This window comes from Microbacterium sp. 18062, assembly GCF_902706225.1.
Classification (GTDB): domain Bacteria; phylum Actinomycetota; class Actinomycetes; order Actinomycetales; family Microbacteriaceae; genus Microbacterium.
The window spans coordinates 1-56,453 of record NZ_CACSKB010000025.1 but is presented as its reverse complement, the minus strand read 5'-3'; the positions used below and the strand labels follow the sequence as shown (position 1 = coordinate 56,453).

52 protein-coding genes, 1 tRNA gene and 1 pseudogene are annotated in these 56,453 nt (G+C 70.8%); 22 read left to right on the top strand and 32 right to left on the bottom strand.

All coding sequences use genetic code 11. The features are described 5' to 3' along the window. Positions 1 to 66 precede the first annotated feature (66 nt). Positions 67 to 1,056 (bottom strand): class II fructose-bisphosphatase, encoded by a 990-nt coding sequence (gene glpX / locus GVL03_RS11000; RefSeq protein WP_159501035.1) that lies wholly within the window; start codon positions 1,054 to 1,056, stop codon positions 67 to 69. Between the two features lie 190 nt (positions 1,057 to 1,246). On the opposite strand from glpX, the gene fbaA reads away from it, so the two are divergent. Continuing rightward, positions 1,247 to 2,275 carry a class II fructose-bisphosphate aldolase gene (gene fbaA, locus GVL03_RS10995; protein WP_159501034.1) on the top strand — a complete coding sequence of 343 codons (1,029 nt, stop codon included), beginning with the start codon at positions 1,247 to 1,249 and terminating at the stop codon, positions 2,273 to 2,275. Positions 2,276 to 2,388: 113 nt separating this feature from the next. Here the strand turns inward: fbaA and GVL03_RS10990 are convergent. From GVL03_RS10990 to GVL03_RS10980, 3 genes and pseudogenes are all read right to left on the bottom strand, one after another. After that, a pseudogene (locus GVL03_RS10990) lies at positions 2,389 to 3,430 on the bottom strand (IS110 family transposase). A 228-nt stretch (positions 3,431 to 3,658) separates the two neighbouring features. After that, positions 3,659 to 4,225, bottom strand: a complete 567-nt coding sequence (locus tag GVL03_RS10985; protein WP_159501033.1) for a DUF6264 family protein — start codon at positions 4,223 to 4,225, stop codon at positions 3,659 to 3,661. Further along, positions 4,222 to 5,256, bottom strand: a complete 1,035-nt coding sequence (locus GVL03_RS10980) for a 4-hydroxy-3-methylbut-2-enyl diphosphate reductase (RefSeq protein ID WP_159501043.1) — start codon at positions 5,254 to 5,256, stop codon at positions 4,222 to 4,224. Before GVL03_RS10980 ends, GVL03_RS10985 begins: the two co-directional genes overlap by 4 nt. 115 nt (positions 5,257 to 5,371) lie before the next feature. On the opposite strand from GVL03_RS10980, the gene xseA reads away from it, so the two are divergent. Genes xseA through GVL03_RS10945 form a run of 7 tightly spaced genes read left to right on the top strand, consistent with a single transcriptional unit; the run spans position 5,372 to position 11,765 of the window. Further along, positions 5,372 to 6,673: an exodeoxyribonuclease VII large subunit gene (gene xseA / locus GVL03_RS10975; RefSeq protein ID WP_159501032.1), complete on the top strand. Its 1,302-nt coding sequence runs from the start codon at positions 5,372 to 5,374 to the stop codon at positions 6,671 to 6,673. A 10-nt stretch (positions 6,674 to 6,683) separates the two neighbouring features. After that, positions 6,684 to 6,914: an exodeoxyribonuclease VII small subunit gene (locus GVL03_RS10970; RefSeq protein ID WP_159501031.1), complete on the top strand. Its 231-nt coding sequence runs from the start codon at positions 6,684 to 6,686 to the stop codon at positions 6,912 to 6,914. After that, entirely contained in the window at positions 6,914 to 7,552 is a 639-nt protein-coding gene (locus tag GVL03_RS10965; protein ID WP_159501030.1) for a DUF4245 domain-containing protein, read from the top strand. The genes GVL03_RS10970 and GVL03_RS10965 overlap by 1 nt, the downstream gene beginning before the upstream one ends. Before the next feature lie 38 nt (positions 7,553 to 7,590). Continuing rightward, positions 7,591 to 8,190: a carbonic anhydrase gene (locus GVL03_RS10960; RefSeq protein WP_159501042.1), complete on the top strand. Its 600-nt coding sequence runs from the start codon at positions 7,591 to 7,593 to the stop codon at positions 8,188 to 8,190. Positions 8,191 to 8,225: 35 nt separating this feature from the next. Continuing rightward, a complete protein-coding gene (locus GVL03_RS10955) occupies positions 8,226 to 9,620 on the top strand; it encodes a class II fumarate hydratase (protein WP_159501029.1) in 1,395 nt (464 codons plus the stop codon). Positions 9,621 to 9,660: 40 nt separating this feature from the next. Beyond that, positions 9,661 to 11,112: a cell wall metabolism sensor histidine kinase WalK gene (locus tag GVL03_RS10950; RefSeq protein ID WP_235038122.1), complete on the top strand. Its 1,452-nt coding sequence runs from the start codon at positions 9,661 to 9,663 to the stop codon at positions 11,110 to 11,112. Beyond that, positions 11,109 to 11,765, top strand: a complete 657-nt coding sequence (locus GVL03_RS10945; protein WP_159501028.1) for a response regulator transcription factor — start codon at positions 11,109 to 11,111, stop codon at positions 11,763 to 11,765. Before GVL03_RS10950 ends, GVL03_RS10945 begins: the two co-directional genes overlap by 4 nt. 316 nt (positions 11,766 to 12,081) lie before the next feature. Here the strand turns inward: GVL03_RS10945 and GVL03_RS10940 are convergent, their stop codons facing one another. Further along, positions 12,082 to 13,437 (bottom strand): PhoH family protein, encoded by a 1,356-nt coding sequence (locus GVL03_RS10940; RefSeq protein ID WP_159501027.1) that lies wholly within the window; start codon positions 13,435 to 13,437, stop codon positions 12,082 to 12,084. Between the two features lie 185 nt (positions 13,438 to 13,622). Then, positions 13,623 to 14,408, bottom strand: a complete 786-nt coding sequence (locus tag GVL03_RS10935) for an isoprenyl transferase (RefSeq protein ID WP_159501026.1) — start codon at positions 14,406 to 14,408, stop codon at positions 13,623 to 13,625. A gap of 101 nt (positions 14,409 to 14,509) precedes the next feature. Here GVL03_RS10935 and GVL03_RS10930 point away from each other — a divergent pair, with 101 nt between their 5' ends. Continuing rightward, positions 14,510 to 15,223 (top strand): hemolysin III family protein, encoded by a 714-nt coding sequence (locus GVL03_RS10930; RefSeq protein ID WP_159501025.1) that lies wholly within the window; start codon positions 14,510 to 14,512, stop codon positions 15,221 to 15,223. 183 nt (positions 15,224 to 15,406) lie between these two features. Here GVL03_RS10930 and GVL03_RS10925 read toward each other — a convergent pair whose 3' ends face one another. Next, positions 15,407 to 15,706 (bottom strand): hypothetical protein, encoded by a 300-nt coding sequence (locus GVL03_RS10925; protein ID WP_159501024.1) that lies wholly within the window; start codon positions 15,704 to 15,706, stop codon positions 15,407 to 15,409. A gap of 68 nt (positions 15,707 to 15,774) precedes the next feature. On the opposite strand from GVL03_RS10925, the gene GVL03_RS10920 reads away from it, so the two are divergent. Both GVL03_RS10920 and greA read left to right on the top strand, forming a co-directional pair. Next, the gene (locus tag GVL03_RS10920) at positions 15,775 to 16,170 is read left to right on the top strand and encodes a DUF4307 domain-containing protein (RefSeq protein WP_159501023.1); all 396 of its coding nucleotides are present in this window, start codon (positions 15,775 to 15,777) and stop codon (positions 16,168 to 16,170) included. Between the two features lie 93 nt (positions 16,171 to 16,263). Continuing rightward, positions 16,264 to 16,755, top strand: a complete 492-nt coding sequence (gene greA, locus GVL03_RS10915) for a transcription elongation factor GreA (protein WP_159501022.1) — start codon at positions 16,264 to 16,266, stop codon at positions 16,753 to 16,755. Between the two features lie 21 nt (positions 16,756 to 16,776). Here the strand turns inward: greA and ilvA are convergent, their stop codons facing one another. Both ilvA and GVL03_RS10905 read right to left on the bottom strand, forming a co-directional pair. Beyond that, a complete protein-coding gene (gene ilvA / locus GVL03_RS10910) occupies positions 16,777 to 18,003 on the bottom strand; it encodes a threonine ammonia-lyase (protein ID WP_159501021.1) in 1,227 nt (408 codons plus the stop codon). Further along, complete coding sequence (locus GVL03_RS10905; RefSeq protein WP_159501020.1) at positions 18,000 to 19,187, bottom strand: AI-2E family transporter; 1,188 nt, start codon at positions 19,185 to 19,187, stop codon at positions 18,000 to 18,002. Before GVL03_RS10905 ends, ilvA begins: the two co-directional genes overlap by 4 nt. 58 nt (positions 19,188 to 19,245) lie before the next feature. On the opposite strand from GVL03_RS10905, the gene GVL03_RS10900 reads away from it, so the two are divergent. Next, entirely contained in the window at positions 19,246 to 20,496 is a 1,251-nt protein-coding gene (locus GVL03_RS10900; RefSeq protein ID WP_200847144.1) for a winged helix-turn-helix domain-containing protein, read from the top strand. Positions 20,497 to 20,513: 17 nt separating this feature from the next. Here GVL03_RS10900 and GVL03_RS10895 read toward each other — a convergent pair whose 3' ends face one another. From GVL03_RS10895 to GVL03_RS10825, 15 genes are all read right to left on the bottom strand, one after another. Beyond that, positions 20,514 to 22,346, bottom strand: coding sequence for a pyruvate kinase (locus tag GVL03_RS10895; RefSeq protein ID WP_235038121.1), 1,833 nt, complete (start codon positions 22,344 to 22,346; stop codon positions 20,514 to 20,516). Positions 22,347 to 22,393: 47 nt separating this feature from the next. Continuing rightward, positions 22,394 to 23,281 (bottom strand): M48 family metallopeptidase, encoded by an 888-nt coding sequence (locus tag GVL03_RS10890; protein ID WP_159501019.1) that lies wholly within the window; start codon positions 23,279 to 23,281, stop codon positions 22,394 to 22,396. 21 nt (positions 23,282 to 23,302) lie between these two features. Next, positions 23,303 to 23,872, bottom strand: coding sequence for a LemA family protein (locus tag GVL03_RS10885; RefSeq protein ID WP_159501018.1), 570 nt, complete (start codon positions 23,870 to 23,872; stop codon positions 23,303 to 23,305). An 87-nt stretch (positions 23,873 to 23,959) separates the two neighbouring features. Then, positions 23,960 to 25,270, bottom strand: coding sequence for a D-arabinono-1,4-lactone oxidase (locus tag GVL03_RS10880; RefSeq protein WP_159501017.1), 1,311 nt, complete (start codon positions 25,268 to 25,270; stop codon positions 23,960 to 23,962). Between the two features lie 17 nt (positions 25,271 to 25,287). After that, a complete protein-coding gene (locus GVL03_RS10875; protein WP_159501016.1) occupies positions 25,288 to 26,514 on the bottom strand; it encodes an alanine racemase in 1,227 nt (408 codons plus the stop codon). 53 nt (positions 26,515 to 26,567) lie between these two features. Next, a tRNA-Leu gene (locus GVL03_RS10870) sits at positions 26,568 to 26,640 on the bottom strand. Positions 26,641 to 26,716: 76 nt separating this feature from the next. Continuing rightward, positions 26,717 to 28,111, bottom strand: a complete 1,395-nt coding sequence (locus GVL03_RS10865; protein WP_159501038.1) for an NAD(P)/FAD-dependent oxidoreductase — start codon at positions 28,109 to 28,111, stop codon at positions 26,717 to 26,719. A gap of 35 nt (positions 28,112 to 28,146) precedes the next feature. Beyond that, complete coding sequence (locus GVL03_RS10860; protein WP_373683839.1) at positions 28,147 to 29,484, bottom strand: S8 family serine peptidase; 1,338 nt, start codon at positions 29,482 to 29,484, stop codon at positions 28,147 to 28,149. Beyond that, a complete protein-coding gene (locus tag GVL03_RS10855; RefSeq protein WP_159501014.1) occupies positions 29,481 to 30,014 on the bottom strand; it encodes a DUF501 domain-containing protein in 534 nt (177 codons plus the stop codon). Before GVL03_RS10855 ends, GVL03_RS10860 begins: the two co-directional genes overlap by 4 nt. A 43-nt stretch (positions 30,015 to 30,057) precedes the next feature. Continuing rightward, positions 30,058 to 30,474 (bottom strand): septum formation initiator family protein, encoded by a 417-nt coding sequence (locus GVL03_RS10850; protein WP_159501013.1) that lies wholly within the window; start codon positions 30,472 to 30,474, stop codon positions 30,058 to 30,060. A gap of 197 nt (positions 30,475 to 30,671) precedes the next feature. After that, complete coding sequence (gene eno, locus GVL03_RS10845) at positions 30,672 to 31,952, bottom strand: phosphopyruvate hydratase (protein ID WP_159501012.1); 1,281 nt, start codon at positions 31,950 to 31,952, stop codon at positions 30,672 to 30,674. Positions 31,953 to 32,057: 105 nt separating this feature from the next. Beyond that, positions 32,058 to 32,771 carry an O-methyltransferase gene (locus GVL03_RS10840; protein ID WP_159501011.1) on the bottom strand — a complete coding sequence of 238 codons (714 nt, stop codon included), beginning with the start codon at positions 32,769 to 32,771 and terminating at the stop codon, positions 32,058 to 32,060. A 91-nt stretch (positions 32,772 to 32,862) separates the two neighbouring features. Continuing rightward, complete coding sequence (gene hisS / locus GVL03_RS10835; protein ID WP_235038124.1) at positions 32,863 to 34,116, bottom strand: histidine--tRNA ligase; 1,254 nt, start codon at positions 34,114 to 34,116, stop codon at positions 32,863 to 32,865. Positions 34,117 to 34,150: 34 nt separating this feature from the next. After that, positions 34,151 to 34,822: a MazG family protein gene (locus GVL03_RS10830; protein WP_159501009.1), complete on the bottom strand. Its 672-nt coding sequence runs from the start codon at positions 34,820 to 34,822 to the stop codon at positions 34,151 to 34,153. After that, positions 34,819 to 35,970, bottom strand: coding sequence for a Na+/H+ antiporter NhaA (locus GVL03_RS10825; RefSeq protein WP_159501008.1), 1,152 nt, complete (start codon positions 35,968 to 35,970; stop codon positions 34,819 to 34,821). The genes GVL03_RS10830 and GVL03_RS10825 overlap by 4 nt, the downstream gene beginning before the upstream one ends. Before the next feature lie 181 nt (positions 35,971 to 36,151). Between GVL03_RS10825 and GVL03_RS10820 the strand changes: the two genes are divergently transcribed. Continuing rightward, a complete protein-coding gene (locus GVL03_RS10820; RefSeq protein WP_159501007.1) occupies positions 36,152 to 38,884 on the top strand; it encodes a phosphoenolpyruvate carboxylase in 2,733 nt (910 codons plus the stop codon). 194 nt (positions 38,885 to 39,078) lie between these two features. On the opposite strand, the gene GVL03_RS10815 is transcribed toward GVL03_RS10820, so the two are convergent. Together GVL03_RS10815 and GVL03_RS10810 are read right to left on the bottom strand one after the other, a co-directional pair. Continuing rightward, on the bottom strand, positions 39,079 to 39,678 hold the full coding sequence (locus GVL03_RS10815; RefSeq protein WP_159501006.1) for a gamma carbonic anhydrase family protein: 600 nt from the start codon (positions 39,676 to 39,678) through the stop codon (positions 39,079 to 39,081). A 44-nt stretch (positions 39,679 to 39,722) separates the two neighbouring features. Further along, on the bottom strand, positions 39,723 to 40,451 hold the full coding sequence (locus tag GVL03_RS10810; RefSeq protein WP_235038120.1) for a DUF222 domain-containing protein: 729 nt from the start codon (positions 40,449 to 40,451) through the stop codon (positions 39,723 to 39,725). Between the two features lie 174 nt (positions 40,452 to 40,625). Between GVL03_RS10810 and GVL03_RS10805 the strand changes: the two genes are divergently transcribed. The 3 genes from GVL03_RS10805 to GVL03_RS10795 all read left to right on the top strand — a co-directional run bounded on the left by GVL03_RS10805 (position 40,626) and on the right by GVL03_RS10795 (position 42,029). Beyond that, positions 40,626 to 41,165, top strand: a complete 540-nt coding sequence (locus GVL03_RS10805; protein WP_159501004.1) for a TetR/AcrR family transcriptional regulator — start codon at positions 40,626 to 40,628, stop codon at positions 41,163 to 41,165. Position 41,166: 1 nt separating this feature from the next. Continuing rightward, positions 41,167 to 41,526, top strand: a complete 360-nt coding sequence (locus GVL03_RS10800) for a DoxX family protein (RefSeq protein ID WP_159501003.1) — start codon at positions 41,167 to 41,169, stop codon at positions 41,524 to 41,526. Positions 41,527 to 41,702: 176 nt separating this feature from the next. Beyond that, positions 41,703 to 42,029, top strand: coding sequence for a hypothetical protein (locus GVL03_RS10795; RefSeq protein WP_159501002.1), 327 nt, complete (start codon positions 41,703 to 41,705; stop codon positions 42,027 to 42,029). 308 nt (positions 42,030 to 42,337) lie between these two features. On the opposite strand, the gene mfd is transcribed toward GVL03_RS10795, so the two are convergent. The 3 genes from mfd to GVL03_RS10780 form a co-directional block, all read right to left on the bottom strand. Then, a complete protein-coding gene (gene mfd / locus GVL03_RS10790; RefSeq protein WP_200847142.1) occupies positions 42,338 to 45,943 on the bottom strand; it encodes a transcription-repair coupling factor in 3,606 nt (1,201 codons plus the stop codon). Positions 45,944 to 46,065: 122 nt separating this feature from the next. Further along, complete coding sequence (gene pth, locus GVL03_RS10785) at positions 46,066 to 46,653, bottom strand: aminoacyl-tRNA hydrolase (RefSeq protein ID WP_159501001.1); 588 nt, start codon at positions 46,651 to 46,653, stop codon at positions 46,066 to 46,068. 77 nt (positions 46,654 to 46,730) lie between these two features. Beyond that, the gene (locus GVL03_RS10780) at positions 46,731 to 47,357 is read right to left on the bottom strand and encodes a 50S ribosomal protein L25/general stress protein Ctc (protein WP_159501000.1); all 627 of its coding nucleotides are present in this window, start codon (positions 47,355 to 47,357) and stop codon (positions 46,731 to 46,733) included. Positions 47,358 to 47,571: 214 nt separating this feature from the next. On the opposite strand from GVL03_RS10780, the gene GVL03_RS22630 reads away from it, so the two are divergent. The 3 genes from GVL03_RS22630 (at position 47,572) to GVL03_RS10770 (ending at position 49,717) form a co-directional block, all read left to right on the top strand. Further along, positions 47,572 to 47,694 carry a hypothetical protein gene (locus GVL03_RS22630; protein ID WP_306770332.1) on the top strand — a complete coding sequence of 41 codons (123 nt, stop codon included), beginning with the start codon at positions 47,572 to 47,574 and terminating at the stop codon, positions 47,692 to 47,694. 102 nt (positions 47,695 to 47,796) lie between these two features. Next, positions 47,797 to 49,245 carry an NADP-dependent phosphogluconate dehydrogenase gene (gndA, locus tag GVL03_RS10775; RefSeq protein ID WP_159500999.1) on the top strand — a complete coding sequence of 483 codons (1,449 nt, stop codon included), beginning with the start codon at positions 47,797 to 47,799 and terminating at the stop codon, positions 49,243 to 49,245. A gap of 16 nt (positions 49,246 to 49,261) precedes the next feature. Then, the gene (locus GVL03_RS10770) at positions 49,262 to 49,717 is read left to right on the top strand and encodes a VanZ family protein (protein WP_235038119.1); all 456 of its coding nucleotides are present in this window, start codon (positions 49,262 to 49,264) and stop codon (positions 49,715 to 49,717) included. 7 nt (positions 49,718 to 49,724) lie between these two features. Here GVL03_RS10770 and GVL03_RS10765 read toward each other — a convergent pair whose 3' ends face one another. Next, on the bottom strand, positions 49,725 to 50,372 hold the full coding sequence (locus GVL03_RS10765; protein ID WP_159500998.1) for a TetR/AcrR family transcriptional regulator: 648 nt from the start codon (positions 50,370 to 50,372) through the stop codon (positions 49,725 to 49,727). Between the two features lie 96 nt (positions 50,373 to 50,468). On the opposite strand from GVL03_RS10765, the gene GVL03_RS10760 reads away from it, so the two are divergent. Next, positions 50,469 to 51,674 (top strand): macrolide family glycosyltransferase, encoded by a 1,206-nt coding sequence (locus tag GVL03_RS10760; RefSeq protein ID WP_159500997.1) that lies wholly within the window; start codon positions 50,469 to 50,471, stop codon positions 51,672 to 51,674. Positions 51,675 to 51,854: 180 nt separating this feature from the next. Here GVL03_RS10760 and GVL03_RS10755 read toward each other — a convergent pair whose 3' ends face one another. Further along, positions 51,855 to 52,577: an ABC transporter ATP-binding protein gene (locus GVL03_RS10755; RefSeq protein ID WP_159500996.1), complete on the bottom strand. Its 723-nt coding sequence runs from the start codon at positions 52,575 to 52,577 to the stop codon at positions 51,855 to 51,857. 46 nt (positions 52,578 to 52,623) lie between these two features. Continuing rightward, positions 52,624 to 54,090, bottom strand: a complete 1,467-nt coding sequence (locus GVL03_RS10750; protein ID WP_159500995.1) for an ABC transporter permease — start codon at positions 54,088 to 54,090, stop codon at positions 52,624 to 52,626. A 165-nt stretch (positions 54,091 to 54,255) separates the two neighbouring features. On the opposite strand from GVL03_RS10750, the gene GVL03_RS10745 reads away from it, so the two are divergent. Both GVL03_RS10745 and GVL03_RS10740 read left to right on the top strand, forming a co-directional pair. Then, positions 54,256 to 54,990, top strand: a complete 735-nt coding sequence (locus GVL03_RS10745) for a response regulator transcription factor (RefSeq protein ID WP_159500994.1) — start codon at positions 54,256 to 54,258, stop codon at positions 54,988 to 54,990. Positions 54,991 to 55,043: 53 nt separating this feature from the next. Then, a complete protein-coding gene (locus GVL03_RS10740) occupies positions 55,044 to 56,450 on the top strand; it encodes a cell wall metabolism sensor histidine kinase WalK (RefSeq protein WP_235038118.1) in 1,407 nt (468 codons plus the stop codon). Positions 56,451 to 56,453: the final 3 nt, after the last annotated feature.

The following is a 56,453-nucleotide window of genomic DNA, read 5'->3' as shown; positions in this document are numbered from 1 at the left end:
TTCCTGCCCGTGTCCCCGCCCCTTCCTGGGGGTGGTCAGGGCCGGAGTGCGCCTAACGCCGGTGGATCAGAGCCACTTCGAGGTGAGGTGCTCCGAGGTGATCCGGCGAAGCGTTCCGGAGGCACCGCGCAGCACGACGCTCTCGGTGTAGACGAACCCGCCCTCGCGGCGCACGCCGGCGACGAGCTGGCCGTCGGTGACCCCGGTCGCGACGAAGATCGTGTTCTTGCCCTTGACCAGATCGTCCGCCTCGTACACGTGCCCGTCGAACGCCAGGCCGGCGTCGATGCCACGCTGCTTCTCGTCGTCGTCGAGAGGCGCGAGACGCCCTTGGATGTGTCCGCCGAGCGCCTTGATCGCGCAGGCCGTCACGATGCCCTCGGGGCTTCCCCCGATGCCGACGCACATGTCGGTGCGCGCGTTGTGCCGCGCGGCGTTGATCCCGCCGGCCACGTCGCCGTCGCTCATGAGCCGGGTGCCCGCACCCGCCTCGCGGATCTCCTCGATGAGCCGCTCGTGACGGGGGCGATGCAAAACCGAGACGACGAGCTCGTCGACCGGCTTTCCGAGCGCCTCGGCCAGGAGGCGGATGTTCTCACCGATCGGCAGGCGGATGTCGACCACACCGACGCCGGCGGGCCCCGTGACGAGCTTGTCCATGTAGAAGACGCTCGAGGCGTCGAGCATCGCTCCGCGGTCGGAGACCGCGATCACCGAGAGCGCATTGTTGCGCCCGGCGGCGGTGAGCGAGGTGCCGTCGATCGGGTCGACGGCGACATCACACTGGGGGCCGCGCCCAGTGCCCACGTGCTCGCCGTTGAACAGCATGGGCGCGTTGTCCTTCTCACCCTCGCCGATGACGATCACACCGTCGAAGTTCACGGTGGTGAGGAAGGCCCGCATCGCGTCGACCGCGGCGCCGTCCGCGGCCTCCTTCTGCCCGCGCCCGATGAAGGGGACCGACCGGATGGAGGCCGCCTCCGTCGCGCGGACCAGCTCGAGTGCGAGGTTTCGGTCGGGATGCAGCGGACTCATGTCGGCGGTAAGGCTCACCATGTCGTCAGCCTATCCAGCATGCGTCGCCGGGACACCGGATCGCTCGCGCGAGCGGGAGAAGAATTGGGGATTCTTACCCGCGCGGCATTTCCGCCCCCACGGACGGCTTCTTCCGGCTCACGACCCACGGCGCGAGGGCCCGCTTCGGTAGAGTTGCCGGTGAACCGACGCATCAACGCAAGGAGCAGCCATGCCCGTCGCTACCCCCGATCAGTACGCCGAAATGCTCGACCGTGCGAAGGCCGGCGGCTTCGCCTACCCCGCGATCAACGCGTCCAGCTCGCAGTCGATCAACGCGATCCTGCAGGGCCTGACCGAGGCCGGCTCGGACGGCATCATCCAGGTCACCACCGGCGGCGCCGACTACTTTGCCGGGCACACCGTCAAGGGCCGTGCGACGGGCGCCCTGGCGTTCGCGAAGTTCGCGACCGAGGTCGCGAAGAACTACCCCATCACGGTCGCCCTGCACACCGACCACTGCCCGAAGCCCGCGCTCGCCGACTTCGTGCTGCCGCTGATCGAGGCGTCCGAGGAGCAGGTGAAGGCCGGCGGCGAGCCGATCTTCCAGTCGCACATGTGGGACGGCTCGGCCGTGCCGCTGGACGAGAACCTCGAGATCGCCAAGGAGCTGCTCCCGCGCCTGAAGAACATCAACGCGATCCTCGAGGTCGAGATCGGCGTCGTCGGCGGCGAGGAGGACGGCGTGCAGCACGAGGGCAGCAACGAGGCCCTCTACACGACCGTCGCCGACGTCACGAAGGCCGTCGAGGCCCTGGGACTCGGTGAGAACGGCCGGTACATCTCTGCTCTGACATTCGGCAACGTGCACGGCGTGTACAAGCCCGGCAACGTCAAGCTGCGTCCCGAGCTGCTCGGCGAGATCCAGGAGGGCATCGCGGCGCAGTTCGGCACGGGCGCGAAGCCCCTCGACCTCGTCTTCCACGGCGGCAGCGGCTCGACCGACGCCGAGATCGCGCTCGCGGTCGCGAACGGCGTCGTGAAGATGAACATCGACACCGACACCCAGTATGCGTTCACGCGCTCTGTCGCCGGCTTCATGTTCTCGAACTACGACGGCGTCCTGAAGGTCGACGGCGAGGTCGGCAACAAGAAGGCCTACGACCCGCGCGCGTGGGGCAAGATCGCGGAGTCGGCGCTGGCCGCCCGCGTCGTCGAGGCGACGCAGCAGCTCGGCTCGTTCGGCCAGAGCACGTCCTGACGATCCCGTGTCGCACGATGCCCCGGCCGATGGTCGGGGCATCGTCGTCACGGGGGCGTGATCCGGCCCGAGGGAACCAGAGACCGGCGACGCGTGGGATGCTGCTTTGGATGTCAAGTGGTGGTGACGTGGTAGATCTCTCGGGCGATGAGGTGTTTCAGGCAGCGGATGATGTCTTTCTTGGAGAGGCCTTCTTCGGTGCGTCGACGGGCGTAGGCCTGGGTGCGTGGGTCCCATCGGAGCCGGCAGAGCACGATGCGGTAGAGCGCGGCGTTTGCCTGTCGGTCGCCGCCGCGGTTGAGGCGGTGCCTGCGGGTCTTGCCGGAGGATGCGGGGATGGGTGCGACGCCGCAGAGCATCGCGAACGCGGCTTCTGAGTGGAGCCGGTCGGTGTTCTCGCCAGCGGTGACGAGCAGCTGCCCGGCGACGTCAGCACCGACACCGTTCAACGGCAGCAGTGCGGGGTTGATCGCGGTGACGAGGGGGGCGATGATCGCGTCGAGTTCGGTGATCTCTTCGACGAGCGCGGCGTGCCTGCGGGCCAGGGTGCGCAGTGCGATCTTCGCGGCCTGCTCTGGCTCACCGGCCCGTGTCGTTTCGGGGCGTAGAGCAGCACACGTGCGCAGCAACTGCCGGTCTGTGAGGTGGCGGAGTCGCTCGCGGAGCTCGTCCGGGGCAGTGACCAGCAGGGTCTTGATGCGCCTGGTGCGGTCGGCGCGCTGGTCGACCGCGCTGCGGCGGGCGACACGCAGGTTCCGGAGCGCTTCGACCTTCCCGGTGCGGTCTTTCGGGATCCCGGTACGGACCCTGGCCAGCCCCGCACGGGCTGCGGCTTCCGCATCCAACGGGTCGGACTTGCCCGCGAATCGGCGGGCCTTGCGGTCAGGCCGGTCGATCTCCAACAGGTCGACCCCCGCACCACGCAGGAATCGGGCCAAGCCAGCACCGTACGCGCCGGTGCCTTCGATCGCCGCGAGTAGCACGGCCCCGAACGTCACCGCCCACGCCAGCAGAGCCGCATAGCCGGTCGCGTCGGCGGGGAACTGGTGGCACGGCCGTGTCGATCACCGCGGCGGTATGCGTGTCACTGTGGGTATCGACCCCGACGGTTACCTCGATCTGGTCATCTTCGACTTGTCGTGCGATGGTGGTCATCGCCGTTCCTCTCACTCATCCGGGCAGAACGGCACGCACCGCCGAGAGCGAGTGGACAAGACAGTGATGGGTGCCTGCTGGCACAGGCTCCTATGAGGTCACAACCCTCGCACGGTGAGTGCACGGCAGCCCCGCAGCGAACGACCGACAGATCCCGTTCAAGACCCGAAGTCAGTCAGCCGAAGAGTCAGGACGAACGCTGCGGGGCTCCCACCACCATCATCACTGTCAGCCGAGGAGGGCGTCCTGCAGTGCGCTCCAGACGGCCGGGTCGGCCATGAGGGGCGCGACCAGCAGCACCGAGGACACCAGGTTGACGACGATGCCGCCGACGAGCGGGATCCAGAAGGTGACGCGACGGGCACGCAGGCTGATCCACGAGAGGCCGAGCGTCGCGACCCACCCGATCCCGAGCACCAGCGCCGCGGCGAGGCCCCATCCGCGGGCGCCGGCCGGATCGGACAGCGCCTGGTCGACGCCGAACACCTCGAGGAAGGTCGTCGCGAACTGCGTGTAGTCGGTCGCCGCCGGGATCGAGCCGAGCACCGTGAACAGACCGTAGCCGAGCAGGGCGAACGTGATCACCCGGTCCACGAAGCGCGGACGCGTCCCGGCGACCGGGCCGGGGATCACCGGATCGACGGGCGCGCGCTGATCGATGGGCGCGGACGGCGACCGTCCGTCCTCGAGGGCGGCGGACGCATCCGGCTGACGGATGCGCGCGCGCTGCTCTTCGGGCGTCGCGTACTCGCCGTACTGCGGGCGCGGGCGCTCGTTCCCGGCCGCGTTGCTCACGAGGAGCTCCGCTCGGTCGACGCGCGCCCGCCGAGGCGTCCGGACATTCCCCCGCGCAGCTCCTTGGGAAGCGAGAAGACGAGGTCCTCCTCGGCCGTGCGCACCTCTTCGACGTCGCGGTATCCCGCGCCGGCGAGGTCGTCGAGCACCTGCTGGACGAGCACCTCCGGCACGGATGCGCCGCTGGTCACGCCCACGGTCTGCACACCCTCGAGCCACTCCTGGCGCACCTCGTCCGCGTAGTCGACCCGATAGGCGGCCTTCGCGCCGTGCTCGAGCGCCACCTCGACCAGGCGCACGCTGTTCGACGAGTTCGCCGAGCCCACCACGATGACGAGGTCCGCACCCACCGCCACCTTCTTGATCGCGACCTGGCGGTTCTGCGTCGCGTAGCAGATGTCGTCCGAGGGCGGATCCTGCAGCTCGGGGAAGCGGGCACGCAGCCGCCGCACGGTCTCCATCGTCTCGTCGACCGACAGCGTCGTCTGGGAGAGCCACACGACCTTGCCCGGATCCCGCACCTCGACGGTGTCCGCATCCGCCGGCGAGTTCACGATCGTCACGTGCTCGGGCGCCTCGCCCGCCGTGCCCTCGACCTCCTCGTGGCCGAGGTGACCGATCAGCAGGATCTCGTAGTCGTCCCGGGCGAAGCGCACCGCCTCGCGGTGCACCTTGGTGACGAGCGGGCAGGTCGCGTCGATCGCCTGCAGCCCGCGATCGGATGCGGCAGACACGACCGCCGGCGAGACGCCATGCGCGCTGAAGACGACGTGCGCGCCGGCCGGGACCTCGTCGACCTCGTCGACGAACACGGCGCCCTTCGCCTCGAGCTCGGTCACCACGTGCACGTTGTGGACGATCTGCTTGCGCACGTAGACGGGGGCCCCGTACCGTTCGAGCGCCTTCTCGACGGCGACGACCGCGCGGTCCACCCCGGCGCAGTAGCCCCGGGGGGCGGCGAGGAGGACCCTCTTGTGTCCGACCACCGGGATATCCTGAAGGCGGCCTCGTCGCCCCGGCACACGGGGCACGGGCAGTTGCACGGCAGGAGAGCTCACGCCTCGATTCTACGGGCGCCCCCTGGACGGCGGCCGATGGCCGCCGGATGAGGCTGGACGCCGGCCGATGGCGGCACGAGGAGGACGCATGACCAGGTTCGCACCGGATCCCGCGCCGGGACAGGCGCCGCCCGCCGACTCGGTGCACCCGCGCGACGCGACGAAGGACGCCCCGACCTCCGTCGCCCGCTTCAACGACACCATCCGCGCGTTCGTGTCCGGATGGGGCTCGGTCTGGGTCGAGGGCGAGATCACGTCGTGGAACGTGCGTGGCGGCAACGTCTACGGCCGGCTGAAGGATCTGACCGCGGACGCCAGCGTCGGATTCCGCATCTGGTCCTCGACGCTGCAGCGGCTGCCCGACGACCTCAAGGTCGGCGACTCGGTCGTCGCGAGCATCAAGTCCGACTACTTCGTCAAGACCGGCGATTTCAGCGTGCTCGTGGCGAGCATGCGGCACACGGGTCTCGGCGACCAGCTCGAGCGTCTCGAGAAGCTGCGCTCCCGGCTGCGGGCCGAGGGCCTCTTCTCCCCCGACCGCAAGAGACCGATCCCATTCCTGCCGCACGTGATCGGCCTCATCACCGGCGAGCGATCGGATGCGGAGAAGGACGTGCACCGCAACGCCGAACTGCGCTGGCCGCAGGTGGAGTTCCGCACCGCGCACGCCGCCGTCCAGGGCGACCGGTGCGTTCCCGAGACGATCGCGGCCCTCGCCAGGCTCGACGCCGACCCCGACGTGGACGTCATCATCATCGCCCGCGGCGGCGGCGACCCTCAGCACCTCCTCGGATTCAGCGACGAACGACTGCTCCGCGCCGTCGCCGCCGCACGGACGCCCGTCGTCTCGGCGATCGGTCACGAGAACGACCACCCCCTGCTCGACGACGTCGCGGACCTCCGCGCCTCCACGCCGACGGATGCCGCCAAGCGCGTCGTCCCGGACGTCTCGGAGCAGCGGGCGCTGGTGCGCCAGCTGCGCTCCCGGCTCGGGTCACGGCTTTCGATGCGCGTCTCGCACGACATCGCGCAGCTCGACCAGCTGCGCTCGCGACCCGTGCTGCACGCGCCCGAGGCGGCGCTCGAACGGCGGTCGCACGAGGTCGAGCTGCTCGCGGGACGCGGTCGCGACACCCTCGACCGCCGCCTGGCGCGCGGCGCGCGCGAGACCGCCGAGCTGCGCGCGTCGCTACGGGCCCTCTCGCCCGGCGCGACCCTCGCCCGCGGCTACGCGATCGCGCACGTTCCGGGCGGGATCATCGTTCGCGACGCGGCGCAGGCCCCCGACGGCGCCGAGGTGGTCGTGACCGTCGGTCGCGGATCGTTCGGCGCGCGTTCGTCGGGCGAGGTGCCCGAGACGACGTCCGGTCCGGCGTCCGAGCCCGATTAGAATGGGAGGCATGTCCGTGCCGGAGGAGAGTGTCGCCGACGTGACGTCCCTATCCTTCGAGCAGGCCCGCGACGAGCTCGTCACCGTGGTCGCCGAGCTCGAGCAGGGGTCGCCGACGCTCGAGCACTCGCTGGCGCTGTGGGAGCGCGGCGAGGCCCTCGCCGCACGCTGCGAGGAGTGGCTGCTCGGCGCGAAGCGGCGGCTCGACGCCGCACGCCGCACGGACGAGGACGACGCCTGATGCCGCACGAGGGTCGCGTGGTGGCCGAGCTCGGCCGTCCGGAGACGCCGGAGGAGACGGCGAGCCGCAAGGCCGAGTCCTCGCAGCGGTATCGCTCCAGCCAGACGTTCCGCAACCTCATCGCGGCGCTCATCGTCACCCTCGCCGTCGTCGCCGTCGTGATCTTCGGCGTGCCGCGCGGCCAGCTCGCGGAGCCCGCGCCCATCGACGTCGCCGACATCGCCCAGGGTCTCGGCGAGGCGTACGGCCGAACCGTGATCGCCCCCGATGTCCCCGACTCCTGGCGCGTCAACTCCGCGAAGCGCGAGGGCGACCAGATCTCGACCTTCACGATCGTCTACGTTCCCGACGACACGAGCTTCCTGCGGGTGTCCCAGGCGTTCGAGCCCGACCCGTCGTGGGTCTCACGCACCCTCTCGGGCGAGACCCCCGACGGCACCGTCACCATCGACGGCACCTCGTGGGATCGCTACGACATCGACGACCCCGGCCGCGCCGGCAACATCTCGTACGCGCTCGCGACCGACGCCGGCGTCGACCAGGTGCTGATCTACGGCACCTCCGACGCCGACACCGCAGCGCTCGTGGCCGCATCCCTCACCGATCAGATCAGCGCTCTTCGGGAGGAAGCCCCGTGAACGACGCCCACCCGACACCAGGAATCGTCTGGGAGGAGATGCTCGAGGGCAACGCCCGGTTCGTCTCCGGAACCCCACGCCATCCCCGGCAGAACGTCGAGCGCCGGCACGAGCTCGCCGGCGGACAGCGCCCCCGTGCCGCTCTGTTCGGCTGCTCCGACTCGCGCCTGGCGGCCGAGATCATCTTCGACGAGGGACTCGGCGACCTCTTCGTCGTGCGCAACGCCGGCCAGGTCATCTCCGACTCGGTGGTGGGCAGTCTCGAGTACGCGATCGAGGTGCTCGAGGCGCCGCTCATCGTCGTGCTCGGCCACGACGAATGCGGCGCCGTGCGCGCAGCCATCGACAGCACCGCCCTCGACGCCCCGGCCCTCCCAGCTCGCATCTGGCGCCAGATCGCCCCGATCGTTCCGGCCGTCCGACGGGTGCAGCTCGCGCACGGCACGACCGCCGGCAACGTCGACGCCGAGCTCGTCGGTCGCGAGCACCTGCGCGACACCGTCAATGAGCTCCTGCACTCGTCGGAGCTCATCAGCGTCGCGGTCGCCGAGGGCCGCGTCGCCATCGTCGGGGTGAACTACCGCCTCGCCGAGGGCACGGCCGTGCCCGACTTCATCGTGGGCGACGTGTCCGCCTGAACCCCGAACCCACCGACCCGTCAGAGGAGACACCCGTGGCTGAGATCGAGTACCGCATCGAGCACGACACGATGGGCGAGGTGCGAGTGCCCGCATCCGCGCTCTACGGCGCGCAGACCCAACGCGCCGTCGAGAACTTCCCGATCTCGGGAGACGTTCTCGCACCGGCGCAGATCGTCGCCCTCGCGCGCATCAAGAAGGCCGCGGCCCAGGCCAACAAGTCCCTCGGCACCCTCGACGCCGGCATCGCCGACGCGATCGCCCGCGCGGCCGACCGGGTGATCGCCGGCGAGCACGCCGACCAGTTCCCGATCGACGTGTACCAGACCGGCAGCGGCACCTCGTCGAACATGAACATCAACGAGGTGCTCGCGACCCTCGCGACCGCCGACCTCGGCGCCACGGTGCACCCGAACGACCACGTCAACGCCTCGCAGTCGTCGAACGACGTGTTCCCCACCTCGGTGCACATCGCCGTCACCCAGGAGCTCATCGACGACCTGATCCCCGCGCTCGACCATCTCGCGGTCGCGCTCGAGGAGAAGGCCGTGCTGTGGAAGGACGCAGTCAAGTCCGGTCGCACCCACCTCATGGACGCCACCCCGGTGACCCTCGGGCAGGAGTTCGGCGGCTACGCCCGGCAGATTCGCCTCGGCATCGAGCGGGTGCAGTCCGTGCTCCCCCGCGTCGCCGAGGTGCCGCTCGGCGGCACCGCGGTGGGCACCGGCATCAACACCCCGATCGGGTTCCCGCAGAAGGTGCTCGAGCTCATCGTGGCCGAGACCGACCTGCCGATCACCGAGGCGAAGGACCACTTCGAGGCCCAGGCGAACCGCGACGCCCTCGTCGAGGCGTCCGGAGCCCTCCGCACGATCGCGGTCTCACTGACCAAGATCAACAACGACCTGCGCTGGATGGGGTCAGGACCCAACACCGGTCTCGGTGAGCTGCACATCCCCGATCTGCAGCCGGGCTCGTCGATCATGCCGGGCAAGGTCAACCCGGTCGTCCCCGAGGCGACCCTCATGGTCTGCGCACGCGTCGTCGGCAACGACGCGACGATCGCCTGGGCGGGCGCGTCGGGGTCGTTCGAGCTGAACGTCGCCATCCCGGTCATGGGCACCGCGCTGCTCGAGTCGATCCGGCTGCTCGCGAACACGGTCCGCGTCCTCGCCGACAAGACGATCTCCGGCCTCCAGGCGAACCTCGAGCGTGCGGCCGCCTACGCCGGCATGTCGCCCTCGATCGTGACTCCACTGAACAAGCTCATCGGCTACGAGGCGGCGGCGAAGATCGCGAAGCACTCGGTGTCGAAGGGCATCACGATCCGCGAGGCGGTCATCGACCTCGGGTACGTCGAGCGCGGCGAGCTGACCTCCGAACAGCTCGACGAGAAGCTCGATCTGCTCTCGATGACGCACCCGGGGTGACGCGCACGGCGAATCGCCCGGATCGCGCGATAATCGGAGCGTGAACCAAACGCCGAGGATGCTCTCGGCGCGCGTGAGAACACTGGGGGCGATCCTCATCGTGGCGTGCGTCGGGCTGCTCGTCGCGGGCGGCGTCACCTTCTCGATCCAGTACGTGCGGACGATCGACGAGGTCGACCATCGGCTGCTGGAGAAGATCTCGGCACTGCGGCCGACGAGCGATGCGACCTCCGTCACCGACTACTACGGACACGTGGTCGCCGGCTTCCTCTCCGCGCAGAACGAGGGGGTCGTCGGTCTCGTGGACGGGGTCCCCGCGGTGCGTCCGGACGGGGGCAACCAGTTCGAGAAGATCGAGGATCCGGCGCTGATCGCCGCCGCGGCCCGCGCGGCCGACGCCGACTCGGCCGTGATCGGCACGGTGAGCACCGACACGGGGAACGTGCGCTACGTCGCGCTCCCGGTGCACGTGCCCGGAGACCCCGCCGAGGGCGTCTACCTTCGAGCCGTGAGTCTGGACGTCGAGCTGGCCCCGGTCGCGGAAGCGGTCACGACCTATGTGATCGCCGCGTTCATCGTGATGGGCGCGCTCGGGTTCGTGAGCTGGTTCCTGACCGGGCAGCTGCTCTCGCCCCTCCGGCAGCTGCGGGAAGCGGCAGACGCGGTCACCTTCGACGATCTCGGCACCCGGGTGCCGGAGGACGGCGATCACGAGATCGCCGACCTCTCGCGCACGATGAACTCGATGCTCGATCGTCTCGAGGCGTCGGTGAGCAGCCAGCGTCAGCTGCTCGACGACATCCGGCACGAGCTGAAGACGCCCATCACGATCGTGCGCGGGCACCTGGAGATGATGGATGTCGACGATCGCGACGACGTCATCGGCATCCGCGACATGGGCATCTCCGAGCTCGACCGCATGACGCGACTCGTGGACGACATCGATCTGCTGTCGTCCGCGCAGGGAGACCAGTTCGAGATGCGACCGATCGACATCGGCATGCTCACGGAGCGGGTCGCCGAGCTCGCCGCCGCGCTCCCGGGCCATCCCTTCTCCATCCTGCGGCGCGCACGCGGTGTCGTGATCGGGGATGCGGACCGCCTCACGCAGGCCTGGTTGCAGCTCGCGGACAACGCCGCCAAGTACACCCCGCAGGGTTCTCCCATCGAGATCGGCAGCGATCTCGATGAGCACGAGGCACGGCTGTGGGTACGCGACCACGGCGCGGGGATCCCTCCGGCGGCCCGGCGACGGATCTTCCAGCGCTTCGCACGGGTCGACACGAATCGCAGCATCGGCGGTTCGGGTCTGGGACTGGCGATCGTCGAGGCCATCGCGCAGGCGCACGTCGGTTCCTGCGTCGTCACCGACACCCCCGGCGGCGGAGCGATCTTCACCATCCACGTGCCGACCGGGCAGAACCCGGCCTCTATCATCCCCACCCCCGTGCGCGCCGGCGACGTCGTGCTGCAGCGAGAGGCGACCACATGACACTCATCCTGATCGCGGAGGACGAACCCCGGATCTCCTCCTTCGTGCACCGCGGGCTCGAATCCGCCGGATTCGCGGCGGAAGTGGTGGAGAACGGCGACGACGCACTCGATCGCGCGCTCTCCGGAGACGTCGACCTGCTGCTGCTGGACGTGGGACTCCCCGGACTCGACGGGTTCGAGGTCCTGCGGCACCTGCGCGGTCAGGGATCGGCTCTCCCCGTCATCATGCTGACGGCGCGCAGCAGTACGCGCGACACCGTCGACGGCCTCAACGCCGGAGCCAACGACTACGTTCCGAAGCCCTTCAAGTTCGACGAGCTCCTCGCTCGTGTCCGCTCGCGGCTGCGCGAGAACGTCGCCACCGGCACCATCGCCATCGCCCATGGCGACGTGACCCTCGACGTGCTCTCGCGGCGCGCGAGCATCGCCGGCCGCGAGGTGGATCTGTCCGCGAGGGAGTTCGCGCTCGCCGAGCAGTTCCTGCGGCATCCCGGACAGGTGCTCAGCCGCGAGCAGCTGCTCAGCAGGGTGTGGGGCCTCGACTTCGATCCGGGCTCCAACGTCGTCGACGTGTACGTCCGGTACCTCCGCGCGAAGTTCGGGCACGAGCGCATCGCCACCGTACGCGGTGCCGGCTACCGCTGGGAGTGACCCCTCTCCCCCGCCCGCCAAGGTCGACGTGTCCGGAGGACTCACACGAGGCGCGGGCGTGCACGAAGAAGTCCCCGGCGCTGGGGGACGCCGGGGACTATAGAGAATTCACGAGACCCGAACTCGTGATCGTCGCTCACCTCACCGGGGGGAATCGGCGTCGACGTCTTCTCTCTTCTTCGTCCGTTCGATCTGGGGGATTCTCCCGGACGGTGGATGACATGTCTTGTCCTCCGTCCTCCCATCCTGACGGGAACGGGTGAGAACTCGAGGAGCCCGACGTGAGAAAGCTCTCATACGCGCCCACCCGGCGCGGTCACGACAGCTCGTTGGCCTCCAGCAGATCGGTCACGAGCGCTGCGATCGCCGACCGCTCCGAGCGCGTCAGTGTCACGTGGCCGAACAGCCCGTGGCCCTTCAACGTCTCGATGACCGAGGCGATCCCGTCATGGCGCCCGACCCGCAGGTTGTCGCGCTGGGCGACGTCGTGGGTCAGCACCACACGGGAGTTCTGACCGATACGACTCAGCACGGTGAGCAGGACGTTGCGCTCGAGCGACTGCGCCTCATCCACGATCACGAAGGCGTCGTGCAGCGAGCGGCCGCGGATGTGGGTGAGCGGGAGCACCTCGAGCAGACCGCGCTCGACGACCTCCTCGAGGACGTTGCCGGTGACGACCGAGCCGAGCGTGTCGAACACGGCCTGCCCCCACGGGCTCATCTTCTCCTGGGCGTCGCCGGGCAGATAGCCGAGCTCCTGTCCGCCGACGGCGAACAGCGGGCGGAAGACGATGATCTTGCGCTGCTGCTGACGCTCCAGCACCGCCTCGAGTCCCGCGCACAGCGCGAGCGCCGACTTGCCGGTGCCGGCGCGTCCGCCGAGCGAGACGATGCCCACCTCGGGGTCCAGGAGCAGATCGATCGCGATCCGCTGCTCGGCCGAACGACCGTGCAGCCCGAACACCTCCCGGTCGCCGCGCACGAGCCGGAACTCACCGTCACCGCTGACCCGGCCGAGCGCGGACCCGCGCTCGGAGTGGATGATGAGACCTGTGTTGACCGGAAGACCGCGCACGTCCTCGCTGATCGCCACCTCGCTCTCGTACAGGTCGCTGATCTCGTCGCCGGAGAGGTCGACGCTCGCAATCCCCGTCCAGCCCGAGTCGGCCGCCTGCTCGGCGAGGTACTCCTCCGCGACGATCCCGAGGGAGGCCGCCTTCACCCGCATCGGCAGGTCCTTGGAGACCACTGTGACATGGTGTCCCTCGTGCATGAGGTGCATGGCGACCGCGAGGATGCGGGTGTCGTTGTCGCCCAGCCGCATCCCGGCCGGGAGCACGCTCGGGTCGGTGTTGGTCAGCTCCACCCGCAGCGACCCGCCCTCCCCCACCGGGACGGGGAAGTCGAGGCGTCCGTGCTCGACGCGCAGCTCGTCGAGGTGGCGCAGCGCCTGACGTGCGAAGTAGCCGAGCTCCGGGTCGTGCCGCTTCGCCTCCAGCTCGGTGATGACGACGACGGGGATCACGACGGAGTGCTCCGCGAAACGGAAGAACCCCCGGGGATCGCTCAGCAGCACCGACGTGTCCAAAACATAAGAGCGCAGTTCAGTCTCCTGATCTGCGCTCTCGTGGACGATGGTCCGCTGCCGCTGCTCTGGTGCTCGTGTGGTCACACCCGCTCCCACCCCGGGATCTCTCCCGGTGTCACTCGCGTCGACCGTGGGTTGCGGATCGCTTCCTGAGGCCGACCCGACCGGGCGCCCTGCCCGATGAGATGAACGTACGACGCAGGCACCCCACCCGCCACCTGGTTCCGGGCGTGTCGCGTTACGGGCTCGTGAACAAACGGATGTCGCGCTCATCCGCCGAAGCGGCGGTCGCGCGTCGCGAAATCCCGCACCGCGCGGAGGAAGTCGACCTCGCGGAGGTCGGGACCCAGCGCCTCGACGAAGTAGAACTCGCTGTGGGCCGACTGCCAGAGCAGGAAGTCGCTCAGCCGCTGCTCCCCAGAGGTGCGGATGACGAGGTCGGGATCCGGCAGGCCGCCGGTGTAGAGGTGCTCGCCGATCTGCTCGGGTGTGAGACTTGCCGCGAGCTCCTCGAGCGAGCCGCCGCTCTCGTCGTGCTTGGTGATGATGCTGCGCACGGCGTCGACGATCTCGCTGCGACCGCCGTATCCGACGGCGAGGTTCACGTGCATGCCGGTGTGGCCGGCAGTGCGCGCGTCGGTGTCGGCGAGCACGCGAGCCAACTCGGGCGGCAGCAGATCGGCTCGACCCACGTGCTGCACGCGCCAGTCCCGCTCGCGCGAGAGCTCCTCGGCGAGCTCGGCGATGATCTGGATGAGATCCGACAGCTCCTGCGAGTCCCGTTTGCTCAGGTTGTCGGTCGAGAGGAGATAGAGCGACACGACCCGCACGCCGAGGTCGTCGCACCAGCGCAGAAACTCACGCATCTTCGCCGCTCCCGCGCGATGGCCGTGCGCAGCCGACGCGTATCCGAGCTGACGCGCCCAGCGGCGGTTGCCGTCGATCATCATCGCCACATGCCCCGGCACGTGCTCGGGCACGATCTGACGGCGCAGACGATTGCTGTAGAGCCGGTAAAGAGGCCCCCGCCCCTCACTCGCACGTCCCGTACTCACACCCCTACGCTACTCCGCCGGACGAGCACGTATCCGGCACTCAGAGCGAAGTCATCGGGTATGTACGGGCGCGGGCATGCGCGAAAGCATACGCTGGGCTCATGGCCCGCTCGCGCGTCCCGGACGTCCCCTCGCTCCCGCTGATCGAGGCCGCCGACGACGACGCCCAGGTCGAGATCCGCCCCACGTGGCGGGGCTGGATCCACGCGGGCACCTTCCCCATCGCGATCGCGGCGGGGATCGTCCTGATCGTCCTCGCTGAGGGCGCGGCCGCGAAGTGGTCGGCCGCGGTCTTCATGACGACGTCGCTGCTGCTCTTCGGGAACTCCGCGCTCTACCACCGCTTCGACTGGGGCCCGCGCACGAAGATCGTGCTCAAGCGCATCGACCACGCCAACATCCTGCTGCTGATCGCGGGCACCTACACGCCCCTCGCCGTGCTGGCGCTGCCGACATCGAAGTCGGTGCTGCTGCTGTCGCTCGTCTGGGGCGGCACGGTCCTCGGCATCCTGTTCCGGGTGTTCTGGATCCACGCGCCACGATGGCTCTATGTCGCGCTCTACATCGTGCTCGGCTGGGCCGCGGTGATGTACCTCGGCGACCTGATGGCGGCCAACGTCGCCATGATGGTGCTCGTCATCGTCGGCGGGCTGCTCTACACGGTGGGAGCCGTCGTCTACGCGCTCAAGCGCCCGAACCCGTGGCCTGGGGCGTTCGGGTTCCACGAGATCTTCCACGTCTGCACCGTGCTGGCGTTCCTCTGCCACTGGACCGCGTGCCTGCTGATCTGCCTGGCGCCCGCCTACAACGGCTGACCCGGGTCACGCGCAGGGCCGCGAGACTGCATGCGGGCGCCGAGACCGTGGGGCAACCCCGCTGTCTCGGCGCGAGGATGCAGTCTCGCGGGACCGAGAAGACGAGACTTTCGGCTCAGCGGCCGGGGTCGTTGACGACCGACGAAGGAAGCGAAATCTCCCCGCTCCGGGGAGGCTTTCGGGTCAGCGGCCTGGGTCGTCGTCGGTATCGACGTCCTCGTCGTCGGTCTCGGAGTCCCGCTCGGCCGCCGCGCCCTGCCGGTCCGCGAGGGCTTCGGCGTCGAGCTGCTCGCGCACCTCGGCGCGGTACCGTCCGCGGCGGATGCGGCGGAGCATGTCCCACACGAGAGCGATGACGGCGAAACCGATCAACGCGATGACCGCGAATCCCCACGGCCCCGGCGTCACGAGGTTCGGATCGACCGTCGTGGCGCTCGGCGACGGCGTCGCGCTCGTCGCGAGAAGCCACACCCCGTGATGCATCCGTGTCCCCTGTCCCGCGCTCGAGCGCATAGCCTGGAACTCCAGCCTAATTCCCGAACCGAGACGCCATGACGACCACGCAGATGCTCGACGACCGCTACGGCCGCACCGGGACCCGGCGCAGCACCCGCTTCTGGGCGATCGTCGCCACGATCGGCATCTCCGCCGCCGTGATCGTGGCGGCCTGGTACGCGTTCTCGACGCCCGCGAACAGCGTCCAGGCGACGACGACCGGATTCGAGCTGGTCGACGACCGCACCGTGACGGTCTCGTTCCAGGTCACGGCTCCCGCCGGCAGCCCGCTCGCCTGCGTCCTCGAGGCGCAGGACGAGGAGCACGGCGTCGTCGGCTGGCTCGTCGTCGAGTACCCGGCCTCCGATGCGCATTCCCAGGCGTTCCGCGAGACGATCCCGGTCACGGCGGAGGCGACCACGGGTTTTGTCAACACCTGCTGGGTGCCGTAGTCTTTCGGCACTACGACGACGCCCTGGCGAGCTGCCGGGGCGTTGTGAATTTGGCGCGCGTGTATCGCGACGCCCCGGATGAAGGAGACACCAGTGACCGCAGACGCAACGGTGAGCTTCCTCACGCAGGACGCCTACGACCGGCTCGTCGCCGAGCTCGAACATCTGTCGACGACCGGCCGCGAAGAGATCGCCAAGCGCATCGAGGCCGCTCGTGAAGAGGGCGACCTGAAGGAGAACGGCGGCTATCACGCCGCGAAGGACGAGCAGGGCAAGCAGGAGGCCCGCATCCGCACTCTGCAGGCCATGCTGAAGACCGCGAAGGTGGGCGAGGCCCCCGAGTCGACGGGTGTCGTAGAGTCCGGCACCGTGGTGACCGCGCTCGTCGCGGGCGGCGAGGAGGTCTTCCTCCTCGGCAACCGCGAGATCGCCGCCGGCAGCGAGCTCGACGTCTACAGCGAGGCCTCCCCGCTCGGATCCGCCATCCTCGGTCTCAAAGAGGGCGAGAAGACGTCGTACACCGCGCCCAACGGTCGCGACATCGGCGTCGAGATCGTCAAGGTCGAGACCTACGCGGGTCAGTGACCCGCCGGGTCGCCGTCGTCGTCAGTCCAGCACGACGGTGGGGGCGAACCCGGCGGCCTCGAGCGCTCCGATCACCTCTGCGCGGTGCTCCTCGCCGCGTGTCTCGACGCTCAGCTGAAGGATCACCTCGCTGATCTGCAACCCCTGGCCGTGGCGCGTGTGCAGCACCTCGTTCACGTTCGCCCCGACCTGGGCCAGCAGCTCGGACACGCGCGCGAGCTGTCCGGGGCGATCCGGCAGCGGGATGCGCAGCGTCATGTAGCGCCCGGATGCGGCGAGGCCGTGCGCGACGACCCGCTGGAGCAGCAGCGGGTCGATGTTCCCGCCGGAGAGCACCGACACGGTCGTTCCCGTCGCCCGCACCTTTCCGGTGAGGATGGCGGCGACGCCGACGGCCCCGGCGGGCTCCACGACGAGCTTCGCGCGCTCGAGGAGCATGAGGATCGCGCGGGCGATGTCGTCGTCGGTCACGGTGACGACCTCGTCGACGAGCTCGTCGACGATCGCGAAGGGCGTGTCACCCGGGCGGGCCACCGCGATGCCGTCGGCGATCGTCGGGGTGGTCGCGACCTCGAGGGGACGCCCGGCCGCGAGCGACGCCGGGTACGCGGCGGAGTTCGCCGCCTGCACGCCGATGATCCGCACCGTCCGCCCGACGGCCGCAGCGCGCGCCTTGACCGATGCGGCGACGCCCGCGATCAGCCCTCCCCCGCCGATGCCGACCAGCACCGTGTCCAGGTCGGGGACGTCCTCGAACAGCTCGAGACCGAGAGTCCCCTGTCCGACGATGATGTCGCGGTGGTCGAACGGATGGATGAGAACGGCGCCGGTGCGCTCGGCGAACTCCGCGGCGAGGCGCAACGGCGTCTCCACGGTCGCGCCGTCGAGGATCACCTCGGCCCCGTAGCCCCGGGTGGCGAGCAGCTTCGGAACCGGCACGCCCAGGGGCATGAAGATCGTGGCCGGGATGCCGAGCCGCTGCGCCGCGAGCGCGACGCCCTGCGCGTGGTTGCCCGCCGATGCGGCGACCACGCCGCGGGCGCGTTCGGCCGCCGTCAGCCGGGACAGCCGGTAGACGGCACCGCGGATCTTGAACGACCCGGTGCGCTGCAAGTTCTCCATCTTCAGGATCACGGGGACCCCGAGCTTCTCGCTGAGAACGTGCGACTCGTCGACGGGCGTGCGGGTGATGATGCCTCGGAGAGTGCTCGCGGCATCCTCGAAATCGGCCAGCGTGGGCAGGTTCACGCCCGGTTCCTCCTCGGTCGGGGGACGGTACTCCAGATGAGATCGTCGGGATCGGGACGTTCGCCCGTCTCCCAGGCGCGTCGCGACAGGTACACCGCGACGACGTTGACGAATGCGGCGAGCGGCACCGCGAACAGGGCTCCGGGGATGCCGGCGATCATGGCGCCGCCCGCGACGACGAGGACGACCGCGAGCGGGTGCACCTTCACGGCGGCTCCCATGAGGAGCGGCTGGAGGACGTGTCCCTCGATCTGCTGCACGGCGAGGACGACGACGAGCATCCACAGAGCGATCCACGGCCCGTTGTAGACGAGCGCGAGGAAGACCGCGATGGCCCCGGTCAGCACGGCTCCGACGAACGGGATGAAGGCGCCGAGGAAGACCAGGACGGCGACGGGGATGGCCAGCGGCACGCCGAGCAGGAACGCGCCGAGGCCGATGCCGATCGCGTCGATCGTCGCGACGAGCAGCTGGGTGCGCGCGTAGTTGACGACCGTGATCCAGCCCGCGCGGGCGGCGCCGTCGACGCCGGGGCGTGCGGCCTTCGGGAACAGCCGCGTCGTCCAACGCCAGATGCCCCCGCCGTCGGCCAGCACGCACAGCAGGATGAAGACGGCGAGCAGGAGACCCGTCGCCACGTGCCCGACGGTCGACCCGATCGCGAGCGCGCCCGACCACAGGAGCTCCGCCTGCTGGCGGAGCAGATCGAAGCCCTGCACCAGCAGCTCGTCGATCTGCTCGGAGGTCAGGTGCAGTGGGCCGTCGATGAGGTAGTCCCGGAACTGCACGATCGCGTCGACCGTGCGGTCGCGCACCGAGGCCCACTGCTGGGTGATCTGCCAGATCGCCAGCCAGAGGAGTCCCGTGATGATCGCCAGAGTGCCCAGCACCGCGATGATGATCGCGATCCAGCGCGGCACGTGACGCCGCAGCATCCAGGTGAAGCCGGGCCATACGAGCGCCGCCACCAGGATCGCGATGAGCAGCGGGATCACGAGCATCTTCAGCTGCATGATGATCCAGATGGCGACGCCGACGGCCGCCGCGATCACCAGAAACCGCCAGGCGTACGCCGTGGCGACGCGCAGGCCCCTCGGCATCGCCCCGCCGACCTCGGTGGAGATCGTCCGCATCCGGAGGGCGTCCAGGAACGAACCGCGAGGCTTCTCGTCGGGGTCGCTCATCCCGCCAGTCTAGGCCGCGCCCCGGGCGGTGTCGGACGCGGTGGTTAGGCTGGCCGGCGTGCGAGAGACACTCAGCCGCGCGCAGGCGCGTCGCGTCGCCCTCCGCGCGCAGGGGTTCGGCCCCACGCGCGCCGACGACCCCTCGGCCCGACGTCTGTCGCGGGAGATCGAGCGGATGGCGACGCTCCAGATCGACTCTGTGAACGTGTTCGCCAGATCGCACTACATGCCGCTGTTCTCGCGGCTGGGAGCGTACGACACCGCCCGGCTCGACCGCCTGCTCTTCTCACGGCGCGCACCGTTCGTCGAGTTCTGGGCGCACCAGGCCGCGTTCGTCGCCGCGGAGGACTGGGCGCTCTTCCGCTTCCGGATGGACGACCACCGCGAGCGTCATGAGCGGAAGGGCTGGTTCGACGTCGACGAGGCGACGCTGGGGTGGGTGCGGGGCGAGCTGGCTTCGCGTGGACCGGTGCGGCCGGCGCAGATCGAGCACGACGCGCAGACCGCGCGCCGCGGCCCGTGGTGGGACTGGAGCGCGGTCAAGAGCGCACTGGAGTACCTGTGGTTCACCGGGGAGGTCGCGATCGCCGGGCGCCGCGGCTTCGAGCGGGTGTACGGGCTCGCCTCCGACGTGATCCCGGCCGCGGCGCTGGACCGCCGCGTCGAGCGGGCGGAGGCGCTGCGCACGCTGATCGAGCGCGCCGCGCGCGCCTACGGGGTGGCCACCGTCGCCGATCTCGACGACTACTGGCGGTTCGGCGACCAGCGCACCACGGCCGGTGTGGTCGCCGAGCTGGAGCGCGACGGCGTGCTGCGGCCGGTGGCGGTGGAGGGGTGGCGGCGCCCGGCATGGCTGCACCGCGACGCCACCGTGCCCCGTGCCGTCGATGCGGCGGCCGTGCTGACCCCGTTCGACCCGGTGGTGTGGTTCCGGCCGCGGGCGGAGCGCCTGTTCGACTTCGACTACCGCATCGAGATCTACACCCCCGCTCCGAAGCGGCGTTTCGGCTACTACTCGCTGCCGGTGCTCGTCGGCGACGACGTGGTCGGCCGGATCGATCTGAAGGCCGACCGCGCCGCATCCGTGCTTCGCGTGCAGTCGGCCTGGTGGGAGCACGCTCGCCCGAACGATGCGGCCGAACGGCTGGCGGGCGTGCTGCGCGAGGCCGCGGCGTGGCAGGGGCTCGCCGGCATCTCGGTGTCGCGCTGGGGCGACGCGACGGCAGACCTCGCTCATGCGCTGCCCGAGGCGGAGCGACACGAGGCCGGCCCCGAGCCGACGGCATTGGCGGACGACGAGCCGGGATGACCCCCGTGACGGCCGTGTCAGGCCTCCGGCGACCACGACCGCAGCCGTCGCAGCAGCGGTCGCTTCTTGTCGAGATGGCCCTGCATCCGGCGCAGGATGTCGTCGAGCGCCCGGATCGCCTCGTCGATGTGGGGGCCCTTGTTGAGCATGACGCACTCGGCCCGCTCCCCCGCGGCCGCGTCGGTCACCTCCGCGCGGGTGGGAACGCCGCCCGAGGCCAGCTCGTCGAGCACCTGCGTCGCCCAGATCACCGGCACGTGCGCGGCCTCGCAGATCCACAGGATCTCCTCCTGCACCTCGGCCAGCCGCTCGAAGCCCGCCTCCACCGCGAGGTCTCCCCGGGCGATCATCACGCCGACGTCCGGGCGCCGCATCAGCTCCAGGAGGATCGCGGGCAGCGCACGAAAACCGCGCACCGTCTCGATCTTGACCACGACCCCGACGTCGTGGCCCCCGCGCGCGTCGAGCTCGTCGAACAGCGTGCGGACGTCCTCGGCCGACCGCACGAACGACAGCTGGACGATGTCGGCGATCGCCACCACCGCGTCGAGGTCGCGGAGGTCGTCGTCGGTGAGCGCCGAGACCGCCACGTCGGAGTCGGGCAGGTTGATGCCCTTCTCCTCCCGCAGCCGCGTGCCGCCGGGCTTCGCCGAGACGATGCGGACGTGCGCCTCCTCCGCGTCGGCATGCTCGACGAGGCCCTCGATCTTCCCGTCGTCGAAGGCGACCCGGGCTCCCGGCCGCAGTGCGTCGAGCGCCTCCGGCAGCGTGCACCCGACGCGGTGGACACCGTCACCGGCCGTGCCGCCCGGCTCCAGCGACCGCGTCAGCCGCAGCGTGTCTCCCGGACGCACCCGGAGCGATCCGGGCAGCGGCGGGATGTCGCCGACCCGCGCGCTCCCCCGGGCTCCCCGAAGCTCCGCGCCCGCGGGCATGTAGACGGTGCGATCCCCCTCGATCAGTGCCGTCGCGCCGGACACCCGTACCACCCGCATCCGGCGTCGCCGCCCCCGGGCGTCGACGAAGCGCACGGCCTCGCCCTCGCGCAGCGCTGCCACCCATGCGGCGTCCGTCACCGGCACGGCCGGGGCATCGTCCTCGACCTCGCCGACGGCGCCCACGAGCTGCAGCCGCGCCGGATCGAGCACGGCACCAGCGGCATCCCGTGTCGGCTTCACCTTGACCACCCGGGGTCCGGGAGTGATCGGACCGGTCCGCAGCTTCGGCCCCGCGAGGTCCATCGCCACCGGGATGCCGTCGCCCGCAGCGCGCACGTGCGCGGCCATGCTCTGCCACGCCGCCGGGTCGTCGTGCGCGCAGTTGATGCGGGCAAGGTCCATGCCCGCCGCCACGAAGCGGCGCGCCGGTTCCGGATCGTCGGCGGCCTCGGTGGGCAGGGTCACCATGATGCGCGTGCTGCGGTCCTCCGGCGCGCCGCCGAGCAGCCGCGCCGCGTGGCGGCGGAGCGCGTCCGGCTCGGTCGACACCACGGCGAGGTGCGTCGTCGTCCTCCCGGTGGTAGCCGCATCCACCAGCCTGAGCACGGCGTCCAGATTGCCGAGGACGTCCCGCTCCATCCGGCCGAGCGACGAGAGCCCGGACGCGGTCAGCTTCTCCTGCAGCTCCCGCAGGTCGTGCGCGCGCAGCGCCAGATAGTGCACGAGGTTGCGTGCGCCATCACGATGGACCGGATCGATCTGTGCGATGGCATCCGCTGCGGCCGCCTCGGAGGCGAGCGCCTCGTCCCGCAGCGACCGCAGCGACGTCGCCACCTCGGCGAGCCCTGCTCCCGCCGTCGCCATACGGCCCTGCTCCGCGGCGGCTGCGCCGGCGTGCTCCCCGGGTGTCATCGCACGACGCTATCGCGCTTCGATGACACCCGGGTGAACGGCTGCGGCTAGAACGTGCCGCCGATCTCGTGCAGGCGTTCGATGCGGTCGGGAAGCGGCGGATGCGTCGCGAACAGACGCGACAGTGCACCGGGCTTGAGCGGGTCGGAGATCCACAGATGGGCCATCGACGTGTTCGCGCGCTTGAGCGGTGCGCCGTGCTCCTGCAGCTTCGTCAGGGCCGAGGCGAGCCCCTCCGGGTCGCGGGTGGTCAGCGCGCTCGTCGCATCGGCCAGGTACTCGCGCTGGCGGGAGATCGCCGCCTGCACCGCCCCGGCGATGAACGGCGCCACGAGGGCCGCGACCACGCCGAAGACGAGGAAGATCACCTGCGCCTGGTTGTTGCCGCCCCGGCGCCCGCCCCCGAAGAACGCGAAGCGCACCAGCATGTCGGCCACGATCCCGAGGGCGACGACGAGGCCGAACACGATGAGCGAGACTCGGATGTCGTAGTTGCGGATGTGACCGAGCTCATGTCCGAGCACGCCCTCCAGCTCACGGTCCGTCAGGGTCTCGAACAGCCCGGTCGTCACCGTGATGGCGGCCTTCTCCGGAGTGCGACCGGTCGCGAAGGCGTTGGGGGCGGCGTCCTCGACGACGTAGAGCCGTGGCATGGGGGTGCCCGTCGTGATGCACAGGTTCTCGACCAGTCGGTGGTATCGCGGAGCCTCGGTCTGCGACACCTCCACCGCGCCGGCCAGGGCCAGCGCCTCGCGGTCGGCGACGAAGTACTGCACCACGGCGTAGCCGGCGGCGAACACCAGGATGAGCGCGGTGATCCACCAGTTGTTGCCCGCCAGCCATCCCGCCAGCAGCCCGATCGCGCCGAGCAGGAGCAGGAAGCCGATCAGGATGAACCAGGTGTTGCGCTTGTTGCGCGCGATCGCCGAGTACACGCCAGCCTCAGCCGGCGCGCATCAGAACTGCACGCGCGGCGGCTCGGCGATCGCCGCGCCGTCGACGACCTCGAAGAACTCCCGCTCGTGGAAGCCGAGGTTGCGCGCGAAGAGGTTGTTCGGGAAGACCTTGATCTTCGTGTTCAGCTCGCGAACGCCCCCGTTGTAGAACCGGCGCGAGGCCTGGATCTTGTCCTCGGTGTCGACGATCGACTGCTGCAGCTGCAGGAAGTTCTGGCTCGCCTGCAGCTGCGGGTACGCCTCGGCCACCGCGAACAGCGACTTCAGCGCCTGTTGCATATGGCCCTCCGCGATGCCCGCATCCGCCGGCCCCGAGGCGGAGATCGTCTCGGCACGGGCCTGCGTCACGTTCTCGAACACCGCCTTCTCGTGCGCGGCGTATCCCTTCACCGTCTCGATGAGATTCGGCAGCAGGTCCGCTCGACGCTTCAGCTGCACCGTGATGTCGCTCCACGCCTCATCGACGCGCACGTTCAGCTGGACGAGCGAGTTGTAGGTGGCCCACAGGTAGATGCCCACGACAGCCACGAGGGCGACGAGGATGAGGACCGGGATCAGCCATTCCCACATAGAAGGGTGCTCCGTTCGCGTAGTGCCCTCATCCTAGTGCCGTGCCTGCACTGCGTCCGCGGAGCGATGAGGACTCTCAGCCACTGCTCACCCCAGGACGCGCTCGAGGTACGCGTTCCCGAAGATCCGCGTCGGGTCGAGCCGGTCGCGCACCGCCACGAAGTCGTCGAACCTCGGGTAGCGCTCCCGCAGCGCCGCGGCGTCCAGCGTGTGCATCTTTCCCCAGTGGGGGCGTCCGCCGTGCGCGAGCATGACCGTCTCGACCGCGGCGAAGTACTCCGCCGGGTCCTCCCGCCAGTACCGGTGCACCGCGATGTAGCCGGTCCGGCGATCGTGCGCGGTCGACATCCAGAGGGAGTCGGCGGCGGCGAACCGCACCTCGACCGGGAACGAGATGCGCCATCCGTGCTCGTCGATCAGCGCACGCACCGCCTCGAACGCCGGGCACACGCGATCGGCGGGAAGCGCGTACTCCATCTCGCGGAACCGCACCCCACGGCGCTGCGTCAACACGCGGGCCGATCGATCGGTGTACTCGCGATCGCCGATCGTGCGTGCGCCGAGCCGCGAGATCGCGGGCACCACCGCCGGAACCGCCCGTCCCATCCCGCAGAGCGCTCCGAAGACGACGTTCGACAGGAGGGTCTCCTCCACCCACCGACCAGGGGCGGCCAGCGGATGGCGCCGTGCGCTCTCGGGCAGCCGTTCGTCGGTCTTGGTCAAGGCCACATCCGTGTGCGGCAACCAGTAGAACTCGAAGTGGTCGGACGCCTCGACCCGGGCGGGCAGGTCGGCGAGCACGGAGTCCAGGGGCTCCGGCCGTTCGGTGGCATGCAGGAGGAACGCGGGGACGCACTGGAGGGTCACCTCGACCAGCACGCCGAGCGCGCCCAGACCGAGTGCGGCCGCCGGCAGCAGCTCGGCGTTCTCCTGCTCGTCGACCCGCAGCAGCTCACCGTCGCCGGTGACGAGCGTCACGCCGACGACCTGCGTCGCGAGGCCGCCGAACCGCGCTCCCGTGCCGTGGGTCCCGGTCGAGATCGCTCCCGAGATCGACTGCCGGTCGATGTCGCCGAGATTCGGCATCGCGAGGCCGTAGGGGGCGAGCAGAGCGGGGATGCGGTGCAGCCGCGTGCCGGCGCGGAGGGTGACGCGGGCGCGCTCGCGATCGATCGCGACCAGTCCGCTCAGGTCGGTGAGATCCAACAGCACCCCGGGCGCCGCGGCGATCCCGGTGAAGCTGTGGCCGGCGCCGACCGCCTTGACGCGAAGCCCCCGGTCGGCCGCTGCCCGCACCGCGCGCTGCACTGCCTCGGCCGTTGCCGGGAACTCCACCCGTTGCGGACGCACCCGCTCGGTGCGCGCCCAGTTCCGCCACTCCCCTCCGGGCCGTGTCACGCGAACACCCGGTCGGGTCACAGGAACGCCTTCCCCTCGCCGCGGTAGGTGGGGCTCGTGCCCACGACCTCGCCGTCGGCCACGAGCGCGAAGGAGTCGACGCGTTCGGACAGCTCGCCGCTCTTCGCGTGCCGGAACCACACCCGGTCCCCGATTCGCAGGCTCCGCGCCGTCGTCCCCCGCAGCGGTGTCTGCACCTCTCCTGCGCCCTCCCGAGCGAGGGCGTGCAACCGCGGCGGCCACACCGGTGCAGGCTGGCGCGAGGCGACCGGCGGTCCGGAGGCGATCCAGCCCCCGCCCGACACGGTGACGATGTCGTCGGCCGGGCGGCGCACGACGTCGAGCGCGAACGCCGCCGCCGGGGCCGGCGTGAACGCGCGATAGCGCGAGAACAGATGACCGGCGAGCATACCGCTCCCCGCCGTCAGCTCCGTCACCGCCTCGTCGGCCGCGGTGCTCTCGAGGGATCCGGTGCCGCCGCCGTTGACGAACTCGAGGGTCGCGATCTCGCGCAGCGCCGCGACGACCGCGCCGCGCCGCGCCTGCAGCTCCGCCGCGGAACGCCGCTGCATCCAGCGGACGACCGCGTCACCGCCGCCTTCGGCATCCGGCTGTCCGGCGATCTGCGCCTCGTACATCATCAGTCCGACCAGATCGAAACCGGGACGCCCGGCGATCGCCCGCGCCAGACGCGTCACCTCTCCGACCTCGTGCACCGGCGAGCGTCGCACCCCGAGGTGGCCGATGCCGGGAGCACGCCAGGATGCGTCCGCATCGATGGCGACCCGGAGCGTCGCCCGCGCCGCGGGCGCAGCGATCGCGTCGATGAGGTCGAGCTGCGCGACGTCGTCGATCATCAGGGTGACCCTCGTAGCGGCCGCGTCGTCCGCGGCGAGGCGCGCGAGAGCGAGGCGGTCGACGGACGGATACCCGAGGACGATGTCGTCGTGCTCCTCGGCCAGCCACAGCGCCTCGGGAAGGGTGAACGCGAGGACGCCCCGGTACCCGGGCACCGCGAGCAGCGCGGAGATCGCCTCGCGGACCCTGATCGACTTGCTCGCCACGCGGACGGGCACGCCTCCGGCCCGGACGACCATGTCGAGCGCGTTGTATCGAAGCGCCTCGAGACCGAGCGTCGCGATCGGCGCCGGCAGATGCGCCACCGCGCGCGTCATCCCGCTCCAGTACGCACGCGGATCGAGCCAGGGCTCGCCCGCGGGGGCCGACAGCAGATCGATGGTCATCGTCGTCCTCTTCCCCGTCTCACATGCGTGGCCCGGCGGAACTCGTCCCCATGTACCCCCGGTGGGACTCGAACCCACACTGAAGCGATTTTAAGTCGCCTGCCTCTGCCATTGGGCTACGGGGGCCCGCTCTCACCCTATGCGGCACGGATGCGACGACGCCGCACCGTCCGGCAGGGATGATGCGGCGTCGTCGGTGTGATCATTTCGCGGCGGCTGCCGGGGTCTTCTCCGCGGCGGGGGACACCGCGGGTGCCTCCTCGGCGACCGGCTGCGGCGGACGCGGGCGCGCCGCGAACTCCTCGAACACGTAGCGCGGCTTCTGGACGGTGATCAGCGAGACGTTGTCGCGACCGAGCCAGAAGTTCAGCCACCAGTCGCCGATCACACGCCACTTGCGCTCCCACGACGGCATGGCCATGCCGTGGTAGCCGCGGTGCGCCGACCACGCGAGGAAGCCCTTCAGCGCGATGTTGCCCGACTGGAACACGCCGTTGTAGAGGCCCAGTCCCGCAACGGCACCGAGGTTCTTGTGGACGTACTGCTTGGGAAGCTCACCGCGCAGCACCGCGACGAGGTTCTTCGCGAGAACCTTCGACTGACGCACGGCGTGCTGGGCGTTCGGCACGCAGTATCCGCCGACCCCGCCACCGGAGAGATCGGGCACTGCCGAGACGTCGCCTGCCGCCCACGCGCCCTCGACGGCCTCCTCCTCGGTGCCCACGCGCAGGTCGGCGCGCGTGCGGATGCGGCCGCGCTCCTCGACGGGCAGGTCGCCGCCGCGGACGACCGTGGGGTTGGCCATGACACCGGCGGTCCAGACGATCAGATCGGTGGGGATGGTCTCGCCGGTGGAGAGCTCCACGTTGCCGTCGATCGCACCCTGCACCTGCGTGTCGAGGTGCACGAAGGCACCGCGCTGGGCGAGGAACTTCAGCACCCACTCGCTCGTCTTCTGCGACACCTCGGGCATGATCCGGCCCATTGCCTCGATCAGATGGAAGTGAGTGTCCTCGAAGGAGATCGACGGATACTGCTTCACGAGCGAGGACGCGAGCTCCCGGAGCTCGGCGAACACCTCGATGCCCGCGAACCCGCCGCCGACGACGACGACCGTCAGCAGCCTGTCGCGCTCCGGACCGGCCGGCAGGTTCGCGGCCCTGTCGAAGTTGGCGAGGATGCGATCGCGGATCGCCACCGCCTCCTCGATCGACTTGAGACCGATCGCGTTGTCGGCGATGCCCGGGATCGGGAACGTGCGCGACACGGCCCCTGCCGTCACCACGATCTGGTCGTACTCGTGCTCCCACGGGTCGCCGAGCGGTGGCGTGATGGTCGCGACCTTGCGCGCGTGGTCGATCTTCGTCACCTTCGCGGTGACGATGCTGGTGCGCTTGAGGTGGCGACGGTGCCCGACGACGACGTGGCGGGCCTCGATCTCACCCGCCGCGACCTCGGGAAGGAAGGGCTGGTAGGTCATGTACGGAAGCGGGTCCACCATCGTGACCTCGGCTTCACCTTTGCGCAGATGCTTCTCGAGCCTCCAGGCGGTGTAGAAACCGGCGTAGCCTCCGCCGACGATGAGGATCCTGGGCACGGTGCTGGTCACAGTGGAACGAACTCCTAGACGTTTCAACGGCTGGGCGCGCGATCTGAGCGCGTCAATCGGATGCGACGGACAGCAGCACTGACGCCGAGCGAGATCAGTATAGCCGCCACCGTGCCGCCCAGAAGCGGCAGGGAGCCGTACAACAGCGTATCGACCGTGGGCAGCAGCGGCGAGGCGGGCGCGCCCGCTTCGTTCGACAGCGGCAGATCGGGGATCACGACCTCGCTCGAGGTCGGGTCGGGAACGGGGTCGTCCTGGGCGCGCCGGTGCACACGGATCCATTCCTTCAGATCGCCCATCGGGTTGGCGGTCACGGCGGCGACGGATGCCGACACGGCCGCAGCCGCATCCACCAGCCCGTAGCCGTAGAGCGCGTCGGGGAGCGAGCCGGCCCCCGCCGGCGGATCGGCCGTCGAGATGATGCGGTTGATCACGTTCGCGGCGTCGAGCTCGGGATGCGCCGCGCGCACGAGCGCGGCGATGCCCGCGACGATGGGCGCCGCCCCGCTCGTGCCGTTCCAGAAGACGACCTGGCCGTCGGCGGAGACGCCCAGCAGATCCTCGCTGGGGGCGGCGACGCCGATCGTGATCCCCTGCGTGGACGCCTCGAGGCTGGCGACTCCCGAGGGATCGACGCCCGCCACCGACAGCACGCCCGGGATCGTCGCGGGCGCGCCGACCCGCGCGGTGCCCGTCCCCCGGTTTCCGGCCGCGACGACCACCACGACGTCATGGTCGAAGGCGTAGCCGAACGCGTCGTCCCAGCTCCGATCCCAGTCCAGCGTGTTGGTCGTGAACGACAGGTTGATCACGTCGGCACCGTTGTCGACCGACCAGCGGATGGCGTCGGCGACCTGTGTCGCGAACGGCACCTGCGAGGTCGTGCCGAATCCGACCGAGACCGACAGCAGCTCGGCCTCCGGCGCGACGCCGATCATGCCGGTCTCGTCGGGAAGACCGCGGGACGCCGCGAGCGAGGCCACCCAGCTGCCGTGGTTCGCGTCGACGACACCGACCGGGGTGCGGCCGTCCGGGGTGCCCTGGCCCGACACATCCGTGCCGCCCACGACTGCGCCGTCGAACTCGGGAGCGCGACCGACGCCGGTGTCGATGATCGCGATGCGCACGCCCTCGCCCCGGGTGGTCTGCCAGGCCTGTCGCACGCCGTAGGCATCCAGCCAGTACTCCTGCGCCCGCACGGGATCGACGCCCGGGGCCATGTCGACTCCCCCGGGGGTGACCGCGTCGGGGGTCGCGGCGGGCGACGGGACCACGCCCGCGCTCGCCGCCGCCGGGGACCCGGTCAGCAGCACCGTCAGGGCGATCACGGCCGCCCCCGTCCGCACCCTCGCGCGGGTCACCCGGTCGGGCCTTCCCGGAGGGCCGCGCCCGGCTCGACGCAGACGCAGCGCTCGGGCGACCATGGGCTGCGCGCGAGCGCGGCGTCGCCGATCGGGTTGACGCCCGGCCCCGCGGCGAGGGCGTGGCCGGCGAGCGCGTGCAGGCACTTGACGCGGGTGGGCATGCCGCCCGCGGAGACCCCCGTGATCTCGGGGACGTCGCCGTACGCCGCGCGATCGCGCAGGAACGACTCGTGCGCGAGCCGGTACGCGTCGCGCGTCTCGTCGTCGTCGAGCAGCGCCGCGAGCTCGGGCATCGCGTGCTCGGCCTCGAGCGTCGACATCGCCGCGGTCGCCGCCGGGTGCGTCAGGTAGTAGAAGGTGGGGAACGGCGTGCCGTCGTCGAGGCGGGGGGCCGTCGCCACCACCGTGGGGTTGCCGCAGACGCAGCGCGCGGCGATCCCCACGGCGCCGCGCGCCGGACGCCCCAGCTGAGCGCGCAGCACGGCGAGCTCGGCGTCGGTCACGGGCGGGTACGGCACAGGGCTCACCCCGCCAGGGTACCGTCCGTGCCGGTCGGGGCGCCGCCGCCGGTCAGGGCGCCGGGGTCTCCTGCTCGGCCGGCGCCTCGGTGGGCGCGACCGCGGTCTGCGCCCCGCCTGCGGCCGTGATCGAGCGCACGAACTGCGCCATCCAGTCGGTGCGGGTCTGCTCGACCTGGTCGCTGACGTCCTCCTGCTCACGAGGCTGCTCGGCCTCGGACAGATCGTTGTCGACGAGATAGACGACCTCGCCCGGTCGCACGTAGTACAACCGTTCCCTAGCCTGGGTGGTGATGTACGCGGGATCGTCCCAGCGATCGCTCTGGGTCTGGAGCTCGTCGATCTCGTCCTGCGTGAGCTGGACCGAGTGCTCGAGGGCCCGGATGCGGCTCTGCTGGTCGAGATAGGTGCCGACGGTGGGCACGAGCACGAGCACGCCGAGCACGACGAGGCCCAGCATGATCACCATGAACCCCGACAGTCTGATGCCGCCGAGCCACTCCCGCACGTCGACGCGGCGGGACGCGCCATCCCGTCCCCCGGAGCCGACGCGGTCGCGGGAACGAGCCCGACCATCGGAACGAGCCTGATCGCGAGTACGGGAAGGGGGAGCCGTTCGTCGGGACACGGCTCCCCCTCTCGTCGGATGCTTCTCGGGTGCGGGACTCAGCCCCGGTAGCGCGGGAAGGCCGAGCGGCCGGCGAACACCGCCGCGTCGCCCAGCTCCTCTTCGATGCGCAGAAGCTGATTGTACTTCGCGACCCGCTCGCTGCGAGCGGGCGCACCGGTCTTGATCTGACCCGCGTTCGTGGCGACCGCGAGGTCGGCGATCGTCGTGTCCTCGGTCTCGCCCGAGCGATGCGACCACATCGACCGGTAGCCGTTCGACGTCGCCAGCGCGACCGCGTCCAGCGTCTCGCTGAGCGAGCCGATCTGGTTGAACTTCACGAGCAGGGCGTTCGCGACGCCGAGGTCGATGCCCTGCTGCAGGCGCTTCGGGTTGGTGACGAACAGGTCGTCGCCCACCAGCTGCACCTTGGTGCCGACGGCGTCGGTGAGCAGCTTCCAGTTCTCCCAGTCGTCCTCAGCCAGTGCGTCCTCGATCGTGACGATCGGGTAGTTCGCGACGAGGTCGGCGAAATAGTCGATGAGCTCCGCCGGCGTCCACGGCTTGCCCTCGACCGTGTAGACGCCGTCCTGGTAGAACTCGGTGGCGGCGACGTCGAGGCCGACGGCAATGTCCGAGCCCGGGGTGAAACCGGCCTTCTCGATCGCCTTCAGCAGGAAGTCGAGGCCCTCGCGGTTGCTGGGGAGGTCCGGGGCGAAACCGCCCTCGTCGCCGAGGCCGGTGCCGAAGCCCGCGGACTTCAGCTCGCCCTTGAGCACGTGGTAGACCTCCGTGCCCCAGCGAAGCGACTCGGCGTACGTCTCGGCGCCGATGGGCGCCAGGAAGAACTCCTGGAAGTCGATGCCGTTGTCGGCGTGCTCGCCGCCGTTGATGACGTTGAACAGCGGAACGGGCAGGACGTGCGCGTTCGGTCCGCCGAGGTAGCGGAACAGGGGCAGGTCGGCCGAGTCCGCGGCGGCCTTGGCGACGGCGAGGCTCACGCCCAGGATCGCGTTGGCGCCCGTGCGCGACTTGTTCTCGGTGCCGTCGGTGGAGATCAGGATCTCGTCGACGACGCGCTGCTCGCTCGCCTCGACGCCCTCGAGGGCGGGCCCCAGCTCATCGATGACCGCGGCGACGGCCGTGAGGACGCCCTTGCCGCCGTACCGGCTCTTGTCGCCGTCGCGCAGCTCGTACGCCTCGAAGGCGCCGGTGGATGCGCCGGAGGGGACGGCCGCACGCTGGACGACGCCGTCGTCGAGGAGCACCTCCACTTCGACGGTCGGGTTTCCGCGCGAGTCGAGGATCTCGCGCGCGCCTACAGCCTCGATCAGTGCCACAGGGACTCCTTGCGTTGGGGTGGTTCCTCGCTCCGCACGCCGCGCCGCGACGAACGGGGGAGCACGAGGGATGGTTCTCGGAGCGACGTCGATCCGCCTTCGAGTCTAGTGAAGCGGCGCTTCCGGCACAGCGACCGTGTCCGCATCCGTCACCACCGCGATCGCGAACCCGTCCCAGCCCTTGGCGTCGAGGGTCTGCAGCGCCGTCGCGTCGAAACGCGGGTCGGCGGCGAGCAGCTCGAGACCGCGACGCACGCCCTCGACCTGCGAACCGGTCGCGGTCGGGTCGACGATCCTCCCCGCGCGCACCACGTTGTCGACGACGATCACGGTGCCGGGCCGTCCGAGCCGTGCCGCCCAGTCGAGGTAGAGCGCGTTCGACTCCTTGTCGGCGTCGATGAAGACGAGGTCGTACGGGCCCTCCAGGGTCGGCAGCACATCGGCGGCCCTCCCCTGCCGGATCTCGACCCGATCGCCCACACCGGCACGATCGATGCTGCGGCGGGCGACCGCCGCGTTGCGCGGCTCTGCCTCACACGTCGTCACCCGACCGCCCGCGGGCAGTGCGCGGGCGAGCCAGATCGTCGAGTATCCGCCGAGCGTGCCGATCTCGAGGATGCGGCGGGCTCCGGCGATGCGCACGAGCAGGTGCAGCAGCTTGGCGCTGACCGGTGCCACCTCGATCGGTGGGAGCCCCGCCGATCGCTGATCGCGCACGGCGTGCGCGAGTGCCTCGTCGTGCCCGACCAGCAGATCGGTGAGGTAGGCGTCGACGGCACGCCACCCCTCGGGCGTGGGGACCGGCGTCGTCTCGCTCACGCGCCCAGCCAACCCGTCGGCTCCCCCGAGGTCAACCCCTCGGACGGGACACCGCACCCGAGGCCGAGGGGCTGAGGATCGCGAGCGCCGTTCAGCCGAGCGGCTTGATCTCGAGCGCGTCGACCTCGGCACCCGCAGAGACCGTCGCGAACGAGGCGTAGCCGTCGGCTGCGGCACGCTCGAGCAGCCCCTTGAGGTTCTTGGTGCGCTGCTCGAGCCGCACCCGCGACCCTCGGGCGACGAGGGCCGCCTTCAGCGCGACGAGCTCCGCGAGGGGCACGTCGCGGTCGTGGACGAGCACGACCGCGTCGGCGGCGGCGTCCGTCGTCGCCTCGACGAGGTCGACGATCCGCTCGAACCCGATCGAGAAGCCGACCGCAGGCACGCTCTGACCGAGGAACCGGCCGATCATGCCGTCGTAGCGGCCGCCGCCGCCGAGCGAGTACGGCACCGAGGGATGCGCGAGCTCGAAGATCGTGCCGGTGTAGTACCCCATGCCGCGAACGAGGAACGGGTCGAAGACGAGGGGCACGGCGGCGGCGCCTCGCGCAGCCCGCACGGCGGAGCCGAGGCCGACCAGGTGCGCGACGACCTCGTCGCCGACGCCGGCCGGGAGCCCCGCGCGGATCTGCGCCTCGCCGTAGACGGACGTCTCGAGCGGGGCGCGATCGAGGAACGCCGCGAACGCGCCGACGGCGGATGCGGTCGCCCCGCGCTCGCGGAGCTCGGCGACGACCCCGGCCGGCCCGATCTTGTCGAGCTTGTCGATCGTGATGAGCACGCCCGGGCGCTCCTCGGCGGCGAACCCGAACACGTCGAGCACCGCGTCGAGGGCGCGGCGGTCGTTGATCCGCACGCTCGCCCCCTCGAGCCCCAGGGCGTCGAGCGTGTCGAGGGTCGCCACGATGAGCTCCGCCTCGGCCCGGGCGGATGCGTCGCCGATGATGTCGATGTCGCACTGCACGAACTGGCGGTAGCGCCCCTTCTGCGGTCGCTCCGCCCGCCAGACCGGCGCGATCTGGATCGACCGGAAGACGCCGGGCAGCTCGCCCCGGTGCGAGGCGTAGAAGCGGGCGAGCGGCACCGTCAGGTCGAAGCGCAGACCCAGGTCGCTGAGGCCGGCGGGATCGTCGGCCGCGGCGCGGACGGCGTCCGCGTCCAGCCCCCGTCTCAGCACGTTGAAGGCGAGCTTCTCGTTGTCGCCGCCCATGCCGGCGTGCAGCCGGTCGTAGTCCTCGACGACGGGCGTCTCGATCTCGTCGAAGCCGTGCGCGCGATAGCGGTCACGGATCACGGCGAGCACCCGCTCACGGCGGGCCTTGTCTGCGGGGAGGAAATCGCGCATGCCGCGCGGCGGGTTCACTGCTGCCACTCCCCCATCATCCCAGGTCGACGCCGCCCGTCTCCGCGTCGCGGATGTCGGACTCGAGTGCCCGGATGCGGGTGCGCAGGGCCCGCTCGGCATCCCACCCCTCCGCCCGGGCGCGGGCCACGAGCGCGAGGAGGGCGTCGCCGATGTCGTCCTCCGTCGCGAGTTCCAGGGGCCGGTCGGGCACGGGAACGGTGCCCACCGCATCCGCCCGCCCCAGCAGCTTCTGGGCCAGCGCGAGCGACGGCATCGAACGGGGCACGCCGTCGAGGACGCTGCTGCGTTCGCGCTTCTCCGCCGCCTTGGCGGCGTTCCAGTGCACCAGGACCTCCGCGGGGGTCGTGGCCACGGCATCCCCGAAGACATGCGGATGCCGGCGCACCATCTTCGTCGCGAGGTCACCGGCGACGTCGTCGATGCCGAAGGGCGCGACCGGGTCGCGGGAGGCGATCTCGGTGTGGAAGAGCACCTGCCACAGCAGGTCGCCGAGCTCTTCGCGAAGCTCGGCACGACTGCCGGACTCGATCGCGTCGATCACCTCGTGGCTCTCCTCCACCAGGTACGGCACGAGGTCGCGGTGGTCGATCCCCTGCGTCCACACGCAGCGGTCGCGCACCTGCCGCATGACGTCGGCGGCCCGGCGCAGCGGGTCGGGCTCGTCCGATGCTCCGTGATCGGTCATGCGCGGGCCTCCTCGGCGGTTCGGCGGTAGTGACGTGCCCGCCACGATACGAGAACGGCGGCCAGCACGAGCGAGATCGTCGAGCCGGCGAGCACGCCGAGCGTCGCCTCGTCGCGGAGGAGAGGGTCGGCGGCGAAGGCCAGCTCGGACAGCAGCAGCGAGACGGTGAACCCGATGCCGCCGAGGGATCCCGCCACCAGCAGGTCGCCCCAGGGCAGCCACGCGCCCCGCTCGCCCGCCACGCGCTGCGCGATGGCGCCGAAGAGCGCGATCCCGACGATCTTTCCCACCGGAAGTGCGACGATCACACCCCAGAAGGCGGGCTGCAGCTGAGCGAGCCCGACGGCGGGCACGATGACCAGCGCGGCCGAGAATGCGAACAGTGGCAGCACGAGCCCGTTCACACACGGCTCGAGCGCATGTCGCACCCGCAGCGCCGGGGACTGCGCCATCATCAGGCCCAGAGCCACCCCCGCGATCGTGGCGTGCACGCCCGACAGCTGGACGAGCGTCCAGGTCGTGACGGCGAGGAGCACCAGCACGATGCCGACGGGCAGCCGGTTCCTCTCGGTGAGGCGACGGCTGAGCAGCGTGAACGCGGCGAGCGCAGAGACCGCGAGCAGGAGAGGAACGACGTCCACGCCCTCGGTGAAGAGCACCGCGATGAACACGATCCCGACGACGTCGTCGAGGATGGCCAGGGCCAGGAGGAAGATCCGGAGCCCGGACGGCAGGCCCCGCCCGAAGACCGCGAGCACCCCGAGCGCGAACGCGATGTCGGTGGCCGTCGGAATCGGCCAGCCCGCGGCCGAGGGACTCCCCGCCGAGAACGCGACGTAGATCAGGATCGGGACGATCACGCCGCCGGCCGCGGCGATGGCCGGCTGAACGGCCTTGCGCAGGGTGCCGAGTTGCCCCGCGGTGAGCTCGAATCGCAGCTCGACGGCCACGACGAAGAAGAACACCGCGAGCAGGCCGTCCTGGACCCAGTGCCCGAGCGACAGCTCGAACACGCCGGGGATGCCGAGAGGGATCGCCTTCGACTGCGTCACTGCGCCACCGAGCGGCGAGTTCGCGACGATCAGGCCGGCCGCCGCGGCGCCCAGAAGGACGACCGCGGGAAACCGCTCGGAACGCAAGAGCGACATGGAACCTCCGCGGCTCGTCACATCCGTCGCGACACGATGCCGCGACGGGCCGACCAGACTTCCCGGCACACCGCCCGACAGCATATCCGCCGCGGGTCGCCGGATCCGCCTCCGCGTCGCCGGGCGGCGCTCGCCGGCACCGTGACATCGGCGTAACACCGCTGCCAGTAGCGTGGAGGACATGCGTGAACCCACCCCCACCGAAGCCCTCGACCTCGTCGGACGTCACGAGGCGGGCCAGGAGATCCCGGAGCGGATGCGCGCCGACGTGCGCCTGCTCGGCTCCCTCCTCGGTCGTGTGCTGCGCGAGAGCGGCTCGGCGGGACTCTACGAGGACGTCGAACGGCTCCGCGTCGCCACGATCGAGGCGTACACGGACGAGGGGTCCGAGGCCTTCGCGCGGGCGGCGCGGATCGCCGACTCGTTCTCGGTGGAACGAGCCGACGAGGTCGCGCGCGCGTTCACGGTCTACTTCCACCTCGTCAACCTCGCCGAGGAGCATCAGCGCGTGCGGGTGCTGCGCGACCGCGACGGCCGTCCCGAGCGGGAGGACGCGGCGGACTCCGTGGCGACGGCGTTCGCCCGCCTCGCCGCGGAGGTCGGCGACGACACCGCGCTCGCGCGCCTGCAGTCGCTCCGGTTCCACCCGGTGTTCACCGCGCACCCGACCGAGGCCCGCCGCCGGGCGGTCTCGACCGGGATCCGGCGCCTGTCCGCGCTGCTCGACGAGTACGACGCGTCGTTGCGGGACGGTGCGGATCAGCGGCCCCGGGTCGCTGATCCGCACGGAGGACTCGAGACGCCCTCGGGATCCTCGAGTCGGCGGCGGACCGAGCGCCGCATGCTGGAGGAGATCGACACGCTCTGGCGCACCGCGCCGCTGCGCCCCGAGAAGCCCTCGCCGACCGACGAGGTGCGCGCGGTGATGGCCGCGTTCGACGACACGCTCTTCACGGCCGTGCCCCAGGTCTACCGGCGCATCGACGACGCCCTGCAGGGCGCGGACGCGGGCAGCCGCGCCCCGATGGTCCGCTCTTTCGTGCGCGTGGGCACCTGGGTCGGCGGCGACCGCGACGGAAACCCGTTCGTCACCGCGAAGATCACCCGCACCGCGGCGGGCATCGCGAGCGAGCACGTGCTGCTCGGACTCGAGCGCGCGACGGGCCGCATCGGGCGCTCGCTCACCCTCGACGCCGACAGCACGCCGCCGAGCGATGCCCTGCGGGCCCTGTGGACGAGGCTCCGCAGCGCCGACGAGGACGCCGCCGACGAGATCGCCAAGCGTTCCCCGAACGAGCCGCACCGCCGGATCCTGCTGCTCATCGCCCGGCGCATCGCGGCCACGCGCACGCGCGACGCCGATCTCGCCTACCGCGATCCCGAGCACCTCCTCGAGGACCTCCGCACGGTGCAGGGCTCGCTCTCCGCGGCCGGCGCCGGACGCCAGGCCTACGGCCACCTGCAGCAGCTGATCTGGCAGGTCGAGACCTACGGGTTCCATCTCGCCGAGCTCGAGGTGCGCCAGCACTCCGCCGTGCACGCGAAGGTGCTCGCCGAGCTCGACGCCGGCGGGGAGCGCAGCGAGCTCGCCGAAGAGGTGCTCGAGGTCTTCCGCGCGATCGCCTACATCCAGGAGCGCTTCGGCCCTCGCGCCGCCGGGCGCTACATCGTGTCGTTCACGCAGTCCGCGCAGGACCTCGCGAACGTGCACCGGCTCGCGCGCCATGCCGTGGGCCCCGACGCGACGCCGCCCGTGCTCGACGTCATCCCCCTGTTCGAGACCTTCGCCGATCTGCAGGCCGCGCCCCGAATCCTCGCGGAGATCGCCGAGCACGCCGAGTTCGTCGCGCGCCTCGAAGAGACCGGGCGTCGCCTCGAGGTCATGCTCGGCTACTCGGACTCCTCGAAGGACGTCGGCCCCGTCGCCGCGAACCTCGCCTTGTACGAGGCTCAGGCGGCGATCGCCGCGTGGGCCTCGGAGAGCCGCATCGAGCTGACGCTCTTCCACGGCCGCGGCGGCGCCCTCGGGCGCGGCGGCGGACCGGCGAACAGCGCGATCCTCGCGCAGCCGCCGCACTCGGTCGACGGCCGCTTCAAACTCACCGAGCAGGGCGAGGTCATCTTCGCCCGCTACGGCGACCCGGCGATCGCGATGCGGCACATCGACCAGGTGGCCGCCGCCATCCTGACGGCGTCCGCCCCCTCGAACGAGGAGCGCAACCGCAGCGCCGCCGAGCGCTATGCCGAGATCGCCCGGATCCTGGAGGAGTCGTCCCGCGCACGGTTCTTCTCGCTCGTGAAGGCACCCGGCTTCGCCCCGTGGTTCGCCACCGTCACGCCCATGGAGGAGGTCGGCCTGCTCGCCCTCGGCTCGCGCCCCGCGCGCCGAGGGCTCTCGGTGGAGTCCCTCGAGGACCTCCGCGCCATCCCGTGGGTGTTCGCGTGGACGCAGGCCCGCATCAACCTCGCCGGCTGGTTCGGTCTCGGCACCGCGCTCGACGCCGTGGGCGACCAGGCGGCGCTCGTGGAGGCGTACACCGAGTGGCCGCTCTTCCGCGCCATGATCGACAACGTCGCGATGAGCCTCGCGAAGGCCGATGACCGCATCGCACGGCAGTACCTGGCGCTCGGCGACCGCGAGGACCTCGCGGCCCTCGTCATGGACGAGATGGCCCTGACCCGGTCGTGGGTCGTGCGGATCGCCGGCGGCGACGGACTGCTGGCGAACAAGCCGGTGCTGCAGCGCGCGGTGAAGCTCCGGAGCCCCTACGTCGACGCCCTGTCCCTCCTGCAGCTGCGGGCGCTGCGGGCGCTGCGCGACACGGCGGAGGACACCGCCCCGGATGCCGGACAGCAGCGCCTGCTGCTCCTGTCGGTGTCGGGCGTCGCGGCGGGGCTGCAGAACACCGGGTGAGCGCTCGGCTCAGCGGCCTGGGTCGCTGACGAGCGGTGATCCTGGGTCGCTGACGAGCGGTGAAGGAGACGAATTCTCCCCCTCGGGGAGACTTTCGGGTCAGCTGCTCCGCGCCCCTGCGGGGCGCTCCGTGGGGTGGGGAGAGTCCAGGCAATGCGCCTGTTCAACAGAACCGGGGCGGGGAGACTTTCGGGTCAGTCGAGCGGCACGTCGTCGGCGTGGCGGGCGAGGCTGCGGCCGTAGCGCTCGGTGAGCTGCACCATGAGATCGGGCGTGTCGCGGTCGAGCCCGAACACGTAGCCGGGGAAGTCGAGCTCCTGCTGGCGCGCCCAGATCTCGTCGTGCTGGTCGGGTGGGACGACGACGGCCGGGTCGCCCACCGCGACCCAGCCGATCGGCACGACGCTGCGCTCGGGCAGGTGCGTGCGGAGGTGAACGACCGCGTTGATCCGCACCTCGCTACGGGCGCCGATCACGGCGCCGTTGAACACGCGCACGCCCGTGGCGAGGAACACCTCCTTCCCGACCGTCGCCCCCGAGATGCTCGCCATCGGACCGATCAGGGTGTGGTCGCCGATGTGCACCGGGTTCGCCGCGCTGGCGCGCACGACCGCGTTCTCCATGACGATGACGTTCTCCCCGAGCGTGACGGGCCCGCCCTCGGCGGTGATCACGGCGCCGTGCAGCACCTGGCTGCCCGCGCCGATCGTGACGTCGCCGCTGACGACCGCCGTCGGGGCGACGACCGCGTCGGGGTGGATGCGCGGGCTCTGTCCGAGGTGTGCGTACCGCATAGCGCCACGCTACGCCCGGCGCGCGGAGAGGGCCAGGATGCCCGCTACTCCGATCCGCGGGGCGCGGGTCGAACAGAAACCTCAGGCGGCCAGGTCGAAGCGGGCCCGTCCGCCGAGCCGCGGAGCACGCGCCGGGTCGAGCCATCCGGGCGAGACGCACCACACACGCGCATCGGTGCCCGGCCCGTCGATGCGGATCCCCCATCCGTCGTCGTGGACGCGATGGTGACACGAGGTGCACAGCAGGACCCGTTGGAGAGGTCCTGTCGGCACGCAGCTCGCTCTCGCGGCTCCACCCCGTCGGGGTCGAGGTGCGCCTCGGCGCGAAGGATCAGTTTCTGCAGCTGGTCGACGCCGAGACCGGGAGCAGCCGCCGCGAGCATGGTCTCTGCCTCGTCGATCAGACGCGGGTCGGCGCGGAGGGCCACTCGGTCGAGCCTCGTCACGATGGCGGATGCGGCGAGCGTGCCGATCGACGAGTCCGCGACGGCCGCAGCCACGTGCGGATGCCTCGCCGGCGCCTCGTCGCCGACGAGGCGGAGATCATGCTCGCGGGTGTGCGGAAGCCGTGCTTCCGGGCGAGCGAGTCGCGGCCGAGGTCGGCGCGCGACTGCCGCGCGATCTCTGACGCCACCGGGAGGCACGCGGCGTCGACCACGCGGCGGAGGGCGCCGAATGCTTCGTTCACCGCAACGAGCACGCCCGGAGCCAGGGCGTCCGGCCGGCGCCCAGCGGATGCGAGCGCACCGCGGCGAGCGCCGCCTACGCCGCATCGAGGAGTTCGTTCATGGGAACAGGTCTACGAATGACCTCCGACATCGACTCGAATCTTCGTGCGGTTCGAGATCCCGGCGTCGACGGGGAACACGGACGCGGCTACACTACTGAACATGTTCACTGAACACGTTCATTCACGATCGGCCGCACGGACACGAACTCGTCAGAAGGTGCTCGACACGGCTGAACGCCTCTTCCGCGAGCAGGGATATGCGGCGACGACCGTCCGTGAGATCGCGGAGGCCGCATCCGTCAGCGTCGGAACCGTGATGAGCGTCGCCGACAAACGTGGCCTGCTGGTCGCGACGATGGATCGAGGGCTGGCGAGCACGGATGAGTCCGACGATGCAGGCAGGGATGACCCGGACGGGGACCCCGTCGCCCGTGTGCTGGCGGTCCTCAGGCCCTTCGTCGACCTCTTCGCGGACAATCCGGACGTCGCCCGGGAGTATGGCGCCGTCCTCTTCAGCGGCGTTCACGATTCGCGCGTGTTCGAGCAGCTGGCCGTCCGGCTCATCGAACGCATGGCTGCGCGGCTCGAACGCCAAGGGTACTCGCCCGAGCGGGCTCGGTCGGTGTCGCGCGTCATCCACCGCGCCTACCTCGGTGAGCTGTTCGTCTGGGCGGGAAGCGGCGCGCTCGACCCCGGTGACCCGCTACGAGAGCTCGAGCAGACCGTGCGCGTGATCCTCGCGCAGCCGGAGCGCTGAGATGTCTCTCCTGCCCGATCCGTGGTGGCTCTCATCCATACTCGCCACCGCGCTGCTCGTCGATGTCATGCTCTCCCTCCGGCCGCCGCGCTTCATCAGGGACTGTCTCGACGGGGTGGGATTCCCCCGCGATTGGTGGTGGATCCTCATCGTCGTCAAATCCGTCGCCGTGGCCGGCCTGCTCGTCGGTCTCGTCGTTCCGGGCGTCGGTCTCGCGGCCGCAGCGGGCGTCGTGTGCTACTTCGCCGCCGCCGCGGCCGCGCACCTCCGGGCGCGCTTCCTCGGCGCCGAGTTCTGGCTGAACTGTCTGGGCTTCCTCGCGCTCGCGATCGCCGTCCTCGTGTTCGGCCACCTGCTCTGAAGCACCGCCCCGTCCGGTCGCGCCGCCCAGCTCGGCCTTGACGATCACGGCCACCCTGCACGAGCGCGGGACCGGAGGTGGCCCGCGATGTCGACGGAGCGGAGCCCGCTCGCAGAGACGCTCGCCGTCCTGCCGGGCATCGGCGTGAACGACCTCGCTTTCGAGGACACGGCAGCATGCCCTCGGTGTTCCCCGTCGCCGAGCTCGCCACCGCATCCGTCGCCGCCGAGCTCGCCGCAGCGCAGTTCGCCGGATCCGAGCGGGCAAGCGCACCACGCCTCGACCGCCGCGACGGCTCCGACCGCGACCGACACGTTCACCGCGTCCTCGCCTCCGCCAACGTCGTGGCCCACGGCCACCGTCCGGGTGCGCTCGAGCACCGCGGGTTCGCAACGCACGAGCGTCGCGGATCCGTCCCGGGCTCATCGACGTCTCCCCCGACGCCGACGGCTGGACCGGACCGCTCGCCGAGCGCCGCGGATTCGACAGCCTCGTGCAGATGAGCACCGGGATCGCCCATGCCAGGATGATCGAGGCGGATGCGGAACGAGCACAGCGAGACGAAACGCCCGCGCGGAACGAGTACCGCGCCCCTTCGTCTCGGAGCTCCGCTCCTCGCTCAGGGACCGAGAGGGAGAGGACTTCGGGTCAGCGGCCACGGTCGCTGACGACCAACGAAGGATGCGAGATCTCCCCCTTTCTGGGGAGACGTTCGCGTCAGCTTCTCCGCGCCCCTGCGGGGCACTCGGTGGGGTGGGGAAAGCCCGATCGCTGAGCGAGCGCAGCGAGACGAAGCGTGAGGACTTTCGGGTCAGCCCGCCGCGCGCTCCGCGGCGGCCTCGCCCTCGGGCGCGGGCACCGGGAAGATCTGGTCGAGCAGCTGCGCGGTCCAGGCGATCAGGTCCGCGTCGGCGAGCGGCGCGCCATCCGCCGTCGGCAGCGGCACGACCACGGCCTCGCCCGACGCGACGAGCTTCGCCTTCGGGTAGAGCCGCTGCAGCCGCACCCGCATCGAGTCGGGCAGGCTCGCCGGAGCGACGCGCAGGTTCGGCCCCATCGCCACGACGTCGGCGAGGCCCGACCGCGCCGCGCGCCGCCGCAGGCGCGCCACCGCGACCAGGCCTTCGGCCTCGTCGGGCAGCGCCCCGTACCGGTCGGTGAGCTCGTCGACGACCAGGTCGAGCGCATCGTCCTTGGCCGTGGCGGATGCGGCCGCAGAGAGCTTCTGGTAGGCCTCGAGGCGCAGCCGCTCGCTGTCGATGTACGACTCGGGGATGCGCGCCTGGACCGGCAGCTCGAGCCGCAGCTCGGTGATGCCCTTGACATCCTCGCCGCGGAAGGCCGCGACCGCCTCGCCCACCATCCGCAGGTACAGGTCGAATCCGACGCCCGCGATGTGACCCGCCTGCTCGCCACCGAGCAGGTTCCCCGCTCCGCGCAGCTCGAGGTCCTTGAGCGCCACCTGCATGCCGGAGCCCAGATCGTTGTTCACCGCGATCGTCTCGAGACGGTCCGCGGCGGTCTCACTGAGCGGCTTCTGCTCGTCGTACAGGAAGTAGGCGTACGCCCGCTCCCGGCCGCGCCCGACCCGGCCCCGCAGCTGGTGCAGCTGGCTGAGCCCGTACTTGTCGGCGCGATCGATCACGATCGTGTTGGCGTTGGAGATGTCGAGACCGGTCTCGATGATGGTCGTGCACACGAGCACGTCAGCCCGGCGCTCCCAGAAGTCGTCGACCACGTGCTCGAGCTGGTGCTCCCCCATCTGCCCGTGGGCGACCGCGATGCGCGCCTCGGGCACGAGCTCGGCGAGCTGCGCCGCCACCCGCTGGATGGACTGCACCCGGTTGTGCACGTAGAAGACCTGTCCCTCGCGCAGGAGCTCCCGCCGGATCGCCGCGGCGATCTGCTTGTCGTTGCGCGGGCCCACGTACGAGAGGATCGGATGCCGGTCCTCGGGCGGGGTCGCGAGCGTCGACATCTCCCGGATCCCGGTGACCGCCATCTCGAGCGTGCGCGGGATCGGGGTCGCGCTCATCGCGAGGATGTCGACGTTCGTCTTGAGCTTCTTCAGGGCGTCCTTGTGCTCGACGCCGAACCGTTGCTCCTCGTCGATGATGAGCAGCCCGAGGTCCTTGAAGACCACCTTCTCGGTGAGGATGCGGTGCGTTCCGATCACCATGTCGATCGTGCCGTCTGCGAGCCCCGCGACGATCTCGCGCGCGTACTTGTCGGTCTGGAAGCGCGAGAGCGCACGGACCTTGACAGGGAACCCGGCGAACCGTTCGGTGAAGGTGTCGGTGTGCTGCTTGACCAGCAGGGTCGTCGGCACGAGCATCGCGACCTGCTTGCCGTCCTGGATCGCCTTGAACGCGGCCCGCACCGCGACCTCGGTCTTGCCGAAGCCGACGTCGCCGGAGAGCAGGCGGTCCATCGGGATCGGCTTCTCCATATCGGCCTTGATCTCGTCGATCGTCTGCAGCTGATCGGGCGTCTCGGCGAAGGGGAACGCCTCCTCGAGCTCGCGCTGCCAGGGGGTGTCCGGACCGAACGCGTGGCCCTTGGCCGCCATCCGCGCGGAGTACAGCTTGACGAGCTCGACCGCGATGTCGCGGACGGCCTTGCGCGCCCTGCCCTTCGCGGCGGCCCAGTCGCTGCCGCCCATCTTCGAGAGGGGCGGCGCCTCGCCGCCGACATAGCGCGACAGCAGGTCGAGCTGGTCGGTGGGCACGAACAGCTTGTCGCCGGGGTGGCCGCGTTTGGAGGGCGCGTACTCGAGCACGAGGTACTCGCGTCTGCTCTTGACCGCGTTGCGGCCGCCGGACGAGACCTCGCGCTGCACGAGCTCGACGAACCGGCCGATGCCGTGCGTGGAGTGCACGACGTGGTCGCCGGGCTTCAGCTGCAGCGGATCGACGACGTTCTTGCGCCGCGAGGCGAGCTTCTTGACCGCGCGGTTGTCTCCGGCGATCGTGCGGCCGTAGAACTCGGACTCGGTCAGCACCGCGAGCTTGGCGCCCGGCACCTCGAACCCGCGCTCCAGGGCGCAGGCGACGATGGTCGCGACGCCGCGCTCGGGTGCCGCGAGCACCGCGTCGACCCGGCGAGCGGCGAGCCCGCGCTCGGCGAGCACGTCCCGCGCCCGATCGGCCAGACCGGCGCCCGACGCGGTGACCACGACCGCCCAGCCGTCGCCGAGCAGTCGCGCGACGTGGTCGACGGCACCGTCGACGCTGCCGGAGAACGAGGGGACGGATGCGGCGTCGATGCGCACCACGCCGCCGCGCTCGACGAGTCCCTCCGCCTCGGCGTCCGCCGCCCCGGAGTCGAACCCGGAGAGCGTCCACCAGACACCGCCGCGCTCCTGCGTCACCTCCTGCAGACGGGGAAGCCCCACGAAGTCCCCCGCGCCGAGGTCGACCGGGGTCTCCGCGCCCGCGACCGCCGCGCTCCATGCGGCGTCGAGGAACTCGCGGTTGGTGTCGGCGAGCGTGATCGCACGGGCGACCGCGCGCTCGGGGTCGACGAGCGCGACAGCGGTGGCCCGCGGCAGGTAGTCGACGAGCGTCACGAGGTCGTCGACGAGCGCGGGTGTCAACGACTCCATGCCTTCGGCGGGGATGCCCTCGGCCATCTTCTCGAGCATCCCCCGCAACGACGGGAACGCGTCGCCGAGGCCCCGGGCGCGCTCGCGCACCTCTTCGGTCAGCAGCAGCTCGCGGCTCGCGACGAACTCGACCTCGGTGATCTCCCCGGGCAGCGACCGCTGGTCGGCGACCGAGAACGCCCGGATCTGATCGACCTCGTCGCCGAAGAACTCGACCCGGAACGGGTGGTCGGCGGTGGGCGGGAAGACGTCGAGGATGCCGCCGCGCACCGCGAACTCACCGCGGCGCGAGACCATGTCGACCCGCAGATACGCCCGTTCCACGAGGCCGCCGACGACCTCTGCCAGATCCAGCCCCCGCGCGCCGACGGTCAGACGCACCGCCGCGGCGTCGGCGAGGTCCGGAGCGAGCGGCTGGATGGCGCTGCGGACGGAGGCGGTGATCACCAGCGGCGCCTCACCGTTCCAGTCCGCGATGCGGCGGAGCACGTCGATGCGCCGTCCGACGGTCTCGGCGCTGGGGCTCAGGCGTTCGTGGGGCAGGGTCTCCCAGGCCGGGAAGTGACGCACCTCGGCGCCGGGCAGCACGGCTTCGAGTGCCGGCCCGAGCGCCTCGGCGCGCCGACCGGTCGGCGCGATCACGAGCAGCGCCGCGGGCTTGCCCGTGGTGCGACGCTGTTCCAGCAACGCGGCGAGCAGCGGGGCGTCGAGGCCGTCGACCACCGAGAAGTCGCTGTCGACGGATGCGGTCGCCACCGCATCCCGGAAGGTGTCCGCGCGCCCCAGGGCGCGCACGATCCCGGGAACTGTCACCGTACGATCCTATGCGCGCCCGGGGACAGACAGGTTCTCAGCCCGTACGGGGCACTCCGTGGGGAGGGGAAAGTCCAGGCAATGCGCCTGTTCAACAGAACCGGGGCGCGGAGACTCTCGGGTCAGCGGCCCGGCGGCGCGTGCCAGCGTTGCTGCGCGGCCGGCAGACCCTCGCCGACCAGCAGCTCTACCGCATCCGCCGCGTCGCCGACCAGGATCGGGAGCGCGGCGCGCTCGCTCGCACCGAAGGGGTCGAGCACCCAGTCCGCCGGGTCCTGACGTCCGGGCGGCCGGCCGATGCCGACGCGGACGCGGGGGAAGTCCGGCGTGCCGAGGGCCTTGGCGACGTCGCGCACGCCGTTGTGCCCGCCGTGCCCGCCGCCGGTCTTCAGCTTCAGCGTGTCGAACGGGATGTCCAGTTCGTCGTGCACGACCACGACGCGTCCCGGATCGACCCCGTAGAACCTCACGAGGTTCGCCACCGGGCCGCCGGAGACGTTCATGAACGTGTTCGGCTTCGCCAGCACGAGCTTGTCGGCGCCCGGGCGCAGCCACGTCTCCACGACGCGGGCGTTGGCCTTGTGCGCGCGGAAGGACTCGCGTCGGCGGGCGGCGAGCTCGTCGACCACGAGCTGTCCGACGTTGTGCCGGGTCGCCGCATACCGGGGACCCGGATTGCCGAGTCCCACGATAAGCCAGGTCTGCGTCATGCTCGCTCCTGCCCTGCCGGAAGATGCGAGAAGGGGGCGCAGGAACCGCACCCCCTTCTCCTTCTCGACCAGGCCTCTTACTCGGCGCCGCCCTCAGCGGCCTCGGACTGCTCGGCAGCGACTTCGGCGTCTGCCTCGGCGATCTCGTCCTCGGCGGCGAGGGTCGAGGCGGGCACGGAGATCGCGACGATGAGCGTCTCGGCGGCGACGGCGAGCGACGCGCCCTTCGGGAGCTTCAGGTCGGCCGCGGTGATGTGCGTACCGTCCTCGAGGCCCTCGACGTCGACCTCGACGTTCTGCGGGATGTGGGTCGCCTCGACCTCGAGCGACACCGTGTTGGCGTCGAGGTTCGCGATCGTGCCGGCGACGGGCTCGCCCAGCACGAGCACGGGCACGTCGACCTGGATCTTCTCGCCCTTCTTCACCACGAGCAGGTCGATGTGCTCGATGACCTGGCGCACCGGGTCCTTCTGCACGTCCTTGACGAGCGCGAGCTCGTTGCGGCCGTCGATCGACAGCTCGAGCAGCGCGTTCGCACGGCGGATGATGAGCGCGACCTGGTGGCCGGGCAGCGCGAGATGCACGGGGTCGGTGCCGTGACCGTAGAGGACGGCGGGGATCTGGCCGGCGGCGCGCAGGCGGCGGGCGAAGCCCTTGCCGAACTGCGTCCGCTGCTCGGCGGTGACCTTGTTGTCTTCCGACATGGTGATTCTCCTCGTGGGCGCACGGGCCCGGGTCTGGGGTTTGCGGATATCGACTCGAACGCGAGCGCGTGAGGAAGACCGTGAACCTGCACACCCCCGTCGATTACGGATGCCGCACGCTGATGCCGCGGTATCCCTCGCCGAAGTTCATCCGGAGTCTATCAGCGCGGCCGGTAGCATGAGAAACGCTCTTGTCTGTGACGAAAGGACCCCCGTGGACGCCCAGCTCTCCTCCGATCTCGTGTTGGGCTTCATCGGCCTGCTGGCCCTGCTCTCGGCGGTCGGCGTGGTCGGCGCGTTCTGGTCGCTCGGACGCGCGGGCTACCGCAAGGACTGACCGACCCCCGGCGCTGCGCATCCGCCCATCGTCCTCGGCCGTCGCCACCCGGGCGACGGCTACGCTTTCCGCTGTCCCTTTCCTTTTCCGGAGGAGTATTTCGTGACCGAGGCATCAGCCAACATCGGAGTCGTCGGACTCGCCGTCATGGGGTCGAACCTGGCCCGCAACCTCGCCTCGCGCGAGGGCAACACGGTGGCGGTCTTCAACCGCAGCCACGACAAGACCGAGCACCTGGTCGCGGAGCACCCCGAGGCCGGGTTCGTGCCCGCCTTCTCCTACGAGGAGTTCGCCGCCGCGCTGCAGAAGCCCCGCACCGCCGTCATCATGGTCAAGGCCGGCGGTCCGACCGACGCCGTGATCGACGAGCTCGTGCGCGTCTTCGAGCCCGGTGACATCATCGTCGACGGCGGCAACTCGCTGTTCACCGACACCATCCGCCGCGAGAAGACGGTCCGCGCGACCGGCATCAACTTCGTCGGCATGGGCGTCTCCGGCGGCGAGGAGGGCGCGCTCCTCGGCCCGTCGCTCATGCCCGGCGGCTCGGACGAGTCCTGGATCACGCTCGGCCCGATCCTGCGGTCGATCGCCGCCGTCGCCGAGGGCGAGCCGTGCGTCACCCACGTCGGCCACGACGGAGCCGGCCACTTCGTGAAGATGGTGCACAACGGCATCGAGTACGCCGACATGCAGCTCATCGCCGAGGCCTACGACCTCATCCGCCGCGGCACCGGCAAGTCCCCCGCCGAGATCGCGGACGTCTTCGCCGAGTGGAACCGCGGCGAGCTCGAGTCCTACCTGATCGAGATCACCGCCGAGGTGCTCCGCCAGGTCGACGCGGCGACCGGCGAGCCCCTGGTCGACGTGATCCTCGACCAGGCCGGCGCCAAGGGCACCGGCGCGTGGACGGTGCAGACCGCCCTCGACCTCGGCGTTCCCGTCTCCGGCATCGCCGAGGCGACCTTCGCCCGCTCGCTCTCGAGCCATCCCGAGCAGCGCGAGACCGCGGGGGTGCTCCCCGGACCGTCCGAGGGCTTCACGGCCGAGGACCCCGAGGCCTTCATAGAGCGCGTGCGCCTCGCGCTCTATGCGTCGAAGATCGTCGCCTACTCGCAGGGCTTCGACGAGATCCGCGCGGGAGCCGCGCAGTACGGCTGGAACATCGATCTCGGCAAGGTCGCGTCGATCTGGCGCGGGGGCTGCATCATCCGCGCCCGGTTCCTCAACCGCATCACCGACGCCTACGCCGAGACGCCCGACCTGCCGGTGCTCATGACCGCACCGTTCTTCGTCGACGTCTTCTCCCGCGCACAGGACGCCTGGCGCGACGTGGTCTCGACGGCGGCCGCGGCCGGCATCCCCTCCCCGGCGTTCTCGTCGTCGCTCGCGTACTACGACGGACTGCGCGCCACCCGTCTGCCGGCCGCCCTCATCCAGGGGCAGCGCGACTTCTTCGGGGCGCACACCTATCGCCGCGTCGACAAGCCCGGCACCTTCCACACGCTGTGGTCGGGCGACCGCACCGAGGTCGAGGCCGAGGACACGCACTGACCACGGCGTGGCTGCCGTGTCCGCATCGCTACGCGTGCGCCGGACGGCGTCGCGCGTCGTCCTCGCCCTGCTGAGCGCGCTCTATCTCTGCGGCGTGTGGCACCTCACGCTTCGGGCACGCCCCTACGGGGACGAGATCGCCGGGCTCGTCGAACGGGTGGTCGCGTGGCTCGCGCGCCGCGACGCCACGTCGTGGATCACGTTCGACGTCGTCGAGTTCGGCGCGAACGTCGCGATGTTCGCACCGCTCGGCGTCTTCGCCGTGCTCTGGTTCGGCGCACGCCGGTGGTGGCTCGCGCCGCCGCTCGGCCTCGCGCTGAGCGGGATCATCGAGGGCGCGCAGTACCTCTTCCTCGACACCCGGATCGCGGACGTCCGCGACCTCGTCGCGAACACGGCCGGGGCGCTCGCGGGCGCGCTGCTGATGCTGCTGCTCGCGTTCCTGCTGACCGTGCCCTCCCGGCAGCGCTGAACGGCGGCTATTCCTGGCGCGATCCTGGCGCAGGTGGAATGCTGGTCTTCCGGGCCTCGGCCATGAGCGCCGCGAGCGCCGCCGCGCTCATCGAGACGATCGTCTCACGCTGGTCGTCGGGGCAGTCGTGGAGGACCCACTCGAAGCAGAGCGCCTCGTTGAGACCGATGAAACCGGCGAGCGCGGTGTCGACCATCGCGTCTTGGGGAAGACCGCCCCGCTCCCGGATCAGCTCCGCGTATCGGTGTCGCCATGTGCGGCGGAGCTCGGCCGCTCCCGCGGGCTCGCCATCCGGAGCAAGGAACTGCTGCGCCCATGCCCGCGGTCGCGTCTTGACGAAGTCGAAGTAGGCATGAAGCCCCCTGAGCAGCCGTTCCTGCGCACTCATCCCGGGACCAACGTCCGCGTCGACCGACGCCTGTTGCGAGAACAGCTCTTCCAGTCTCCTCTCCCACACCGTCAGGTACAGGTTCGCCTTGGTCTCGAAGTAGCGCACCAGCAGGGCGTCGGAGGAACCGGCCGCGCGCGCGATCGAGAGGAGGGAGACCTGATCGTAGGGAGCCGCCATGAAGGCCGCCTCGGCGGCGTCGAGGAGCTCGCTGCGGCGCTCCGCGCCGGCCAGACGACGTCTCGGCGACCTGCCCGTTCTCGTCACGGCGCCAGCCTATCGCGACATGAGTGGGACTTACTAAGCTAAAGTAAGTAGCACTTATTAGCATCGATGACCGGCAGGTCCTGAACAGAGACAACGATGAACGACAGTCATTCCTCGGAGGACCTCGGTGCGACACCCCTGCGCTTTCTGTGCGTCTGCCTGCCCTATGCCGGACACATCTATCCCACGCTCGGCACGGTCGCCGCACTCGTCGACGCCGGCCACGACGTGAGGTGCGTTCTCGACCCACGCTGGCGGCGCGAGGTCGAGGCGACGGGAGCTCGCTTCATCCCCTACGATCGCTACCCGAGCGACCCGGGCCCGGTCAGCCGATCTTTGCTGGCCCCGCGCCGGGCGTTCGCCACGGCGCAGCGGGTGGCAGCGCAGGAGCGATACGACTGCCTCCTCTACGAGGCGCTGTTCTCGTACGGCAAGGCGCTCGCCGTCTCGCTCGGCCTGCCCGCGGTGAGACTCTCGTCCACGTTCGCGTACACGAGGCAGATCCTCGAGAACCTCGCCCGCACGGGAGGAAGACACCTGACCTCCGTGATGCGCGACGGCCCCCTCTACCGAATGCTGTCGGCACAGGCCCATCGCAAGGGGTTCCTGCAGAGCGCCGACTTCATCACGGAGATCGTCGACAACCCGCCGGATCTCACCTACGTGTACACGAGCCGCAGCTTCCAGATCGACGCGGAGGAGTTCCCCGAGGAGAGGTTCCGATTCATCGGCCCCTCGCTCGAGGCACGCTCGTCCGATCCGACTCGGCGTCCGGACCTCGACGCCGAGTCGCCGCTGATCTACGTGTCGATGGGCACCTTGCTCAACAGACGACCGCGCTTCTACCGCGCGTGCATCGCAGCCTTCGCCGACGCACCCGTCTCCGTCGTGATGTCGATCGGGCACGGACTCGACCCCGCCCGTCTCGGTGAGCTTCCGCACAACATCACCGTGCACCCGTGGGTGCCGCAGCTCGACGTCCTTCGACATGCCGACCTGTTCATCACCCACGGCGGCATGAACAGCGTCAACGAATCCATCTACGCCGAGGTGCCCATGCTCGTCGTCCCGCAGGGCAACGACCAGCCCACCGTCGCAGACCGCGTCGAGGAGCTCGGGCTCGGCATGCGACTGGACCCTGCCGAAGCCACGCCCGCGCGACTGCAGTCCGCGAGCGAGCGCGTCCTCGGCTCACAGTCCGTTTCCGCCCACGTAGCGGCGATCAGCGCCGACATGCGGGCAGCCGGCGGCAACGCGCGTGCTGTGGAGGAGATCACCCGGATGCTGACCCGCCGCCGATGACGACCGCCGACCCCGCATCCGCGGCGCGTCCGCATCCGCTTTGCGGCCGCGGCGCGTCCGGACCGCGAGACTGCACGTGCGCGCCGAGACCGTGGGGTTGCCCCACGGTCTCGGCGTCACGATGCAGTCTCGCGGATCTTCACGTATGGAGTCGGGGCCCAGCCACCTGGGGACGCCCGCTCAGCGGGTGATGTCGCGTACCGTCCCCTTGTCGAGGCGCAGACGCCGGGTCGCCCGGCGGGCGACGGCCGAGTCGTGCGTCACGACGATGAGCGTCAGCCCCTCGACGTTCAGCCCCTGCAGGAGCTCCAGGATCTCGTCGCGCATGCTCTCGTCCAGGTTTCCGGTCGGCTCGTCCGCGAGCAGCACCTTCGGCCGCTTCGCGATCGCGCGGGCGATGGCGACGCGCTGCTGCTGACCGCCGGAGAGCTCCCCGGGGCGGTGGTCGCCGCGCTCGGCGAGCCCGACGTGCGCGAGCGCCTCGGCCACGCGGGTCGCGCGCTCCGCCTTCGGGAGCCCGAGCGGCTCGAGGCCCATGTCGACGTTCTCCGCCGCGGTGAGGGTCGGGATGAGGTTGAACCCCTGGAAGACGAAGCCGATCTCGTGCGCGCGCAGGCGTCCGAGCTCGGCGTTCGAGGCCGTCGCGATGTCGGTGCCTGCGAGCACGACGGCGCCGGCCGTCGGCCGGTCGAGCGCTCCCAACAGCTGCAGGAAGGTCGACTTTCCGCCACCGGTCGGCCCCTGGATGGTGACGAACTCGCCCTGGGCGATCTCGATGTCGACCCCGGTGAGCGCCTTCACGACACGCCCTTTCTGCCGATAGGTCTTCGTGACCCCGGCGATGCGGTACGCCGGCGCCGCGGCGGGCGCCGCATCCGATTCGGTGGTCTGGGTGATCGTCATGACGGGTTCTCCTTCGGGGTACGCGAACGTGGGGTGCGGATGCGGGTCATCCGACGGACCGGAGCGCCTCGGCCGGGCTGAGGCGCGCGGCGCGCCATCCGCCGAACGCGCCCGCGACGAGTCCGCCGGCGACGGCGAGGCCGACCGCAGCGAGCACGATGGTGATCGAGACCGGCGCGTTCAGCACGATGTCGGTGGCCGTCTCGGTCGCGGCGCCGAAGCCGCCGCCCGGCATTCCGCCGCCGGGACCGCCCTGGTCGGCGGAGGTCGTGGCGGCCGTCGAGATGGTCGGGGAGATCAGGTTGATCGCCACGACGCCCGCGAGTCCGATGACCAGGCCCGCGACGCCGCCGATGAGTCCCTGCACCATCGACTCGCCGGCGACCTGGCCGACCACCCGGCCGTTGGACCAGCCGATCGCCTTGAGGGTGCCGAACTCGCGGGTGCGGCGCGAGACGCCGGAGATCGTGAACAGCACGGCCAGCGCGACGGCGACGGCCAGCACGATGATCGAGAGCCAGGTGCCGAGGCTCGTGATGAGCGACGACGCGCTCGAGAGCGAGCCCGACACGGTCGCGGCGAGGTCGGACTGCGAGCTCACGGTCGCATCCGGCAGCTCCTCCTGGATGGTCGCCTGCACGCTCGAGATCGCGTCGGCGGAGTCGGCCTGCACGTAGATCGTGGAGACGACGTCCTCGACCCCCGCGAGCGTCTGCGCGACGTCGAGCGGGATGTAGACGTTCGCAGCGGTGTCTGCCTCGCTCGAGGTGGACGCGACGATCCCGACGATCTCCATTGCGGTGCCGCCGACGTCGATCGTGCCGCCGACCGCGAGGTCGTTGCTCGAGGCATAGGTCGCGTCGACGACGGCGACGTTCGTGCCCGCGTCGTCCGCGGCGAGCAGCCGCCCGTCCGAGAGCTCGACGGAGGAGAGGGGACCGACCGTGGTGTCTGCCGACTCGATGCCGAGGACGGTGAACGAGTTCACGTCGAACGACCCGCCGCCGAAGCCTCCTCCGCCGCCGCCCTCACCGCCGGCGCCGGGGCCGCCCTGACCCTCGGTGGTGCCGGAGTCGGTGCTCGGGGCCTCCGGCAGCTCGCCGTCGAAGGTGGTGTTGGTCAGGCTGAGCGCGCCCGAGACCGCGGAGACGCCGTCGAGGGATGCGACGGTGTCGAGCGTGGCGGCGGCGAGCGTGCCGCGCATCATGTCGGTCGTCAGCCGGGACTGGCTGAGCGAGGTCGTGCCGTCATCGGAGGTCGCGCCGCCGTCCTGGTCGAACTCGAAGCTTCCGCCGCCGCCTCCCTCTCCGGGTTCCGCCTGGGCGCCGGTCACCGTCAGGTCGGTGCCGACCCCGTACACGGACTCGAGCGCCTGGGACTGCGCGTCGCGCACGCCCGCGGCGAGCGAGTTCACGATGATCACGAGCGCGATGGCGATGGCGAGCCCGGCCGCCACGATGATGGTCTGTTTCTTGCGTCCGGCCAGCTCCCGGCGCAGGTACGTCCCGTACATAGGTCTCCTCTCGGGCGTGTGCCCTCGCCGAGACACTAGGAACCGTCCTCATGCGAACGGACAGCAGGGATTATGAGAGAGCTATGGACGCCCTCCGCGCATCTCACAGCGAGCGCATAGCCTGTGCCATAGGAATCCCATAGGAATGCGCGCACAATCGGAGGCATGACCACGACCGCTCCCGCCACCGCCCTGCACCGCGCCGACGGCACGCCCCCGCGCGTGCTCGTCGTCGACGATGAGCAGATGTTGACCGACCTGCTCTCGATGGCCCTGCGCATGGAGGGCTGGGACGTCCGCACCGCCGCGTCCGGCTTCCAGGCGTTGCAGGCCGCACGCGACTTCGACCCCGACGCGATGGTGCTCGACATCATGATGCCCGACCTCGACGGGATGGCCGTGCTGCAGCGACTGCGTCAGTCCGGCAACGACGTGCCCGTCCTCTTCCTCACGGCGAAGGATGCGGTCTCGGACCGGGTCGCCGGGCTCACCGCCGGCGGGGACGACTACGTCACGAAGCCGTTCAGTCTGGAAGAGGTCGTGGCGCGTCTTCGCGGCCTCATGCGCCGGGCCGGCACCGCGCAGGCGAACGACGCAGAGCCCATCCTCCGGGTCGGCGATCTCAGCCTCAACGAGGACAGCCACGAGGTCGACCGTGCGGGCGAGGAGATCGAGCTGACCGCGACGGAGTTCGAGCTGCTGCGCTACCTCATGCGCAACCAGCGTCGTGTCGTGTCGAAGGCGCAGATCCTCGACCGTGTGTGGAACTACGACTTCGGCGGCCGCTCGAGCGTCGTCGAGCTCTACATCTCCTATCTCCGCAAGAAGATCGACCAGGGCCGTGACCCGCTCATCCACACCGTGCGCGGCGTCGGATACATGATCAAAGCCCCGCAGTGACCTCCGCGCCCGCTCGCCCCCGCCGGCATCGGATGACGCTGCAGGCGCGGCTGATGACGGCCGTCATCGGGATGGTCGCCGTGATCCTGGGCGCCGTCGGACTCGCCACCGGCACCATCCTGACCTCGATCATGCAGGACAACCTGAACACGCAGGTGTCGGCCTCGCTGGGCGAGCTGCGGTACTACCCCACCGACACCGCGGCCGACATCCTCTCCAGCGGTCGTCAGGCCGCAGGCACGCTGCTGGTCTTCCGGTCGCAGTTCGGCGGCGACGCCACCGGCGCCTACGTCACCGGCTCCGACGGGGTGGCGACGCTCACGAGCGAGCAGGTGTACGAGCTCGTCGGCGAGCTCAAGCGTGGCGGTTTCGACACCGTGTCGATCGACGGCATCGGCGAGTACCGCGTTCTGATGACCGGCGGCACCAACGGAGAGTTCGCGGTGATCGGCCTGCCCACCTCCGAGGTCACCTCGACGCTGACGCAGATCGTCACGACCGTCGCCCTCGTCACGGTGGGCGGCCTGCTGCTGCTCGGGGTCGTGCTCGCCGTCATCATCCGGCGCAGCCTCCGGCCGCTGCGTGCCGTCGCCGCGACCGCCGAACGCGTCGCCGCACAGCCGCTCGCCGAGGGCGCCGTGACGATCGAGGAACGGGTGCCCGCCTCCGAGGCCGACGAGCGCACCGAGATCGGGCGCGTGGGCGCGGCCCTGAACACCCTCCTCGATCACGTCGGCACCTCGCTCGACGCCCGCCAGCGCAACGAGGAGCGGATGCGGACCTTCGTCGCGGACGCCAGCCACGAGCTGCGCACGCCGCTCGCCTCCATCCGGGGGTATTCAGAGCTCTCGCTGCGCGACCCCACGCTCGGGGAGGACGCCGCCTCGGCGCTCGAGCGGATCCAGGCGCAGTCCCTGCGGATGACGGCCCTCGTCGAGGACCTGCTGCTGCTCGCCCGTCTCGAGGAGGGCCAGGAGCTCGTGCACGGCGCCGTCGATCTGTCGCGCCTGGTCATCGAGACGGTCGGCGACGCGCAGGCGGCCGGGCCCGATCACCGCTGGGAGATCGACCTCGGCGAGGACCCGGTGATCCTCGCCGGCGACGAGGCGCGGCTCACCCAGGTGATCGCGAACCTCCTCGCCAACGCCCGCACCCATACCCCGGCGGGCACGCTCGTCACGGTGAGTGTCGTGCAGGAGGGCTCGGAGGCCGTCCTGCGGGTGCACGACGACGGCCCGGGCGTCGACCCCGCGGTCGCCGACGAGCTGTTCGAACGCTTCTCGCGGGCGGATCGCTCGCGTGCACGCAAGACCGGCGGAACCGGACTCGGGCTCTCGATCGTGCGGGCGATCGTCGCGGCGCACAGCGGCGAGATCTCGGTCACGTCGCGGCCCGGGGACACCACCTTCACGGTGCGGCTGCCCGCGAGGCCCGCGGACCCCGTCGTCCGCCCCGCCTGAACG

Bases quoted from the DNA above. Each gene is read 5' to 3' on its own strand.
- GVL03_RS10885 (WP_159501018.1), bottom strand. From the start codon at position 23,872: ATGTGGGAATGGCTGATCCCGGTCCTCATCCTCGTCGCCCTCGTGGCT.
- GVL03_RS10755 (WP_159500996.1), bottom strand. From the start codon at position 52,577: ATGACGATCACCCAGACCACCGAATCGGATGCGGCGCCCGCCGCGGCG.
- GVL03_RS10920 (WP_159501023.1), top strand. From the start codon at position 15,775: ATGACGACCACGCAGATGCTCGACGACCGCTACGGCCGCACCGGGACC.
- GVL03_RS10820 (WP_159501007.1), top strand. From the start codon at position 36,152: ATGCGTGAACCCACCCCCACCGAAGCCCTCGACCTCGTCGGACGTCAC.
- glpX (WP_159501035.1), bottom strand. From the start codon at position 1,056: ATGGTGAGCCTTACCGCCGACATGAGTCCGCTGCATCCCGACCGAAAC.
- GVL03_RS10760 (WP_159500997.1), top strand. From the start codon at position 50,469: ATGAACGACAGTCATTCCTCGGAGGACCTCGGTGCGACACCCCTGCGC.
- GVL03_RS10875 (WP_159501016.1), bottom strand. From the start codon at position 26,514: ATGACCATCGATCTGCTGTCGGCCCCCGCGGGCGAGCCCTGGCTCGAT.
- GVL03_RS10930 (WP_159501025.1), top strand. From the start codon at position 14,510: ATGGCCCGCTCGCGCGTCCCGGACGTCCCCTCGCTCCCGCTGATCGAG.
- GVL03_RS10830 (WP_159501009.1), bottom strand. From the start codon at position 34,822: ATGACCGATCACGGAGCATCGGACGAGCCCGACCCGCTGCGCCGGGCC.
- GVL03_RS10815 (WP_159501006.1), bottom strand. From the start codon at position 39,678: ATGCGGTACGCACACCTCGGACAGAGCCCGCGCATCCACCCCGACGCG.
- GVL03_RS10895 (WP_235038121.1), bottom strand. From the start codon at position 22,346: ATGACACCCGGGGAGCACGCCGGCGCAGCCGCCGCGGAGCAGGGCCGT.
- pth (WP_159501001.1), bottom strand. From the start codon at position 46,653: ATGACGCAGACCTGGCTTATCGTGGGACTCGGCAATCCGGGTCCCCGG.
- GVL03_RS10965 (WP_159501030.1), top strand. From the start codon at position 6,914: ATGCCGCACGAGGGTCGCGTGGTGGCCGAGCTCGGCCGTCCGGAGACG.
- GVL03_RS10810 (WP_235038120.1), bottom strand. From the start codon at position 40,451: ATGCGGCGTAGGCGGCGCTCGCCGCGGTGCGCTCGCATCCGCTGGGCG.
- GVL03_RS10800 (WP_159501003.1), top strand. From the start codon at position 41,167: ATGTCTCTCCTGCCCGATCCGTGGTGGCTCTCATCCATACTCGCCACC.
- GVL03_RS10825 (WP_159501008.1), bottom strand. From the start codon at position 35,970: ATGTCGCTCTTGCGTTCCGAGCGGTTTCCCGCGGTCGTCCTTCTGGGC.
- hisS (WP_235038124.1), bottom strand. From the start codon at position 34,116: ATGCGCGATTTCCTCCCCGCAGACAAGGCCCGCCGTGAGCGGGTGCTC.
- GVL03_RS10740 (WP_235038118.1), top strand. From the start codon at position 55,044: ATGACGGCCGTCATCGGGATGGTCGCCGTGATCCTGGGCGCCGTCGGA.
- xseA (WP_159501032.1), top strand. From the start codon at position 5,372: ATGACCAGGTTCGCACCGGATCCCGCGCCGGGACAGGCGCCGCCCGCC.
- GVL03_RS10780 (WP_159501000.1), bottom strand. From the start codon at position 47,357: ATGTCGGAAGACAACAAGGTCACCGCCGAGCAGCGGACGCAGTTCGGC.
- GVL03_RS10960 (WP_159501042.1), top strand. From the start codon at position 7,591: ATGCTCGAGGGCAACGCCCGGTTCGTCTCCGGAACCCCACGCCATCCC.
- GVL03_RS10970 (WP_159501031.1), top strand. From the start codon at position 6,684: ATGTCCGTGCCGGAGGAGAGTGTCGCCGACGTGACGTCCCTATCCTTC.
- GVL03_RS10945 (WP_159501028.1), top strand. From the start codon at position 11,109: ATGACACTCATCCTGATCGCGGAGGACGAACCCCGGATCTCCTCCTTC.
- GVL03_RS10925 (WP_159501024.1), bottom strand. From the start codon at position 15,706: ATGCATCACGGGGTGTGGCTTCTCGCGACGAGCGCGACGCCGTCGCCG.
- GVL03_RS10850 (WP_159501013.1), bottom strand. From the start codon at position 30,474: ATGGTGATCATGCTGGGCCTCGTCGTGCTCGGCGTGCTCGTGCTCGTG.
- GVL03_RS10795 (WP_159501002.1), top strand. From the start codon at position 41,703: ATGCCCTCGGTGTTCCCCGTCGCCGAGCTCGCCACCGCATCCGTCGCC.
- GVL03_RS10745 (WP_159500994.1), top strand. From the start codon at position 54,256: ATGACCACGACCGCTCCCGCCACCGCCCTGCACCGCGCCGACGGCACG.
- GVL03_RS10905 (WP_159501020.1), bottom strand. From the start codon at position 19,187: ATGAGCGACCCCGACGAGAAGCCTCGCGGTTCGTTCCTGGACGCCCTC.
- GVL03_RS10750 (WP_159500995.1), bottom strand. From the start codon at position 54,090: ATGTACGGGACGTACCTGCGCCGGGAGCTGGCCGGACGCAAGAAACAG.
- fbaA (WP_159501034.1), top strand. From the start codon at position 1,247: ATGCCCGTCGCTACCCCCGATCAGTACGCCGAAATGCTCGACCGTGCG.